This window comes from Loigolactobacillus bifermentans DSM 20003 (genome assembly GCF_001434575.1).
GTDB classification, from domain to species: Bacteria; Bacillota; Bacilli; order Lactobacillales; family Lactobacillaceae; genus Loigolactobacillus; species Loigolactobacillus bifermentans.
In genome coordinates, this window is sequence record NZ_AZDA01000041.1 from 1 (window position 1) to 50,462 (window position 50,462).

The following is a 50,462-nucleotide window of genomic DNA, read 5'->3' on the forward strand; positions in this document are numbered from 1 at the left end:
ATTGGTCCAAAATTGTGCGGTATGCCGATATTAAACCTCGTATGAATAATTCGGGAGAGAGATTGATTTTGGGTGAATTCATGACAAAAAATATGCAATATGCATCAAAAAAGGCAGAGAACTACATTTTAAGTAGTTGCTCTGCCCTTGATTTAGCGTTTTGTTAATGATTAGTCGTTCATTCGTCGATTGACTTCATCCCAATTGACAACATGCCAGAAATTATTGATATATTCTGGCCGACGATTTTGATATTTAAGATAATAAGCATGTTCCCAAACATCTAAACCCAATAAAGGAACTTGATGATTTGTTAGCGGGGAGTCTTGATTTTTAGTGGTCACAATATTAAGCGAATTGTCTGCTTCCCGAATTAACCAAGTCCATCCTGATCCAAATACAGAAAGCGCCGCGTCAGTGAAGGCTTGTTTAAATTGATCATAAGAACCAAAGGTTTCGTCAATCGCTTCAAGTAACGCTTTTGAAGGTTGAGAATCAACGTTTGGTGTGAGCATCTTCCAGAAAATAGAATGGTTGTAATGCCCACCGCCATTATTACGAATACTGGTTTGGATATTTTCAGGCAAGGTGTTTAAGTTTTGTAACAGCTGCTCGATTGACAGGTTTGCTAATTGCTCATTGTCCTTTAAAGTGGCATTCAACTTATCAACATAAGTTTGATGGTGCTTATCATGGTGTAGCCTCATCGTTGCTTCATCAATGTAAGGTTCTAAAGCGTCACAAGGATAGGAAAGTTCTGGCAGTGTAAATGTCATAAAAATCTCCTTTCTTTGGTACCGGTTTATTTAGTGATAATATCATATATAAAAGTGATGAGATATAAAAAAGCATCAGTTCATTTAAAGTAAATGATTCATTAGCAGAGAAACGTTTTTATGCATGATCTAAAAAGCTCTAAAAATCCAAATATTTCAGATTTTTAGACCCTTTTTATGCGGTCAAGCATGACGTCGCGAAGCTATTCTAACGTCAATCATTTAAATTATATTTCAATTTCATCTGGGTCGCACTTAAAGCGACCATTTGACCTAATAGCTGGGTGGCCTGAGTGACATACAAGTTGGCCATTTGCTGATTAGCTTGTTCTAGCTGTGTCAGTGGCGTTTTAAGCGCGCTGAATTGCTGGTCGGTGGTGTGTTGGATTTGGCGGCAAGCTGCTGTGAGCTGTTGGTCAAAATCTGCAGCAAAGGCGTTTAGTCGTGGGTAATCGTGGTCTCCTAAAATGCCCATGGTGCGGCTTAACCAATAGACCTGTGTGGGGTCGTATTGCGGGGTGGTGTCGCGGTAACAGCTTGGTGTATCAGATACGTTGGCGTAAAATGGTACAAGCGCATTAAAGGTATTGGGACCATAGGCCAGCCAATGAATACCGGCGATTTCAGGCGGCACGTGAGGCCGAATTTGTAGGACATGCGTTTCTTGATTACGATTGATACCAATGGGGCGAAAAGCATGGCGTTGTTCAGGCGTCCCTGTGCCGTAAGGATCGTAAGCCGTATTTTGATAATGAGAACTAAGCAGCCATTTAATGGTTTCAAGACTGATTTTCTGCTCAGGAACCAACGCAAAAGGTAAGTCCTGATCCAGTGGTGTTTGCAGGCGACTGGGATTTAAAATGGACTGCACATACCAGGCCCGTGGATTGTTGTAATGTTGATCTTTTAAGGTGGCACTACCAAAAATATGGCGTAAATTAACCGTATCATGGTCAGGATTTAGTCGGTATTGTTCAATTAAACGGGGTAAATCAGCCGAAAATAAGGTATTTTCGGCTTCAAAATCATAGTCCGCAATATTAAAGCGATTAGGGGCAATCACGTAAGCATCGTCTGGAATCTTAATGGCAGCCCAATGATGGCCACCAATCGTTTCAAAATACCAGACTTCATCTTGATCAGCAAAGGCGATGCCATTGGATTCATAGGTCCCATATGTTTCAAGTAAGGCGCCTAACCGCTGCACCCCTGCTCGCGCCGAGTGGCTGTAAGGTAAGGTGATCGTGATAAAATCTTCTTCGCCAAAGCCAGTTTCAACCAGTGGATCAATGCCTAAAATGCGAGCGTTCGTGGTGCTCGTTTCAGTGGCAGTCATGGCAACGTTGGCACGATTGATACCAGCGCCGCCCCAGATGCCATATTGTGGATCTGCATCTGGGGTTGAGGTGTAGCGCAGTGGATCAGCGGGTAAGTCGATTTTGGCGCCACTTTGGACAGCTTGATAATGGGTTGGTTGGTCCTTGGTATCAATGACGACAAAACGTTGTGGATTTGCGGCGTCACCACTGCCATCTTCATTGCGCGCAATTAAAGTGGCACCGTCTAAAGTGGCCTTTTTACCCACTAAAATTGTCGTACATGAGCCTAATTTACGTTGTTGCATCTGATCATCTCATTTTTCGAATTTTCTTTAAGTGTAACGGAGAAGTTGGCAAGACTGCAAGGATTCAAATCGATTACGATCAGTATGAAGGCATGTGAGGGATACAAGTTTGAAGGGTGATTTGTTGCTTTTTAGGGAAGCCGGCAGTGTTATAGCACAAGCAAAACAAGTCTAATTTGAACTTAAATTGTACTGCTAGTTGATTTTTCACAAGTAGTAAGTTATTGTGTGATTAGCAAACGGTTTCAAACCGTTATGGGGCTTTGTAGAATGGACAGTAGCTGTTTTATAAGGAGGCAAAAGCATGCAAAAAGTAGTCGTATTAAATGGTAGTGTCGTTAATTATGATCACAATATTGATTGGGCCACGTTACCAGGGGATGTGGTGACGTATGATACTACATCAGAAGACCAAATTTTAGAACGGGTGGCTGGTGCAGCAGTGGTGATCACCAAAGAAATGCCCATGCCAGGCGCCATTATTCGACAATTTCCGGCAAGTATCAAAATGGTCTGCGAAGCAGGTACCGGCTACAATAACTATGATATTGCTGCTTTGAAAGAAAAGGGCATTGTATTAACCAATATACCCGCCTACAGTACCCAACGTGTGGCGCATACAGCGATTATGTTGATGCTGAATTTAGCAAGCACCATGCAAACGCAGATCAGCATGATTGCTGCCGGCAATCACGATAATTTTAGCAAGCATTTAATGGTCAGTCATGAGGAATTAAATGGCAAAACGTTAGGTGTGGTTGGTTTTGGTCACATTGGCCAGGCGATTATCAAAGTGGCCCAGGCCATGGACATGAAGATCTTAGTTGCAACACGCACACCGCGAGAAGATTTTAATGGGATCCATTTCACCACGCAAGCAGAGCTATTTGCGCAAAGTGATTTTATTTCGCTTAATTTACCGTTAAATGACACGACCCATCATCTGATCAACGCGGCTGTTTTAAAAGCGATGAAGCCGTCCGCTTACTTAATTAACACCGCCCGTGGTGGTTTGATTGATCAGGCTGCATTAATAACGGCTTTGCAACAGCATGAGATCGCTGGCGCTGGCTTGGACGTCCAAGAGGTTGAGCCGTTACCAGATGACAGTCCATTGTTTACCCTGCCGAACGTAATCGTAACACCGCATATTGGTTGGCGAGGATTGGAGACCCGCCAACGCTTATTACAAATGATTCACGATAACGTCGCAGCTTATTTCAATGGTCAACCGATCAATCGTGTGATTTGAGGACAAATTAGACTTAAAACCAACTCCGCTGAGTTGGTTTTTTGCTGTACGAATGGGCAGTCAAGGACAAGACCAAAGTTGGATTGATTATTTTGCGCGAGATGATTACACTATTTGTAAATCAAACTCAGATTAAGAAGGTTTTTGAATGATACTTGCACGAGAGAACTTACTCAATATTAAACAGATCCAGCGGGAATTAATGGCATTAGGCGATCGGCGCATGGCCAATAATGTGACCCAAATGGCAGATTATTATCAATTATGCCAGCTGGCTGTCAACGAAATTGGCACAAAACTTGATAATTTAGATGCGGATTATGCGATTCATTATGATCATAATCCCATTCATCATATGGAAGAGCGAATGAAGGATCCTCGTTCCTTACAAGGTAAATTACGGCGCAAAGGCCTAGCGCCATCAATTACCAGTGTGTACAATCATATTTTTGATTTAGGGGGGATTCGGGTCGTCACCAACTACTTAAATGATGTTTATACGGTGGCCAATAATTTGATTGCGCAAAGTGATGTGGAATTGTTAAAACGTAAGGATTATATTAAGCATCCCAAACCTAGTGGTTATCGTAGTCTACATTTGGTGGTGACGGTGCCGGTTTTTCAAGCTTCTGGCGTTAAAATTGCACCGGTGGAAGTTCAGATTCGGACGGTGGGTATGGATATGTGGGCCAGCTTGGAACACAAGCTGCGCTATAAAACCAGTGTTTCTACAGAACAAGTGGCGCATTATGGCAAGCAACTTCATGACTATGCCGACGAATTAACCGATATTGAAGAAAATATGCAGGCGATCTTCTATCAACTGGACGGTAAAATGGCGTTACCGGAAACGGTGGATACCTTTGACGCTCCAGATGTTGATGAAGCTGATACAACCACTAAAGAGGCTTGATTTTTCAAAGCCAGCTACGCTAAAATAGAATTAACAATTAAATCAGCAAGATCGGAAGACTATTCAGTTAGATAAGGTACGCGTGGCGTATCGGAGGGTTATCAGACCAGATAAGATGTTATTTAATCTTATTTGGTCTTTTTTTGTGCTAAAATAGCGCGCTTGCTAAAAAGGAGTTAGGCAGATGAGTCAGAAACAATCCTATTGGAGTCGGAATTTTATTTTAATCTTGATCGGCAATGCATTGCTGTTTATGGTGTATAACATGCAAGTACCGGTGTTACCGTTATATGGGAAAAAGCTCGGGTTAACCCCGTCACAGATCGGTATTTTTGTAGGGGCAATCATGTTTGCGGCACTGTTAACCCGGCTGCGAATTCCTTGGTTTTCAGCACATTTTAGTAAGAAAGTCCTGTTGATCGGGGGAATCTTTTTATATCTGATCGCAGCAATCAGTTACCCGTTATTAAGTGGTTTTGGTTTATTGGTCTTATTGCGGTTATTTAATGGCTTAGGCCATGGGTTAACTACCACTTATTTTGCCACGTCTGCGGCGGCCGAGTTGCCGCGCCATAAAATAGGCGCGGGCATGGGCTACTTTGGGATTGGCACCATGGTAACGGCCTCCTTAGCCCCGCTGTTGGCGTTGGCCCTTGTGCAGCACTATTCCTTTCAAGCATTCTTTCTGGCCTGTGTTGGGATCTTATTTGCAGCCTTGGTGATGATTTTAGGGACCACGAAGCCACAAGTCATTCCAGCTCAGCCTAAACAAGTCCAACACGTTTTTCAAAAGCAATTTCTGCCGCAGTGTGGGTTGGTATTTATTTTAGGGGTGTTAATGAACGGTGTCATGACGTTTACACCGATTTACGTCCAACTGCATCATTTAAGTGGTATTTCGGGGTTCTTCTTTGTAGCTGCATTGGCAGGCGTGGTAATTCGGCCCATTGTTGGCCATACGTTTGATCGGCAAGGACCGCGCTTGATCTTATGGTTAAGCACTGTATTGTTGACAATTGGCATGGTGTTGCTGGCTTGGGTGGATCGTAACTGGATGCTATTACTCGCTGGGGTGTTTTATGGCGTTGCTGATGGTGCCATCTATCCCACGTTACAAGCCTGGCTCTTTAAGCGCACGACCATGGCAGATCGGGACACCGCTACTGGGATGTTTTTAAATGCCTATGATTTAGGGATGGGCTTAGGCGCAGTTGTGTTGGGCTGGGTGGTTCAACTTACTTCGTATCAAAGCATGTTTTTTGTGTTGACCGTGATTGCTGTGTTGTATATTGGCTTAGCGCTGGCACTAAGCAAGCGCGCTTAACATGGCTACAAAAAAAGAGCGATTCCCGCGGGAATCGCTCTTTTGACGTACTTTATTCAAAGACGAATTGGTTATGATACAGTTCAGCGTAGAAACCTTTGGCAGCTACTAATTCTTGGTGAGTCCCAACTTCAATGACTTGACCGTCTTTTAAGACGACGATCTTATCAGCGTTTAAAATGGTCTTTAAGCGATGGGCAATTACGAAGGAAGTTCGACCAGCAATGGCGGCTTCCATGGCCCATTGAATTTGTTGCTCGGTAACGGTGTCCACGTTACTGGTGGCTTCGTCTAAGATCAAGATCTCAGGGTTGGTGAGAATGGTGCGTGCAATGGAGATTTGTTGTTTTTGCCCGACTGAGAACACGGAGTTATTTTCATCAACGTGAGTCTCATATTTGTCAGGTAGGCTTTCGATAAAGTCATGAATATGCGTGGTTTTGGCCACGGTGATCACGTCATCCATACTGGCATCGGGCTTCCCAAAGCGAATGTTGTCTGCAATGGTGCCAGAGAACAGAACAGATTCTTGTAAGACGATTCCAACCTTAGACCGTAAACTATCAAGGTCAAATTCACGAATATCGGTTCCGCCGTACTTAATCGCGCCGCTATCCACGTCGTAGAAGCGGTTCATTAAGTTCATCACAGTGGTTTTACCAGAACCAGTGGGGCCAACTAAGGCGACCATTTGGCCTTTTTTCACGTCGATACTAACGTCCTTTAAAATTGGCTTGTCAGGTAAATAACCGAAGTTGACATGATCAATTTGAATCCCATCGCCCACGTGTTCAAAGGGTTTGCCGTTTTCAGGCCGAATTTCATCAGGTTCATCAAACATGACATTTAAACGTGTTGCTCCAGTGACGGCTAATTGTAATTGGCCGAAGGAACTGGAGATCTGCATGATCGGGTTATAGTATTGTTGCGCGTATTGGATAAAGGTTACCACCAGTCCTAAAGCGGCTGCGGTACTTAATGAGTGATCATTTAAGGCAATTTTGGTCCCTAAGAAAATCACCAAAGCAGTGGTTAACAATGAAAAACCATTCATCAAAGGGAAGATCATCCCTGACCAGGCTTGTGCGGCAAAGGTTGATTTTTGAACCTTCTTATTCCGAACAACGAAGCCGTCAATGGTTTCTTGTTGCTGGCCTTCAACGATGATTGCTTTTTGCCCAGAGATCTTTTCATCCATGTAGGCGTTGAGTACACCGACTTCTGCTTGTTGGCGGTCAGTGGACTTCTTCGCTTGAATGACAATGATGATGGCACATAAAATGGCGACTGGGGTGGTTGAAACGGTGACCCAGGCCATTGAAACGTTTTGCCGGAAAATCATGATCAGGATCCCGACAAATAAAGCAAAGTTTGTGGTGACGTTAACGGCTGCTTGGTTTAACGTGTTTTGAATGTTATCCAAATCAGAAGTAAAGCGCGCTAGAATGTCACCATCTTCATGACGATCGAAGTAGGCAATCGTCATTTTTTCTAACTTGCCGAATAGTCCTTTACGCATCCGGTTCGTAGAATGGGCCACGATTCGGGTGAATAGAATCGTGTAGATCAATTGCGCCACACCCGTCATGATGTAGAAGGATAACAGTTTCCACATGGCAGCAAAGAAAGTGGCTTTGCTGGCTGGGTTGGAAACGGCGGCCTGGTGCAAGCTGTGAATGGTTGTACCTTTTGGCAGGGATGACAAAATACTGGCAGGCACGTTAGCGTTGGTTAAATCTTTCCAGTTACTTGGCATCTGGGCCAATTGCTGCAAACTGTGAATCGTGGTGCCTTTTGGCAAGTGTGCTAAGACTGTTTGCGGGACGTTTGCATCGGTTAAACTGGTCCACGCAATGTGGTGTCCAGAAGCTTTGCTGAGTTGCAGGGCAATATTTTGTAACGCTTCCTGTGATTGTGCAGAGCCAGCCGCGATTTTCTTCAATGCTTTCATGGCTTCTGGGGCATGTTGATGTGTGAAGAAATGCGTCACGTAATTGGTTAAATGGGTAATCGCATCCCCCATCACAACCGGCGCCTTGACTTGTAAGTAAGTGGCAACAATGATGAAAATTGCGATCACTAAGAACTGGAGCTTATATTTTTTAAAGTAAAGATAGAAGAATTTAAGGGCACGTGCTGTATCACTCATCGACTACGCCTCCTTTGCCTTTTGTGTGTTGTAGATTTGTTGATAAACGGGTGAATTTTCAACTAGTTCGTGATGGGTGCCTTGGGCGACTAAGCGCCCTTCATCTAACACTAAAATCGTATCAGCGTGAACCACACTGGAGATCTTTTGCGCAATAATAATGGTGGTGGTGCCTTTCAAGTCGCGGTTAAAGGCTTCTTGAACCAATTTTTCTGAGTGCGCATCTAGTGCGGAGGTTGAATCATCCAAAATCAAGACTTTTGGTTGCTTGATCACCCCACGGGTAATGGATAACCGTTGTTTTTGTCCGCCTGAGAAGTTGTTGCCACGTTCTTCAACTGGGGCATTGTAACGTTCTGGTAAGCGGTTAATGAATTCGGCGGCTTGGGCAATACCAGCTGCGCGATCCATATCGCTGTCATTAGCTGCTGGCTTACCTTGTTTCAAGTTACCAGCAATGGTGCCAGAGAACAGGATGGCTTTTTGTAAAACGATTGAAATCGTGTTTTTCAGCGTTTTTTGCGACACATGTTTCAGGTCTTTCCCGCCAACCTTAACGGTACCTTCAGTTGGATCAAACAAGCGCGGAATCAATTGCGCCAAAGTGGACTTACCAGAGCCTGTGGCCCCTACGATCCCGACCATTTCACCAGACGTTAATTTGAAATTAATATCTTTTAAAGTGGGTGCATCGTCATTGGGGTAAGCAAAAGAAACGTGGTCAAATTCCACCGTGCCATCTAATGTTTCATCTGGCGTATCGTCAAAGGTCATGGATGTTGGTGTGCTCAAAACTTCTTTGATCCGGCCCATGGAAACCATCCCACGTGACGCAAACATACTCATCATACCGCCCATAATAATCGCAAACATGATTTGCATCATATATTGAATGAAGGACATAATGCCCCCTAATTGATCCTGGGCAACGGAAGGCGACTTGGTGACAAAAGTTGAAACCAATAAGATCGCCGCAAAAATCGCCAACTGTGAAATAATGGTAAATGCCGGTACCATGGTTGAGAAGGTGTAACCAACTGCCAAATTATGGCCTAATAATTCGTCTGAAGCGGCATCAAACTTTTCAGCCTGGCTTTTTTCTTGAACGAAGGATTTCACCACGCGCGCACCGCGTAAATTATCTTTGGCGATGCCATTGATCCGGTCCATTAAAGACTGGAAGGCAGCAAAGTGGGGGCCCATCGATTTCATAGAAACGCCGGTGACCACTGCAATTAAGAGCACCATGACCACAATGATCCACCATAACTTCGGCATGGTGATGATCGATAGCACAAAGGCACCAACAAATAATAACGGAATGCGAATCAAAACTTGGAAAACCATCATCAGTAACATCTGAATTTGGTTCACGTCATTGGTCATACGAACGACTAAATTGTCAGACTTGTATTTTTCAATATCTTCATAAGAGAAGGTCTGAATTTTACGGAAGGTTTGTTCCCGCAAATCAGCTGAAACAGCCTGCGATAATTTAGCGGCAGTCAGCGTATTGAGAATCGAACCGATCAGGCCGATTACAGCGATGACGATCAAGCCGATGCCATAACCACTGATTTTGTCGATTTTACCGCTGGTAGACAGCGACATATTGGCCATGACACTTAAAATGTTTTTCATATAGCTGGGTTGCCACAAGGTGGCACCAACTTGTAACAGCATGGTTAGTAATGCAGCGGTTACCAGCAATTTGTATTTCCCGATTGCTTTCATCACCATAGATATGAACCTCCAATAATTGTGAATTTTTACCAATGAATGCCGAAAAAAATACGAACCCCTCACAAACGAGTGGTTACGCAGCGACTAAGAATTATACGCCTCTCGATTACTAATGTAAATCCATATTTAATGAAAAATTTTAATAGAGATTGGCTATTTTAAGGAAAGCATATAAAAACGGCTAAGCCAGTAAAGGCCTAGTCGTTGGTTGGGGCAACAAATAATGTTTTTAAAGCATTATAATGTAGAAAAATACCTTGATCAGCGTATGCTTTGATTTGGTCCGCTGTGACAATATCGAAGTGTGAGACTTCTTCAGCTTGCATGGCAATGTCTGTTTTATCAAAAGCCATGATAAATTTATAAACATCGACAAAATAGTTGTTCTGTTCAGCTGGATTGTCACGCTGATAGGTAAAGGCGTAGCCGCCTTGCGCCTGACTGACGTCTAGTGTGGTTTCTTCACGTAACTCACGGCGAACGGCCTGCTCAGACGTTTCTCCGGCGCGAACGCCGCCACCTGTGACTTCCCACCAGCCAGCGCCCCAGTCCTTATCCATTTTGCGTTGGGTAATTAAAAAGCGGCCGTCAGGGCGTTGTAAAATACCAATCACCGTTAAATGATAGTCACCTGGTACCATGCGCCAATCATTGCGTGCCATTGTGCGCCCAGTTTTTTGTTTGTTTTTGTCATAAATATCCCATCGTTCCATCTGTGATCCCTCGAATCTGGCAACATAATCTTAGTTTGAGTTTAGCATATTGCCTGTTAAATAGGTGTAAAATTTAAGGAAAAGAGGCGCACGTCATGTTTAAAACGATTTTGTTTGACATTGATGGCACACTGATCGATACCGAGCAAGTGATCATTCAGTCATTACAGCAAGTGTTGAAAACCCAGCTTCATTTAACGGTTTCGGCTGAAAAATTGACGTTTGTACTCGGCATCCCTGGTGCCACGGCCTTACAGCGCTTTACCGCGGATCCAGCGCAAATCCAACGTTTAGGCGCACAGTGGTCAGCGTTGGCAGCGACCATGACGCAACAGTACCGTATTTTTCCGCAGGTTCAAACAGCGCTGCAGCAACTTTATCGGCAAGTGCCATTAGGCATCATCACGTCAAAGAATCGTGGCGAGTTCACCCGTGAGTTTACCCCGTTTGGTTTAAACGATTATTTTCAACTGGTGGTTACCGCCTCAGATACCACGCAGCATAAACCGGATCCGGCACCGCTGCAGTATGCGGCGCAACAATTAAAGCGAACGCCAATAGAACTTTTGTATGTCGGTGATACGGTTTATGATTTGCAGTGCGCCCATGCAGCAGGTGCTCAGTTTGCGCTGGCAACTTGGGGGGGCCCACGCTGATTCAGCGCTCCAACAAGCAGATTTTCAGTTGGCAACGCCGTGTGACTTGTGTCAATTGATTGAAGAGAGGACTTTTAATGGTAATGAAGCAAATTGTAGCAGGCATCGTCGCCCACGTTGATGCTGGTAAAACCACACTTTCAGAAGCGTTATTATATCATGCAGGCACCGTGCGGCAGTTAGGCCGCGTGGATAAAGGCGACGCTTTTTTAGATCCGGAAGCATTAGAAAAGCAGCGAGGCATCACGATTTTCTCACATCAAGCGCGCTTAACTTATGATGATCTGGAATTAACGTTGCTGGACACACCAGGACATGTGGATTTTGCGGCGCAAGCTGAACAAGTTTTAAGTGTGTTAGATGTGGCGGTGTTGGTAGTTTCAGCATTGGAAGGGGTACAAGGACACACACGAACATTGTGGCAATTGTTACAGCGCTATCAGGTGCCAACAGTGATTTTTGTGAATAAAATGGATACCAATGACCGGGAGGCTAGCCGAATTTTGGCACAATTGCAGCAGGCCTTAGCACCAGGTTGTTTGGCCTTTTCAACCGACTTAATGCCAGCGTTACAAGAAGAAATTGCGTTGCAAGACGAGCAAGTGTTGGATCAATTTATGGCCACTGAACAATTGTCTGACGCAACTGTTCGTCAAATGATCCAGCGCCGCCAGATTTTCCCGTGTTATTTTGGGTCAGCTTTAAAGCTGACTGGCATTACGGAATTGTTAGCTGGATTACAACAATGGACGACTCAGCCAACGCCGCAACCTGACTTTGGTGCGCGTGTCTTTAAGATCTCGCGAGATGAAAAAGGGGAGCGCTTGACCTGGGTTCGATTAACTGGAGGGACCTTAAAAACCAAAGCAGTGGTGGTTGATGATGAAAAAATCAATCAAATTCGACGCTATAATGGCCTAAAATATACGGTGATACCAGTCGCTATTAGTGGTGATGTCTACGCACTGACTGGTTTAACGACAACTTATCCGGGTCAAGGTTTGGGACAACTCAAGGATGCGCAACGGCCAGTGCTACAGCCAGTATTAAATGTGGCGTTGGATCCGCAGGGCAATGATATTCAAGTGTGTTTAGCAGCGCTACGCCGATTGGAAGAGGAAGACCCAGAGTTGCATGTCACGTGGTCTGAACCGTTACAAGAGTTGCGGGTTCAAATTATGGGAACGGTCCAACTAGAGGTGCTACAACAGCTCCTACAACAGCGCTTTGATTTAGCAGTTACGTTTGGTGCTGGCAGTATTTTATATCAAGAAACCATCACCCAACCGATCGAAGGGGTCGGGCATTTTGAACCTTTGCGGCATTATTCAGAAGTTCATCTATTACTTGAACCCACAGCGCCTGGCAGTGGTGTGACCTTTGCAAGCGACTGTTCGTTAGAGGTTTTAGGGCGTAATTGGCAACATCAAGTGTTAAGTAGTTTGCAGGCTAAGACACACTTAGGCGTGCTGACAGGTGCGCCACTAACGGATGTGAAGATCAGTTTGATCGGTGGCAAGGCTAGTAACGTCCATTCAGTTGGTGGTGACTTTCGTGAAGCGACTTGGCGGGCGGTGCGTCAAGGCTTGATGATGTTGCAGGCCCAACAAGCTTGCCAATTATTAGAGCCGTGGTATCAATTTCAACTGACGGTCCCCACTGAACAAGTTGGGCGGGTGATGACTGATGTGCAGCGAATGAGTGGGACCTGTACGCTAGCTGAACAGGCGGCGTCAACAATGGCCACATTGGTTGGGACCGCACCAGTTTCCGAAATGCAAGGTTATGCTCAGGCAGTCCATGCGTACACGCACGGGCAAGGCCAGTTAGCGTGTCAAGTGTTGGGTTACCAGCCTTGCCATAATGCGACTGAAGTCATTGCAGCGGCAAACTATGATCCAGTTGGCGATTTGGAGAACACGCCGGGTTCAGTTTTTTGTGCACATGGGGCAGGCTATCCGGTGCATTGGGATGATGTCCCTGCAATGGCGCATTGCCCTTATCGTGATGAGACCAAAAGTGTCCTTTCCGACAATGCTAAAAATCATTATAATAGATAAGGAATGACTATTTTTTGGAGGTAACTCATGACTAAAGAACCTGAACTGATGCGATTATGGCCTAACTTTCGTGATTCGCTAGAATATGCGGCGGTCAAGGACTACCCGCAAGCTTCAGTCAAAGAAGCAGTAACTTATTTTGGTGACTTAATGGCGAAAGTTTACCCTGGACGTTTGCAAAACTGGACCGCCGAGCAGGTGTGTGCTGTTTTAAGCACGATTCGCCAGCATGTGCCGGCAAGTGATGATGATCGAACGGCGCAAGCAATCAATGATCAGGTGGTTCAAGCGTTATTGCGTTATTTAGCACGAACAGATCAAATTGGCGCCGATCAAGCGGCGCTTGAAACGGCCTTGTCACAACTGGATCAGCGTAAGACGTTGGTTGCACCGCTTTACCAGCGTCAAATCAATACAGATCCAGATTTACCAAAATGGCGTGACTATATTGCCCGTGACATTAGCATTTATACTTATGGCTGGTTAGCGGCCTATTTGCACAGTGCCGAAGCGTGGGCACAACGGCCAGCAGGGGTCACGTCAGATTTTTTGGCGACGATCGTGAACGCTTTGTCTGAATGGGCTTATGATGAATTTCGTAAAACACCTAAAAGTTGGACTAAGAAAGTATTGCGGGCCCTGTTAACAGGACCGTTTATGGTGAATATGACCTTATCTCGTGACGATTATCAGCGTCTGGTGCCAACTTTAAAAGCCTTTTTAGCTTATACAGGCGCCCATGGTGATTTAAATGAAAAGCGGGCCAATGATTATCAACGCTTTTTAACGGACCTTGAACCAGAAGTATTAGCCGCTGTGCAGGCAAAATTTGCTGAAAAAGCACCGCTATCAGCAACTGAACAAATCGCTGAAACAGCACCAGATTCCCTATTGGCTGCGGCAGCAACGTTATTAGCAGACCCTAAAAAATTGGTTGCAGCAGCAGCTGTACGCGATCCAGATCCTGAGCAAAACTATTTAGAACATCAACATGTTGCGAAACAAAGTGCTCATAAATGGCAGCGCCAACGCGCAATTGCCATTCATACCCAAGGCGTGGAGGCCGCATTGACCTTGTGGTTGCGCCAAGCGGATCATCCGTTGCCACAAGGCTGGGATGCTCAGATGACGATTGGCAATATGAGCGGTTTTGTTGATTTGTTGTATTCTCAGTACTTAGTCGCGCCTGCTGATTGGGAAAATGCCTTTTTACGTGATTTCGGTGAATGGTCACGGCAAAAGCAGCCTGATAGTGGTGCACAGCTGCAGGCAATTACCAGTTTGATCGGTGTTTTGGCAGAAATGAAATTGCTCAACCAACGTCAGGCGTTGCAATTACCAGCAGCGCTAAAAGGTGAAACAGTGCCGAATGTGCCACAACCGACGAAGGTCAAAGGCAAAGCGATTTCGATGAAAAAAGCACGGCGTTTATTGAAACGAAAACAGCATTAAAAATCCAAGGTGTCAGTCTTAAAACAAAGACTGACCCTTTTTTTGATCAAAATAATATAAAATTAGTATAAACCCCTATATAAATATTGTAATCAGCGTTATAATTTAATCTAATTTTAATCAAGCTATGTTTCAGCACCGTTATTGAAATAGATGATGTTAACGAGAAAGGATGCGCACAATGAATGAATTAAGTGAGATCGTTGCCGATCGGCCGTATGAATTCGGTTTTCATGATGATGTTGAACCTGTTTTTTCAACACATCAAGGATTGACAGAGGAAGTTGTTCGTCAAATTTCTCGAGAAAAAGCTGAGCCAGCCTGGATGTTGGCCTATCGTTTAAAGGCGTTTCATATTTATGAGAAAATGCCCATGCCAAAATATGGGCCGGATCTCAGTGGGCTTGATTTTGCAAATATGAAGTATTATCAGAAAATGACGGATCAGGCGTATAACGACTGGGAAGATGTCCCAGATGATGTTCGCGAGACGTTTGATAAGATTGGAATTCCGGAAGCTGAGCGGCAGCATTTAAGCGGTTCGGCGGTGCAATATGAATCGGAAGTGGTTTATCATCACATGCGTGAAAAATTTGCAGCAGCTGGCATTATTTTCACCGACATTGATTCGGCTTTAAAAGACTATCCGGAACTGTTTAAAAAATGGTTTGGCAAACTGGTTAAGCCATCAAATAACAAATTTGCTGCGCTAAATGCAGCCGTTTGGTCAGGTGGAAGCTTTATTTATGTGCCCAAAGGCGTCACGCTAACCACGCCGTTACAGTCCTATTACCGCATGAATACAGAGGGCTCAGGGCAGTTCGAGCGAACACTGATCATTGTGGATGAAGGGGCCCATATTGAATATGTTGAAGGGTGCAGCGCTTCGATTTATAGTCAAGATAATTTACATGCAGCTGTGGTGGAAGTCAATGTTTTGCCCAACGCGTATTGTCGTTATACGACGATTCAAAACTGGTCCAATAATGTGTATAGTTTGGAAACCAAGCGCGCTCAAGCGCTGGAAAATGCCACAATGGAGTGGGTGGATGGCAACTTTGGGTCAAAGGTAACCATGAAATACCCGTCCGTTTATTTAAATGGCGAAGGGGCGCATGGCACGATGTTGTCGATTGCAGTTGCCGGGCACAATATCGATTCTGATACAGGTGGCCAAATGATTCATAATGCAAAGCGGACCACGTCATCCATTGTATCAAAGTCGGTTTCAAAGGATGGCGGTGCCGTGGATTATCGCGGTAAAGTCCGTTTTGGACGTCACGCAGAGGGTTCTTTCGCCCATGTGGAATGTGATACCATCATCATGGATGAACAATCATCAGGGGATACGGTGCCATTTAATGAAATTCTGAATGGCAATGTGTCGATGGAACATGAGGCCAAAGTGTCAAAAATTTCAGAAGAGCAGCTTTATTATTTAATGAGTCGCGGTATTTCGGAGGCTCAGGCAACAGAGATGATCGTCATGGGGTTTGTAGAGCCGTTTACCAAAGAGTTGCCATTGGAATATGCCATCGAGTTAAATCGGATGATCGGCTATGAAATGACAGGCAGTGTGGGCTAACCGCTGGCTAAAAAGGAATCTATTGGGACTAAAAAATCCCCTTGCGCACTGCGCAAGGGGATTTTTTGGCAAAGGGGGACGACCTTCGGAACGCTTGCGCGCCGATCGTCCTTTAACAACCTTCACCGTGGGTTTGGCACCATTCAGTAGTATGCCGGTTCTCACGGTAGAAGTCAATCAAAAAGTCATTTAAAGTGCTTGCGCAACTGGCCAATACACAAGATGTTATTGAGCTATAGCGTCAAAACAGGTATGATAAAATTATAAAAATAAAATTGGGGATTTTAGGCACTCCTTTCAGACGACTGAAATCGGATCCTTTTTTAGGAGGAGCCATGTTTCCACCGTGGCGGGTTTCGCCCGATGGAATAGACCTTAAATCACTTAGGAGGAGTTACTTATGAACAAAAAGCGCGTTATTGGGGCAGCACTTGCAGGCGCCTTATTATTCGTTCCGTATATCGCGGAATCATCTGCGGTTTTAGCGGACGGTTTTTATGTGAACCAAACAAATGCAGAACGGGCCGATATTACCAATTGGGTGGCTAATAGTTCTGAACAAATCAGTACCAACATTCAATCACAACATATCAACGTTAACGATTTAAACGGAAGTCGTTACGTGATTCAATGGGGCGATACGTTATCCGGTATTTCACAAGCAACGGGGATTCCAATGCGGAAACTGGCTTATGATAACCATATTCGGAATATCGATTTGATCTATGCAGGGGACATTTTAATTTTAAATCGTAATGGCTCATACGTGCCAAGTGATTGGAACTATGAAGGTCACGGCACCCATGTGGCAAATACGAAAGTGACGATCAATAACTTTGTGGACAACAGTGATAATTCGGTGACGATCGTTGATTCACCGATCACCGTTAATAACACAACAAATAACAACAGTACCACGAATAATAGTTCGACCAATAATGAAACGAACGAAAAGACCACAACAACAATTAATAATTCAGATTATGAATCACCCGTTGATCCAGTGGCAACCACAACTGCTGGCAGCGACAGTAGTGCTGCCAGTTCAGATACCACAGCTGCAGCTGAAAAAGATGCAGACAGCATTAATGCAACAACTGATTCACAAACAACTACATCCGATAGTAATGCTAACAAGACTAGCGCTAGCACAACGACTAGCAGCAAGAGCGGTTTAGAAGATAGTGATTTTGCTGATGAAGTTAGTTCAAAATTAGCGGATCAATTAGGCGTCGACGCCAGCAAAGTGAGTGTTGATTTTGGTGGTGATTCAAGCAGTGCGGCATCAGCTGATTCTGAATCAAGTGATGTAGACGCTGAAGCAACAGATACCGACTCACAAACCGTTTATGATGATGATCAAAGTATCTCAATTGCAAGTGATAAGTTATCTGCTAAAAACGCCGCAAAAGTTGCTAAGAAGATCTATAAACAGCTCGAATCAGATGATAAATTAAGCGATGTGACAGATGCTGACAGTATTGATGTGACTTTAAGTGCCACTGATGGGGGCTACGACTTCAATATTTCATTGTCTTCTGAATCAAGTGATGACTCAGATAGCAACAGTTCAAGCGAATCCGATACCGCATCTGATACCAATTCCAGCAGTGTCACCACAAGTTCGGATGACACAACTGACGCTGAAGATTACTAACCTGAGGTGTGACGCATGAAAAAAAGTAAAGCACCGATTATTATTGTGATCTTAGTGGTCATTATCGCAGCGTTAGGTGGCGCCTATTGGTACATGGGGCATTCAGTTGCCAAACGGATCCCAGGCAATACTTACCGTTATCAAAGTGTTTCAAAGGATAAAACCTTGTACGTGACCTTTGCAGCAAGTGGTAATGAAGTGGTGGTTAATCCTGATAAAAATACTGCGGTGAAAGCGGCCGGCAGTCAGACTGCTTTTGACAAGGAATACAAGTCACAGTCTGAAAGCGCCACTTGGCGGTATTCGGCTCAAGGTGGCACCATGACTTTGGCGGAACAGACCAAGGATGGTAAAGTCTCACAATGGCAGTATAATAAGATCTTTGCCACAGGCAGTAAGTTCACCTCACACAGCTTTACCTACCAAATTGCCAAGGCAGGCCAAGGTCAAGTGAAGAGTAAAACCGTATTTGAAAAGGTAAACTAACCTTTTAGGATCAGTCAAAGTGACTGATCCTTTTTTGTGATACACTGACAACAAAAGAAGTGGGGTGACCGCATGAAACAACCCGTAAAACGTTGGGTAATCGGGTTCAGTGCCGTGTTAGGAATTTTATTGATTGGCTTATTGTTACAGCACTATTGGCCGGCGTTACATTTATTGCGCCAGCCAACATTTAATCGCGCCACTTTTATTCATGCGTTTCGTGGCCGTGGTTGGATTGCCGCAATTCCGTTAGCAGTGTTGTTAATGGCGGTGACTATTATTCCCGGTGCACCGAATGCGATGATTGCAATTGTGAGTGGCATCTGTTTAGGCGCGCCATTGGGGTTTGTGGTGAATGTGATTGGCCTAAGCTTAGGCAACTCGATTGGGGCATTAATGGTCGACCGTATCGAGGATCACCATCAGGCCAAGCATCAATCGCGCATTTTAACGGACCTACTCAAAATGCGTCACCCAAGAATTGGCGTCATGTTAGGCTATTCAGTGCCATTTGTGCCAAATACGCTGGTCCATTTGGCTGCGGCTCAATTAGCAATCAAACGGCCACAGCTTGAACAATTGATCGTGTTAGGCAGTCTACCGTCAGCATTTTTCTATGCGTTTGGTGGGGATGCGGTGTTACATTTTGATTTAAAACGTGTGCTGATCGTGGTCGTTTTAATTGTTGCTTCTACAGGTTTGGTGACATTGATGCGACGTGATCGCAACGATATGACACAAAAGTAAAGACGTGAAAGGACTGAGTTTACTTGGCACTAGCGGCACATCAAAACTGGCTGGTTGATTTTTATCAGCGTCGAAATTGGTTTCAATTATCACCGTTCATTCGGGTTAATTTTTTGACAGAAGAGGTTGGTGAGCTATCGCGCGCTGTGCGTGCACTTGAAATTGGACGGCACCACCCAGGTGAACCAGCGGTAACGCCGGCCGCTGCGCGTGCGAACCTGGTAGAAGAGTTAGGCGACTGTTTGGATCAGTTGTTAGTGATCTGTGCGAAGTTTGAGGTCACACCGGATGAAATTATTCAGGCAAGTGAACATAAAATGAAGCAGCGATTTCATGAATTGTAAGCAGATATTCCCAATGGGGATGTCTTTTTTTGATAAGGCGCTACTTTTGATGGGGTAATTAGCCTATAATAATGAGTAAATTATTAAAAAAGGTGTGGGCGTATGTCATTAGAGCAAGTAACACAGTATTTTAAAGCGCAAGGAATTGCGAATCAGATTGTGACATTTGATGAATCGACGGCGACAGTTGAACAAGCCGCGGCTGTATTAGGCGTTGTGCCAGATCAAATTGCTAAAACCATGGCATTTCAATTAAAAGAAAAACCAATTGTCATTGTGACGGCTGGGACAGCTAAAGTCGCCAATGCCAAATTTAAAGCGGCCTTTGGTCAAAAAGCCCATATGGTTGCACGAGCAGCTTTACCAACAACGATTGGCCATCAGGCAGGTGGTATCTGTCCGTTTGCATTGGCACCAGGCGTCAGTGTTTATTTTGATACCAGTTTGCGTGGACATGATATTTTGTATCCAGCGGCAGGCGCGCCGAATGCTGTTATTCGTCTGACATTGGCCGAACTGGTGCAGTATGCAGCACCTGAAAAATGGATCGATGTGGTGAAAGCATGAAATATGCAATCGTCGATGCCTTTACGGCAACCTTATTTAAAGGGAATCCAGCGGCGGTTTGTTTTGTGGACAATTGGCCAGTTGAGCAAGTGATGCAACAAATTGCCTGTGAAAATCGTCTTTCTGAGACAGCTTTTGCACGCCAATTAACGCCAACCCATTATCAATTACGCTGGTTTACCCCAGGTGGTGAAATCGATTTATGCGGGCACGCCACGTTAGCAAGTGGGTATCTGATATTTCGTTTTCGGGCACCAGGGCAGGCCCAAATTACATTTACCACCCAAAGTGGTGACTTAGTGGTTACCAAACAACAAGATTGGTATGCGATGCAGTTTCCAAGCTATGCACTGCAGCCTACGCCAGTAACACCAGCAATGACGGCTGCGCTAGGTGTCACACCACAAGCGGCTTATTTAGGCCGCGACTTACTGTGCGTGGTAGCGCGTGAGCAATTAGTTCGCAATTTAGCACCAGATCAAGCGCGCTTGAAAAGTTTGCCAGGCTTGTTACAGCACGTCACTGCAGCAGGTCAGGACTATGATTGTGTTTCTCGTTCATTTGGTCCGAAGTTGGCAATCCCTGAAGATCCAGTTTGTGGCAGCGGCCATTGCCACATTGTACCGTATTGGGCCCAACGGTTGCATCGAAATCAAATTAGTGCTTACCAGGCGTCAGCCCGTGGTGGCGAATTGCGGTGCGCGTTACAAGGCCAGCACGTTCAATTATGTGGTCAAGCTGTTCTGTACGTACAAGGGACACTAACCCTTTAGGGTGTTATGTCGTTAGTGGGATGACGTTTGACGAATAGCAGTTGGGCATTGAAAAAAGACCTCAAATTTTAATGATCAGCGCAAAATTAAGCGCGCTTGATGCTGTCAAACCAGGCTTGTAACAGATTTGTTGCTAGACAAATCATCGCTTACCGGAGATACTAAACGTAAAAGAAGGGGGCGGTGTCATGGCAATTGGGGATTATTTACGACAGGCACGTTTAACAAAAGGAATGAGTCAAACCACGGTTGCAGCAGCATTATATGTGACGCGCCAAACAGTTTCGCGTTGGGAACAAGATCAAACGCTACCGAATATTTACGTCTTACAGGATCTTAGCAAACTGTATGGTTGCTCATTAGAGGCATTAATTGGTAAAACACAACCGATGCAGCCTATGAAACGACATATTAACTGGTTGGCACTTTTCGGTTTGATTTGGTTTAACCTCATTGTGGTTTTAGCCGTTGCAGGAACCGCCATTGGGTTGTTGATGGGATTGTGGGTGACCGTCGTTACGTTTATCGCTTCGCCATTTTTAGCTATTGGCGCCAATGTGTTATTTGGCCAAACCAGCGCCTGGTGGCAATTATTAGCGGCACTTTTTCTTGGTGCCTTAGGCGGCAGTCTAGTCCGTCCTGCATGGCGAATCACAACCTATACCTGGCAGGCTTGGCAACATTATGTGCGCTATAATCGACGAACAATTTATACGTATTAAAACGCTGCAATATGCACAAAAAAATCGACGCGATCCGCGTCGATTTTTTTAGTGGCAGAGATAGGCTAAAGCAGCTGTGCCAGCAGCTTTGGCGGCAATTAACAAACTGGCTTCATTCAGCATGAAGTCAGGACTGTGGTGGGGATGGTTACCGCCATCTGGTGTTTGACAGCCAACATAAAAGAAACAGCTTGGTGTATTTTGGGCGAAATAAGCAAAATCCTCAGAAGGATCTTGAGGACCACAATCGAAGATTTGATTGATCTCCGGCAATGCTGCTGCCTTTAAACTGTCGATCATTTGAGTGGTAAATTTTGGCTCATTGACTAAAACCGGATAATTATCATCATAATCCAGTTCAGCCGTTACACCGAACATTGTTTCAATGCCGTGGCAAATTTTTTCGATGTGTTCGCGGACAACTTTACGCGTACTTTCTTTCATAATGCGCACATCGCCTTTTAAGGTCACACTCTTTTTGATGGCGTTGTAGGAACCAACGCCGTCAAATGAGCCAATTGTGACACTGGCTGTATCAAACGGGTCAATGCGCCTGGAGACAACTGTTTGTAAAGCTGTTACAAAATAGGCACCCGCCACAATGGCATCATTGGACAAATGTGGCATAGAAGCATGCCCGCCTTTACCGGTAAAGGTTAAGGTAAAGTTGCCGCGTCCTGTTTGTGTTTCATTTAAGTGGTAACCAATGCTACCAGTGGGCATTGATGTCATGACGTGCAGCCCTAAAACACGGTCAACATCGGTTAATACACCAGCGGCAAGCATATCTTTTGCGCCGCCAGGGGAGACTTCTTCAGCGGGCTGGTGAATGATACGAATCCGCCCTTTTAGACGTGCCTTTAGGGCGATTAAGTTTTTGGCCAGCACCATTAAATAAGCAGTGTGTGCATCATGACCACAAGCATGCATCACGCCTGGATTTTGTGATTTAAACGGTAGGTCGTTGTCCTCTTGGACAGCCAGCGCATCAAAGTCAGCGCGTAGGCCTAAAGTGGGACCGGGCTGGCCACTGTCGATCTCGACAACAAAGCCGTAACCGGTCCCGTAATCCGTGACGGTACAGTCTAAGGGTTGATAAAAGGCCTTAATGTAAGCTGCAGTTGCTTTTTCATGAAATGAAAGCTCTGGATGAGCATGTAAGTGTCTCCGAATAGCGACCATTTCAGGTTGGTCAGCAGTTAATTTGGCCATTAAATCAGTTTGAAGTGTCATGAAAATCATCCTTTCGTACTATTTTTGTTGGCACCAGCTCTTTAAGATGGGGCGTAAAGGTTTGAAAATGGCCTCTGCTAGCACGAATCCGACTGCTAGTGCCATGGCAATGGTGAGGGTTTTAAATAAGTTTTGTTGCGCGCTGGCATCAAAACCTAGCGTGAAATCCTTCAAACTAAGGTAGATGATGGCGCCTGGTACGAGCGAGACTAAGCAGGGGATGTACAGGAGGTTCACTGGTGCGCGGACCAAAATTGCGGCACCATTGGCCAACAGTCCAATAGCCAGCGCCGCTAGTAAGTTTGGTAAAATTAAGTTGTGGGTCGCCTGCGCAACCACCAGATAAATAATCCAAGCAACAGCGCCTGTTAGGCCAGCTGGTAATAAGGTACGCCGTGGGACATTGGTAATGACGCCAAAGCCAACGGTAGATAGAAAACTAAAGAGAAAGCCTGCCAACAATTTCATGACGCACCTCCCATTAAGATCTGGGCCAATACACTACCAACGATTACACCAGCACCAATCGACCCAGCAACCATAATGGCGTCAGCGGCGCGAACCAGGCCAGAAATCGTGTGCTTACCGATCAATTCACGTAATGAATTAGTTAACGCTACGCCTGGGACCAACGGCATCAGCGCGCTGATAATAATATTGTCAGCGCTAGTCGCCCAACCTGATAATTGTAATAAGGTAGCACAAAGGCTAATGATAAAACCACCTAGCGCCACACTCACATAAGGCGTCGTGATTTTATGGGTGGCCAGTTGGGTCCCAAGATAGCCTAAAATACCGACAAATAATGCCCAAGCCAGATCAGTCCAGGTGGCCTTAAAAAGCAGCATCGGTGCAACAGAGACTAAACCAGCGCCGATAATTTTTTCCAACCAGTTAAAATCAATGACTTTGCGATCAATGGCAGCAATGCCGGTTTTAAGTTGTGCATAATCAATTTCATGGGCTGTAAATTGACGAGATAAGGTATTGATGTCATCCACTTTTTGCAAGTTGAAGTCACCTACCCGAACTTTTACAAAATGGGTGTTAGGATTGGTTTTTGAATCCACAAAAACGGCGGTCATGGTGGCATGACAACTCACAGGAAATTGAGCAGCCTGACCAATGTATTCGACTGTATTTTCGACACGCGCTGTTTCAGCGCCATTTTCTAATAAAATCTTACCGACAAGACCGCACAAGTCGATTACGTCACGTTCTGTTATGTTTGTCATTCACACCGCCGATTCATAAAAAAACGGCCCCCTGCTATGTATCTGCAGTGACCGTTAGTTGTTTTGATTAAGTTAACAGCCTTAAGTATAAGGCCGTTCGTTAAAAAATAGCAACTAAAATTAATCAGCGCTCGCTAATAAAAACCAGCCGACGGCTAAAGCAGTAACTGGCAACAATAAACTGAATTGATGCAAAAATGGCGTTACGACAACGATCCCAGCCGCACCTAAAGTGAACATGAACATGATAATGGCAGTTGCTTGAAGCTTTTTAAGCGCCGCTGATTCGCGATAGAAAAAAGCATCAAAGGCAGTCTCCGCCAATGTCCGTAAATTACCCGTCATCATCAGGGGTGTAAAGGGACCACCGTTTAAGCGGCGAAATTCTTGTAATTCGGCCGCAGCTGTAATGGATAAGAGCATTGTAGTTAATAATGCCGGCAGCCATTGTGTGGTACAGGCAACCAGTAAAAGTAATGCGATTTCGTAAAGTAAGACAATTTTTTGGCGTTTGATGGGACGCTGCGAGAAAGTCGGTTGACGTTGAAGCCAGCGAATGATCAAAGTCCCAACGAAAAATGCCAGAATCGAGATTAGCGCGCGTAAACTATATTTCAGATGACCTTGAGCAAGATTAAGTCCTAGTAAAATTAAATTACCAGTTTGTAAACCGGCAAACACTTGACCGTGAAAAAGATAGGAATAGGCGTCAATGCTACCAGCGGCCATGGTCAGGACGGCGCCGAAGCGTGTGCGTTCAGCAGGGGGATAAATTGGCATCATGCACCTCCGTTGTTGATTGTAAAATGTCAGGTTAGGGACAGTATGAAAAAGTGTTGTGCTGTGTCGATCAAAGTTATGCGGCCCCATTCATTAAGTAACCGTGATGATGTACTCTCGGTCATGAATCGCAATCATGATGGCTGGCAACGTCGAACGCAGCGTTGGGGAAATCGCTCTACTACTATCGTAGGGTATTTTATACTGGTAATTGATTGCAGTTGAAAAGGCGCATTGACTCAGGACAAGGTGGTGCACATAAAAAGTGGTTGCGCTGAATCGACGTCATTTAAAGTCTAATTTGTCCATTATCAACGTAAATGACTTGATAATGGTGATGCAATCAATCACGGATCCTTGGTATCAAGCCATTAATTGGACGACTTACCAGTGGCTTTGAATCAGGTTATGGTCTAAGTAGTCCTTTAATGTGTGGCGATTAGGCCGCTTTATGTTTGATCAGAGGCGAAATACCGAACAGTTACGGTTGTAGCGGACTGTATTTGAAGCACTTTTTTGATTGAATGAAGGACAATGACAACATGTTTTCCAAAGGTAGGGTTATCATAGCACGTTCTCATTTTTTTGTGGTAATGAATGCTCGTTTAAAATAAAAATTTTAGGTGAATTTTCAAAAAGTGTTACTACTAATGCGCTGACTTACCCCGTAACTAGCACTGACAAAAAATAAGTTATTCACTTGACAAGTTTGTATCAGAATTCCATAATGAGTGCACTTCATAAATTGGCGTTGAAGAGAAGAGTAGCACAGATGTCCGCCTTCAGAGAAAAGTCATTTGGTGAGAGGCTTTGGCAGACGAGTGTGTGAAGATGAGCTCTGAGCCGTGTGTAAGTTCACGCTTATACACCGTGGGCAAGCGTTATTTTGCCGGGTATCCTTTTTTAGAGCGGGTACCGTTGAGGCGTCATTAATGACGCGAAAATAGGGTGGTAACACGCAAACGCGTCCCTCAGTCCAAAGTTGGGCTGAGGGACTTTTTTTGTCTTTGAAAAAGGGGGTTTTGCCTTAAAAGTGTACTTCAATACTGTGTAACGAATAGAAAGGATATGTCGATATGACGCAAAATATAACCATTGTGATCCTGTTAGTGATTGCTGCTATTATTCTTGGCATTACAGTTTATTTACATCGTAAAGGGTTTAGCTTTACAAAATTAGTTTTTGGTTCGCTGGTCGTAGGGATTGTTTTTGGGTTAGTGATTCAGCTTTTATATGGCAATGATTCGGCCATTACCACCAAAACGATCGACTGGTTGAACATTGTGGGGTCTGGCTACGTGGCATTGCTCCAAACATTGATCACACCACTGATTGCAGTGAGTCTGATCGGCGCTTTTACGCGGTTGTCAGATGTGGCAAACTTACGTAAAATTGGGGTAACCGTATTGGCAACTTTGTTGTTGACCACTGCCGTTGCGGCTTTGTTTGGCGTATTGTCAGTCTTTGCCTTCCATTTACAAGGGGCTCATTTCGCCAGTGGGACGAGTGCTGACGCCGCCAGTTTAGCAGTGATTAAACAGCACCAAAGTGTTTTAAAAGGTGTCACGTTACCACAACAAATTATTAGCTTTTTCCCAACCAACATCTTCGCTGACTTGGCTGGCACTCGGGCGACTTCAACAATTGCCGTTGTGATTTTCTCTGTTGTTACAGGGATCGCGTATCTTGGTTTACGTAAAACCGAACCTGAAATTGCGCAACAAGTGGCCAAAGGTATCAATGTATTAGACCGTTTAGTGCACGGTATTATCAAATTAGTATTAGCCTTGACACCTTACGGGATTTTCGCTTTGATTACCAAAGCCGCTGCGACAGATTCGATTAAATCAATCGCGCAGTTAGGCATTTTCATTGTTGCGGCTTACGTTGCCTTAATTGCCGTTTTGTTAATGCACACGGTGATTTTATTAGCCAACCATGTGAACCCAGTTCGTTATTACAAGAAGGTTTGGCCTGCACTGATTTTTGCCTTTACATCACGGACAAGTGCCGGCACCTTACCGTTGAATTTGAAGATTCAAACAGAATCATTGGGAATCGATACAGCGATTGCTAACTTTGCCGGTAGTTTTGGCTTAACCATTGGTCAAAACGGCTGTGCAGGGGTTTATCCAGCGATGGTCGCAACGATCATTGCACCAACCGTTGGGATCCACGTTTTCTCTGCTAGCTTCCTTTTCAGTTTAATTGCCATTGTCACGTTGTCATCTTTCGGCTCTGCAGGGGTCGGCGGTGGTGCCACCTTTACAACCTTGATGGTATTAGGCACGTTGAACTTACCAGTTGCCGTCATGGCAGTGGTGATTGCCATCGATCCGATTATTGATATGGCACGGACAGCGATCAACGTCAATGATTCCATTTTAGCAGGTCTCGTTGCTGCGAAAGCCACGAATACGTTAGACACAAAAGTGTTAAACGACGATTCAAATTTAGTCGCAAATACACTCTAAAGACACGCTAAAAAGCCCTGTCGCACTTGAAAATAAGTGTGGCAGGGCTTTTTCGTTAAAAATTTTCAGCATGTGTCGTTTGAATCGCTAAAATAAAACTGATGATCAAGGCGATAATCAAGTGGCGTGTAAGTAGCATCACAACAACGGTACTGCCTAATCTATTTGGTAACATCAGCGCTCACCTCTGCCATTAGGGTAACAAAAATCATGGTGGTGGTGAGGCACTTTACAAAATCAATACAGAACATTTACAGTGTCGATCCAGGCAGAACGACCACTTTGCCAAAACTGGTTTGTTGTTCAAGAAAGGCTTGCGCAGCACCAGTATGTGCCAAATCAAAAACGCGGGTTGGCGTCACATCAATTTGATGCTGAACAATGAGGTCGAGTAACGTTTGAAACTGGGCTTCGGTAATGTTATCTGAAGAAAAGCCAGTGAGGTAAGCGCCGCTAGGAATCTGTGAGATCGGGTCAAAACCGTCAGCGGTCCAAACGCCCCCTAGCTCACCTGTGACGCACATAATGCCTTGACGTGCTAATGCTTGCAAAGAATCTTGCATGGTCAGCGGTCCAATCAGCTCTAAAATCTTAGTAAAGGTGGTTTGCTCACGTTGGAGCTGATTATTTTGATCTAAAATAACATGATCAAAGCCGGCCGCTTTTAGTTGTACCTGTTTCTCTAAGTGCCGCGTGGAGCCGATCAGCGTGATGTTAGGGTGCAGTGCTCGTGCGAGTTTAGCAGCCGCAATGCCGACGCCACTGGTTGCACCACGAATCAGTAAGGTGTCATTTTTGTTGAGTTGCAGTGTTTCAAGTGAGCCGTAAGCCGTATAATAGGTTTCAGGTATCGCGGCAAGTTCAGGCCAAGTCAGGGTGGTTTGAACCGGATATAATTGCTGATTTGGGACTAACGTATACTCGGCGTAACCGCCGTCAAAGGCCCGGCCTAAACCGCCCATTAATGTGACCGCTGTTTGACCAATGGGCAGCCGTTTTGGATCAGTGGTGGTTGCAATAACACCAACTGCTTCGATGCCTAAAATACGTGGCAGTTGAACACTGGGAGACCAACCATTACGGGTGAAAATTTCGGAACGATTAATGCCAAATCCCTTGACTTGTAATAACGACCAGCCAGGTTTAACGGTTGGGGTCGGGACTTCTTCGACGTTTAAGCTGGCAGCTGTGCCAGGTTGGTGTAAGACAATGGCATGCATGAAAAGACCTTCTTTTTAATGATTAAGCGTGTGATCAAGCGCGCTTGAAAGGGTGACGAATTTTGGATTATCAACAACGTTTAATCAATTGGCAGTTGCCAGTGACAGTGATTCATCACGCACCAGTTTGGCATCTAACAGATTTGGCCCAGCAAACAGCACTGGCAGGCCGGGCAATTCCTAAAAACCTATTATTAACGGATAAGCGGACAGGGGAATGCTGGTTGTACATTCAATTAGGACCAGCTCGACTTGATTTTAAAGCCTTGGCAACACAGCTGGGAATCAGTCGTAGTCGGCTTGCTTTTGCAACGGATGAAGTGGTGCAGCAGGTGTTACAAACCGTACCAGGCATGGTGACGCCACTGACTTTAATGCCAAACAGTCCGGTGACGATTATTTTACAGCATGATTTATTAAAGGCACCGGAACTAGGGTTTCATTTAGCGGATAATACACAAACGGCGTTGCTTCAGTCAACCGACTTATTGCGCTTTTTTAAGCACTTAGGCCTAACGTATCAAATTTTTTAAGCAAAATGTTGTTGTGCAATGTAATCCGCATCTAAAAACCAATATTGATGGTAGTCGCCAGTTAAGGCAGTGAACGGAACCGGTTGTTTGTGTTGCGTTACAAGTGTCTTTAGCAGGTATTGACGTAAAATCCAAGGGTCTTCGATCCGCCGCGGGTGAAGTGCCAAAATCGCGTTGATATTTTCTGGTGTTGTTTGAAGTGCCGTTGCAACTTCAGCGGTGGTGTACCCGGTTAAGGCAAGATTTTGTTGAAGCTCGGCTTTTGTTGCATGCACTTGTGCAGGGGTCAGGGACATCAAAAGACCTTCTTTCTTAATTTTGCCACCATTGGTGGACTAACTGGCGGTTGTGAATCAGTAGTGGGATGACGAAAAGTAGTGCAACAAAGCCACAGGCGGGAAAGCCCCATAAGCCAGAGGCAAGGTCCATGACCCCACCGGCGTACAGGCTGCCAATTGGCGTAGTGCCTTGCGTTAATAGCACGTAGACACTCATAATGCGCCCGCGCAGTTCGGTGGGAATATCGAATTGGAAGGCGGCGTTGGACTGATTCAAGAAAATCATGTTACAGAAGCCGATTGCCACCATCACCACCATTGCCAGGCCGAAGGTGTGGACAACGATCAAAGCGGCTTGTAAGACAGCTGTACCGACACCAACGATCAAGTAGAATCGGCGGTGAAGGCCTAATTGGGCGAGGTAACTCATGAGAAAAGCTGCTACCAATGAACCAGCACCAGTCGCGGATAATAGATTGGCATAAGTTTGGGCACCGGCATGTAAAACGGTTTTCGCAAAAATTGGAATAATCACGTTGTTATTATAATTTAACGTACAAATAATTAACATTAAAGCAGCGCTTAAACGAATGTTGGGTTGGTGCCAAATATAGGCGAGGCCAACTTTAATGTCGCTTAATAAGTGCTTTTTTGACGGGGTTGCCACAACGTTGACTTGATGGATCAAAAATAAACCAAGGAGAACGGCTAAATAACTCAGGGTGTTGACGAAAAAACAAAAAGCAATGCTGAAATGTGCCATTAGTAGGCCGGCCAAGGCAGGACCTGCAATTTTGGCCAAGTTATAAATGGTAGAATTTAATGAAATGCCGTTGATCAGGTCTTTTTGCCCCACTAATTCAACCACAAAAGACTGGCGGGTGGGCGTATCAATACTTTGTAACGTGCCATAGATCAAGGCAATCACTAAAATATGCCAGTATTGTACCACTTTAAAGAACACTAAAGCGGTCATTAAAGCACCTAGCAGTAAAAAGCCAGCTTGTGTGATGATCAGGATCCGTCGCTTAGGGTAACGGTCGATCAGTGAGCCGGCTACTAGGGTGAGTAATAAGATCGGCGCAAATTGACAAGCTGACAACAAACCGACTAAAAAAGCGGACTTAGTGAGTTCATAAACCAGCCATGTTTGGGCTGTTCGTTGCACCCAAGTGCCCATGGTGGAAATGCATTGTCCGAGCCAGAAATAGCGGAAATTTCTGGAACGGAGCGATGAAAAAGTTGTGGTTAAAAAGTTCATGGTCAGCCTTCTTCATGATAATCATTAGGTACCGTACAGTTAATATCATTAGCATACGCCAGTTTTCTGAAAAAGCCAGTGAATTTGATAGGGAACGTCTTATTTTTTTAGCCGGCTTTCATTTTTTTTAGCCATGGTTGTGCTAAACTGAGGCCACCGATTAAGGGTAGGGGGGTTCTTAAATGGGAAAAGAAAAGCACGAACAAGCGGCTCAAATCATGTTTCAACAAATCGACATTGCCTATGCAGATGCAGCGGTGAAACAGCGGCCGGCATTACGCGAGATTTTGTTGAAGTCAGCACAGGCGCTCCAAAAAGGTGAGAACTGTCAACTAGTGGCGACGAAACTGACCAAGGCCATCACCCTGTATTATTGGGAACATCAAAAAGACTATCCGGCGGCACTCAATACGTTGTACCATCAGATCAAAGGCCAGGCAACGAAGTATGATGCAGTGGCCACATCAGCACTAATGATGCCGATTTGGTTCCATTAATGACTTTGAAATTTGATTTAATTTATGCTAAATTGGGTTTATAAAAATTCTGATAGCGGCGCTTAGCCGTCATGATACTAGCAGGGACTTTCCCCCTAGGCGAGAATTCGCTAAGGGGTAGTCTCTGCTTTTTTGATTGGAAATGGAGTTGATTTTTTGGAAGTCGATACAAAACGATTACGTTATTTTAGTTTGGAACTATGTTTATTAGCAGCGAATATGCGCATGGCCATTTTGATTATTGCGCCGCTGACCCAGTCATTAGGGCAAACGTTACACCTGACAACCACCCAACTGGGCTTTTTAACCACCATTCCCTTATTGTGTTTTGGGCTAGGATCTGTCTTTATGGGCCGGTTGATTCAGAAAATTGGTACAACACCAGCCTTGGTTTTAGCTTTATTGGGGCTATTGGTCGCCAGCCTAGGACGCGTTTATAGTGTCGGGCTTTTATTCGGTGGGACGATTTTAGCCGGTTTGAGTATTACACTCTTAAATGTTTTATTGCCCGCTTTGATCGTGGAACAAGCGCCGGGACATGTGGCCCAGTTAAATGGGGTGTATCCAGCGGCCAGTAATGTTTTTGCGGCAATTGCCAGCGGGGTGGCCGTACCGTTTGCACAACTTTGGGGTTGGCAACATGCGTTACAGTTAATGGCGGTGCCTACTGTACTGGCGTTGGTGGGGTGGTATCAATTTCGACAGTTGCGTTACAAAAAGGTGGTGGTATCCAAACAAACCGTGGGGGTACAGTGGTGGCGCTTGCCGCGTGTGTGGGTGCTCGCCTTATTTATGGGCAGTCAGTCATTGATTTTCTATGCATTGGCGGCCTGGTTACCACGGATGTTAACCAGTCAGCAGGTCAGTACTACTACTGCCGGGACACTAGCGGCAGTTTTTCAGATTATTGGTTTTCCAGCGGCGTACATTGTGCCGCGTTTTGCGCAACGGTCTAATCGGTTGAAACAAGTTCTGTTAGTCTTGCTAGGCGGCTATGGTTTAGGGTTTATTTTGCTGTTACAACATGCGTTTTGGTGCCTTGTTTTAGCGTCGTTACTGTTAGGACTGACTACAGCGGCCATTTTCTCATTAGCGTTAAGTCTGATCACCGTGGTGTCACCTGATCCAGCGAGTGTCAGCTTGATCAGTGGTGGCGTGCAATCAGTGGGTTATTTACTGGCAAGTAGTGGCCCAACTTTATGCGGAGCGGTTCAAGCGCAACAACATCGCTGGCAACCTGTTATTTTAGGCTTGCTTGTTTTAGCAGTGATTGCAATCTTATTAGGCTTCTTATTGCGACGCTTGATTCAATGGCAGCGCGCTTAAAATAGGGGGATTGTGTTTCGGTAGTCGGCTCTGCATAATAGAGCGTGCGAGGGGGAACTTTTATGAAATTGAAATCAGGACTACTATTGGGGGCAACACTGTTCATGTTAGGGCCAGCGACCGCACAACCGGCACAAGCACGGTTCCGAATGTCGACCCATGTGACCCGCACCACACCACATGTTCGTACCAGTAAACATTATCGAAAATCAACGCTAACGAGACAAACAACAAAGCGTACAACTCGTACGAAACCGCGTGCGACGACAACGCGTACACGGACATCAGGTAGCCGCTTTTGGCAGCACTTTTTCCTGTTTAGCGCCTTTAATCATTTATTCCATCGACAAGCGCGTGCTAGTACGCCTCAGACTGTGCCAACAGAAACGTTGGCAAAAAGTGTATTGACCACAGCGGTTAAGCAACAATTAGGGACTAAAGTGACTTATAATCATGCCGGTGCGTTTGTGATTGCCAATAATCAAACCAAGCTCAATGCCAAGGTGACGGCGGCGCCATATGTTAATAATCAAATTGACAGTCGGCAGCGACCAACTGTGGCGAATGCCTTATTAAATCAAACCACACGTCAAACCCAGGACCGCGCCAGTACAGGGAACGGTTCAACGAATTGGAAACCAGCGGGGTTCCAGCAAGTGACCAACCTAAAAGGGACTTACACCCATGCCTATGATCGGGGGCATTTGATTGGGTACGCGCTAGCCGGTAAGTTGAAAGGTTTTGACAGTTCGGAAGCAAATCCTAAAAATATTGTGACCCAAACCGCTTGGGCTAATGAAGCGCGCTCGAAAACGTCAACCGGACAAAACTATTATGAAACACAGGTACGTCAGGCCTTGGATCAGCATAAAACGGTTCGCTATCGTGTAACAGCCGTCTATCAAGGCAACAATCAAGTCCCAGCTGGTAATCATCTGGAAGCCAAATCAAAGGATGGCAGCTTGCAATTCAACGTATTTGTTCCGAATGTTCAGTCAGGGATTCAAATCAATTATTTAACGGGGAAGGTGACCCAGACGAAATAAAAGGGCTGACAGTTGTTGGCCGCTGAAAAAGTCGTTGATACATGACAGGTTTAAAACCAACTCTCAAGTATTCACAAAAATAACCATCAAAGTGAGCCGCGGGAACTCTGCCGACTCTTTTGATGGTTATTTTGGTGTTACTTCTTGAAATGCACCCTGAAAAATAATAATCATGAGTGACTTGTTCTCGCAATGCGATTGGCAGTCATGGTAGTGATCAAGTACTGTTATTTAAGCATTTGAATTAACCCATAGACAAAGCCAAAAATAGGAAAGATCAACCACCAAAAACGGGCTAAAAAGTCCCAGCCATTCATCTGACCGAGTTTCCGTTTGTACAGCCCAGTCGTTGGGTCGAAAGCATATTCATTTGGGTCAATTTTGGCACTTTCAGGGTCTGTTCCTAGGACTAAGGTGTCAAGGCTAACGTCTAATAGTTCGGCTAATTTAACTAAGTTATTCAGGTCAGGCGCCCCCTCACCTTGTTCCCATTTGGAAACAGCTTGGCGGGAGACGTATAATTTTTGCGCGATGGTTTCTTGCGACAGTTCTTTGGCCTGGCGGTATTTTTTGAGATTTTCTGAGAATTTTAGCATCAGCGTAAACTCCTTATTTATGATTTTAAATTTAGCTTATAAATAAAAGTTACGTAAAGCCAGCAAAATGTTGCGTTTTTCACGCTAAATAAACGCAGTGTTGCGCAACGCCAGGTTGCACTTTGGTACTTTTGGCTTGGTATCACAATGTTTATCAGGTTGCGGCACTGGCTATGCTAAAATAGATGGACAAGCGCACAAAGGGGGATTTGGGGATGCCAAGATTCGTATTGCAAGGTGACGCTGAGCAAGCGCCAGCAATGGCGCGCTACATGAAAAATCAGTTTCAATTTTTAGGGATCAGAGCACCTGACCGGAAACAACAGGAAAAAGTGCTGTTGCAGCACCCTTTAACTAAAGCGGCTGTTCTCGCGTTAATTGAGGCATTATATACGCGGCCTGAACGTGAGTATCAGTACGTGGCCATCGATTTAGCCATTCGGCATTTAAAAGATTGGTCACTTGCTGATTTAAAGTTTTTGAGCCAGTATGTCACACAAAAAGCGTGGTGGGACAGTGTTGATAGTTGGCGCAGTTTATTTGGTGGGTATGCGAAACAATTTCCAGAGACCAAAGGCGCTATCTTTGCGATGTTTGCCGGTCAGTCTAATATTTGGATGCGACGGGTAGCCATCACCTTACAATTACAGGATAATGCCCATTTGGACCGTACCTTATTGACGCAAGCTATTGAGGCTGATTTAACTACGGATTCATTTTTTATTCAAAAGGCTATTGGTTGGGCGTTACGGCAAGCCAGTAAAGTTGATCCAACTTGGGTGCGCCATTTTGTTACAACACATTCATTAAGCACTTTAGCCCAGCGCGAGGCTATGAAATATTTAACGGAAAAGAGCTGATTGAAATGAAGATCATCATTGCACCTGCCATGAAAATGCAGGTGGACGGCGATTCATTGCCACCACGGAGTCAACCGCAATTTTTAGCACAAGCCCAAACGCTACATAATTGGTTAAAAACGTTAAGTTTTGAACAGGCCCAGCAATTATGGCAATGTAGCACGCGCTTAGCGCGCTTGAATTATGATCAATTACAAAACACAACGTTGGCAGATGCTGTTACACCAGCGGTACTTGCGTATATCGGGTTACAGTACCAAGCATTAGCGCCAGGGGTGTTGTCGCAATCGGCTTTGGATTATTTACAGGATCATTTACGGATCATGTCGGGGTTTTACGGTTTGTTGCGGCCTTTTGATGCCGTTATTCCCTATCGTTTAGAGATGCAATCGAAACCGGTGCTAGCTGGCCAGCAAAACTTGTATCAAATTTGGCAGCAGCGTTTGTATCAAGCGCTACAGTTTGAACAAGGCTCTGTTTTGAATTTGGCTTCGATGGAATATGCCAAAGCAGTGCTGCCTTATTTAAAGCCAACGGATCAATTGATCACCTGTCGCTTTGGGAAATTACAAAATGGTCGCGTTAAACAGCAGGCTACAGCGGCTAAAATGGCGCGCGGCACAATGGTTCGGTATTTAGCAGAGCACCAGATTGAAACGTTGGTGGGGGTCAAGCAGTTTAACCAACTGAATTATCGGTATTTACCGGCGCTATCAACGCCGACGACGCTAGTATTTGGTTGTTAGAAAATAGTATAATGGGGCTAACTTAAAGGGGTAGGTGCGTGAAATGATAAAGTGTCAAAAGTGTGGAACTTTAAACCAACCACAGGCGAAGTTTTGTGAAAATTGTGGGCAGCCGTTAGCTCAGGCAACCGCACAAGTACGAACGCCAACCGTACAACCAAAACAGCAGGCAAATTATTGGCCGTGGTTTATTGGTGGCGGAGTTGCGGTGATTGCCATTGTGGCGACGGTGTTCTTCCTGACGCGACCTGATAACACCCAACAGACACAAGCGACTACAACAGCAGATAGTAGTAGTGTAGTGGCCAGTTCGGATAGCGCGGCAACGACCAGTGCAGCAACAAACGCCAGTACCAGCACCAAAAAGGCGACTAACGCAACGGTTGTCTTATCGGATCGTCAAAAGTCAAAAATTAATCAGAAAATGTTGGATTGGGCGGATAGCCGCGCGCAAACGGCGCATTTAGCCGTGAGCGATTATTATTTTAATCACGGTGCAGCCGGTCAGGGTGATTGGTATGCGGTAACGTCTGATGGGCGTGTTCAAGTCCAAAATCAGGAGAATCCAGGTCACTCGGGCTTTAAGCTACATGCAATTGGCGGCTTGGTTTTCTACAGCTCACAAGATGGCACCACGGGCATCGATCATCACTTGATGGGCACTACCGCGGAAGGGTATACCACTAACATGAATTTCAACAAAACAGTGACGAAGTATCTGTTTTTGGATAACGGCAGTGTTTATGAATTGAAACTGGGGAATGGTGCTACGGTGGATCCGATAACGGGATTTGGTGAATTAAACAATCATGGTCAAACAGGTGGCAGTTCGGCCATCACCACTGATAAAACCTTTTTGCCGTCTGCTGATACCAGTGCCATCAGCACCTTACAACAAATTTTGAAGCAATATCAGTCATAGAAAGGTTGGTGCGTCATGTATTGTCCAAAATGTGGTACGAAAAATGATCCGGCAGCAAAGTTTTGTAAAAATTGTGGGCAGCCTTTAGCGGCAGCAAAGCCAGTATCAGATCAACCGAAACAGTCAGGTATTCGCACACAAGCCACGGCAGGAAATGCGGCAACACGCACACAATCACAGCCGCGTAACTGGTTGTGGTTTGTCGGTGGGTTGGTATTAGCCTTGATCGTTGGTGGGATTTGGTTAACGGTGGCCCTTTAAAATTGGCATTATATGAAACAAAACATTATTTTAAAAAAGTTTCGAAAAAAGTGTTGACTTTATTTAAAATGAAAATATAATTAGAGACAACTTAAAAAAATGAAATGACAATGAAAAGAAGAGTAATGACTTGTGATTATCCCAGAGAGCTTTCAACGGTGGAAGAAAGCATAATGGCAGGTTATGAAGATGATCTTGGAGTCAGCAATTTGGTGCTTCGGTGCTGAATCGCCGTTTTGCAGTCGATATCCTGCACTTGTATAGTCACCATGATGTACAGGCAAAGGTGTTGATTGTGAAATCAAGACAAAAATGGGTGGTACCACGGAGAATCCGTCCCAGAACGCGCGAAAGCGATGTTCTGGGGCGGATTTTTTGATTGTCAAACTTGAAAGGAGGCGCATAGATGACTGACTTAAGCTTTATTTTAAATCGGTCTGGTATGGCGGATCAAACGGCGTTGATTCATTTGCGCCTAACAGAATTCAAACAATAAACTGAAAACAAACATTTGGAGGAATTACCATGACAGCAGAAAACTTACATTTTGAAACTTTACAAGTAACCGCAGGCCAAACCGTTGACGAAACAGGCGCACGTGCCGTACCAATTTACCAAACCACTTCTTACGTTTTTAAAGATGCGGCACAGGCCGCTGGGCGGTTTGCCTTAACCGATGCTGGTAATATTTACACGCGCCTGACGAACCCGACTTCAGATGTTCTTGAAAAGCGGGTTGCTGCTTTAGAGCACGGAACGGCTGGTGTGGCATTGGCAACTGGTTCAGCTGCAATCACCGCTGCAATTTTAAATATTGCGGATGCTGGGGATGAAATTGTTTCAGCCAGTACCCTTTATGGTGGGACGTATGATCTTTTCAGTGTCACATTGAAGAAGTTAGGGATTACCACACACTTTGTTGACCCTGATCAGCCTGAAAACTTTGAAGCAGCGATCAACGAACATACCAAAGCGTTGTATATTGAAAGTATTGGGAATCCTGGCATCAACTTGATTGACTTTGAAGCGGTTGCTGCAATTGCGCATCAACATGGCTTGCTTTTAATCGTCGACAATACGTTTGGGACCCCTTATCTAACCCAACCGTTAGATCACGGTGCTGACGTTGTGGTTCATTCGGCTACGAAGTTTATTGGCGGCCACGGCACCAGCATGGGCGGCGTGATCGTTGAAAATGGCAAGTTCGATTATACAGCGACAGACCGCTACCCTGGTTTTACCACCCCAGATGATACTTATAACGGCTTGGTTTGGAAAGACGTTGCGCCAGCAGCCTTTACGACCAAAGTACGGGCACAAACCTTACGGGATCTAGGCGCCACCATCAGTCCGTTTAACTCATTCTTGTTGATCCAAGGCTTAGAAAGTTTGTCCTTGCGGGTTGAACGGCACGTTGAAAATACCCGTAAAATTGTTGAATACTTAAGCAATCATCCCAAGGTGGCTTGGGTCAACTACCCTGAATTACCAGACAGCCCTTATAAAGCGTTAGCTGATAAGTATTTCCCGAAAGGCGCTGGCTCGATCTTCACCTTAGGCTTAACTGGCGGTGAAAAAGCAGGGAAACAATTAATTGAAAATCTCGAATTATTCTCACTGTTAGCGAATGTGGGGGATGCGCATTCTTTGATTATTCACCCTGCATCCACCACCCATGCCCAATTAAACGAAGCGCAATTGAAGCAAACTGGGATCACGCCAGACTTGATTCGCTTATCCATTGGGATCGAAAATGTGGACGATTTAATCGCCGACTTAGAACAAGCATTAGGTAAACTCTAACCAAAATCACTTTAATCAATGCAGAAAGGAGCGTGTGTCACATGTATACATTAAAAATTATGTTTGCGGATCAAATGCAATTTGTTGCCATGAACCACGCTCATTTAAAGGCTAATTTTATCGCCAAATTTGGCGAAAAGGACATGCCAGTCTGTTAATTGCCCCTTGTGCGCTTGTAAATTAAACTGAACGGCTACCGTCTTGCAATTGTGAAGATGGCGGTTTCGTTTGTGACCCGCTTTTTTCTAATTAAAAAGTGAGCAGTCTGATTTATAAGCAAGTAAGGGGCTTTTTTGACCCAAAAATAACGTAAAAAGGGGGCCCGGCCATGCGTCGATTAAAAATTTGTTTAAAAACTGGTGATCAGTTCTTACCAGTACGTCATTGTCACTTAAAAGCTAATTTTATTGCCCGCTTTGGCGAAATCGGGCGGCTCACATTTTAATCGGAGTTGCAACAAGCAAACATGATTAAAATGGAGGGTTTAAGATGACGCAAAAAAAGATTTTATACGGGCAAGTTGTGACGCCTTTACGCGTAACAGCGGCCTATCTGACAGTTGAAAACGGCAAGATCACTGGCATTAGCACTACCAAGCCAATATTAGATGCAACAACTGAATTTTTTGATTATGGTGCGCAATACATTTTTCCAGGGTTTATTGATGGCCATGTCCATTGTTTCAGTAATCCTGACGAAGGTTTTGCGGCAACAAGCGTTGGGGCTGCGGTTGGCGGCGTCACCACATTTGTTGATATGCCATATGATCGACCAAAGCCCATTAACACAGCCGCGCGGTTTAATGCCAAAAAGGCCCAGATCAAAGGCCAGACCATTGTGGATATTGCCTTATGGGGCACGATTCCGAAACAGGACGGGGTTAAAGAAATACCAGGTTTGATTGCGGCAGGGGCAGCGGCCTTTAAAATGTCGACGTTTGAAACCGACCCAGAACGTTTTCCCAAAATCAGTGATGTCGATATTTATGACGCGTTAACGAAATTACGTAAAACAGGCATTGTGCCGGCATTTCATTCTGAAAATAATGAGATGATCGTGGATCTGATTGCCCGTTATCAACAAGCAGGCGCCACTTATCCACGGGCGCATATGGAAACCCGACCGATTATTGTGGAAACCACCGCCGTCCAAGAATTGTGCGAAATTGCGAAGTGGACGGGCAGTAAGCTGCATATTGTCCATGTTAGCGCGCCAGAAACGGTGGATCTGATCGATGCTTACCGGCAACAAGGTGTGGCGGTGACTTGTGAAACGTGTTATCAATATTTAGTGCTCGATATCCATGATTTAGAAAAAATGGGACCACGGGCTAAAATGAATCCACCATTACGGGAACCGGAGACAGTCGCCGGTTTATGGCAGCGGCTGATTGCTGGCAAAATTGATTATGTGACCTCTGACCATGTGCCTTGGGCGGCTAGTGACAAGGCAAAAGGCCAAGCCAATATTTTTGAAGCACCGTCTGGTTTACCAGGAATCGAATTGGTTGCGCCTGTTTTATACGATGCCGGTGTGGCCCAAGGGCGGTTAAGTCCCGTGCAATTTAGCCAGCTCATGGCAACTCATGTGGCCCAGCGGTTTAACTTTTCACAAAAAGGCAGTATTGAATTAGGTAAGGATGCTGATTTTGCCATTTTAGACCCACAGGCGCAGTTTACAATTACGGACGCCGGTTTACACACAAAAACCAACGCCATTACCCCCTTAGCAGGTCGTACTTTACAAGGTAAAGTAACTGCTACTTGGGTTCGCGGCCAACGCGTTTACGCTGATGATCAAGTCCTGGCACCTTTTACTTATGGTGACTTTGTACCCGGTCAAGGCTTGAAGGCAGGTGCCTCGAATGAAGGTTAATGCACAACGGTTTTTAGATAGTTTCAAAGCACTGCAGGCGCTTTTTCCAGAAGATGGTGGCGACGAAGGTTATAATCGCCCTGCTTTTTCGGCCAAGGAACAGCAGGCGCATGCCTGGGTCAGCACGCAGCTGCAACAATCAGGTGTGGTGGTCACCCACGATCCGATTCGCAACACGTTTGGGCGCTACGGGCAGCACGGTGGGCCGGCCATTGGCTTTGGGTCGCACTTGGATACCGTCAATCATGGTGGCCTCTATGACGGTGCTTACGGGACTTTAGCGGCGCTTGAAGTGATTCGTTCCGCCGCTGAACAAGCGCTACCGTTACAGCGTGATCTACTTTTTACGAATTTTGTCGGGGAAGAGGTCAATCCACTAGGTGGTACTTTTGGCAGTCGTGCGCTAACGGGACAGGTGCCAGTTACTGATAATGATTATTTCACAGCCGCACAAATTCAAGCAGCGCAGTTAGCACCACAAACCTATCGGAATTTTTTAGAACTGCACATTGAACAATCAAGCGCGCTTGAACAGCAGCAAGTTACCATTGGGATTCCCACCGCAATTGCAGGCATTGTGCGCTACGAGTATCAATTTAGTGGCGCCGCGTTACATGCCGGCGCCACACCAATGGCCTATCGCGATGATGCCCTGGTAAAAGCCAGTCGATTCATTCAAGCCGTATCGCAGCAAGCAAGGGCCAGTTCAGAACAATTAGTGGCAACGGTTGGGCAATTAAGTGTTCAGCCGAACCAGCCAACCGTTATTCCAGGCCAAGTCACATTGATCTTAGAAGTGAGAGCCGTTGACATGCAGGTGGCCTATCAATTTCAACACCAGCTGGATCAATGGCTAAAAGCAGCACAAATCGACTATCACGTTCGAAAAATCGTTGATAAAGTCAGTGCACAGTTAGATCCGCAAGTGCAACAAGTGATTCAAGCGGCCGCTGAGCAGCGCCACGATCGTTACACCAAACTATTTTCGGGGGCCAATCATGATGTGAATGCCATGTCGAAAATCGCAGCAGCGGGTTTGATTTTTGTGCCAAGCCATTTAGGTATCAGTCACAACCCACAGGAATTCACGACGGCGGCTGATTTAGTGGCAGGCTTACAGGTTTTAGCAGACAGCGTTTATGCTTTGGCAACCGAATAAAAGAAAGGAATCAATTGATAATGCGAATTTTAAATCATGATGATGTTTTAGCAGCTTTAACAGGAGGTTCCATTTACGCTTGTGGTGGCGGTGGTTTTTACGAACATGGCCTGGCCATGGGACATGCCGCCATCACCATTAACAAGGTGAAATTAGTCTCACTGGATGAATTAAACGACGATGATATTGTCATTACTGCAGCGGCAATCGGCGCACCTGGTGGCACCACTGACTGGGAAATGACCGGCCGGGATTATATTAAAGCGGCGCAGTTGTTGATCGACCATTATGATGGCAAAATCGTTGGCTTTGTTGCTGGACAAAACGGAAAATCATCTTCTACGAATGGTTGGTTACCGGCCGCTGCGCTTGATTTAGTGGTCGTTGATGCGTTAGGTGACATTCGGGCCCATCCATCTGGCAAGTTTGGTAACTTTGGTTTAACGTCAGATGAACATTATGAAACGATCGAAGCGGCATCTGGTGGTAAACGTGAAACCGGCAGTCACCTTGAATTAGTGATCAAAGGGAAGCCTGAAAAAACCTCAGAGGTCTTGCGAAAGGCGTCAGATTTATCGGGTGGTTTCTTTGCATCAGCCCGAAATCCGTTAAGCGTGAAGTTCCTTAAGAAAAATGCGGTTGTTGGCGGTTATACCCTGGCAATTGAGCTAGGGGAAGCCGTTTTAAAGGCACAACCGGATGGCCCAGAAGCAGTTTTAGCGGCGATTCTCAAGCAAACTGGTGGCGAAATTGTCGGCAAAGGGAAGGTCACTGAAAATACCGTGGCTTATTCTGAAGAAGGCACTTATGATGTGGGTTATATCAACGTTGAAACCAAAAAAGGCCATGACCTAAAGGCCTATGCGGCAAATGAGTTTATGGCCTTGGAACGTGATGGCGAACGTGTGGGGAACTATCCAGATGTGATCACTATTTTTGATGCAAAGACGATGCAGCCTTTAACCACTAGTGAGATTTCAGTTGGGCAAAAGGTGATCGTTTTCCGAATCGATCGCTCAAAATTTCCATTAAGTGCCGGGGTCTTTGAACGTGCCAATTACCCAGAAATCGAGGCAGCATTAGGCATCGATATTTACAAGTACGTATTTTCAAAATAAAGGTTGGGGAACTGAATGAAATTTAAAAAAGTAATGTTCGTCGCGGCGGTTGCGCTTTTCGGTTTTAGTGCGCTGGCAACAACACAAACGCAGGCGGCCAGTAAAGATACCTCATGGACTTCAGTTAAGCAGTCCAAAACGTTGACAGTTGGGTTATCAGGGGATTATGCACCTTGGCAAACAACATCAACCAGTGGCAAGTTAGGGGGCTATGATGCGGCGGTTGCCCGGCTTGTTGCGAAAGACCTAGGCGTCAAAGTGAAGTTTGCGCCAGGTCAATTTGCGGGGTTGATCCCAGCGCTGAATAACGGTAAAACGGACATTTTGTTTGCCGCATTGCAAGCGACACCGCAACGGAAAAAGACGTTATTGTTATCCAAGCCTTATGCGGCCGATGGCACGGTGGCTGTTGTGAAAAAATCAAATCACAGTATTAAAGCGTTTAAAGATATTAAAGGGAAAACCGTTGGTGCGGGCACAGGTTCTTCTTATTTAACGGATGCGCAAAAAATTAAAGGGACAAAAGCCATTAAAGAATATAAAGCACCAAACGATTCATTTAAGGATTTGAAATTAGGTCGGATCGATGCCGTTTCAATCGGGATCGTGGCTGCAAAGCATTATATTAAAACAGCGCCTGATGGCAAAGAGTTCAAAATCGTCGGGAAGCCTTATCACACTTATGATATTGACCTGGCCTTTAAAAAAGGTAACAAAGCCTTAGCCACAAAGGTCAATCAAGTGATTGCCAAAGAAACAAAAAATGGAACGTTGCAAAAATTACAAAAGAAATATTTAGGCGTTACGGCAGCCAGTCTGCGCTAGAGAAATGTGGTGGCTTTGATGAATTGGCAAATTGTTGAGAAAAATTTACCCACGTTGTTAAATGGGATGGGATTGACCTTATTCATTTCGTTGTTGGCACTGGTCATTGCAACGGTATTTGGCTTTTTAATTGCGTTGATGCGAACGTCGAACCAACCGCTCCTAAGAAGAATTGCCGCAACCTATAACTGGATCGTACGTGGCTTGCCAGTGATGATCTTACTGTTTTTACTGTACTATTCAGCGCCATTTGGGCTGAAGTTATCGGCTTTTTCAGCCGGTTTGCTGGGGTTAACGATCAATGGCAGTGCCTTTATTGCTGAAATTTTCCGTTCAGGTTTTCGGGCAGTCGATCAAGGGCAAATCGAGGCAGGCAAGGCCTTAGGGTATCGTTCTGGACAAATCATGTGGTTCATCAAGCTGCCAGCGATTATCAAAATTATTTCACCGACTTATGTTTCAAATGCCATTGCATTGTTGAAAGAGTCCGCCCAAGTTTCTGTGATCACCGTGCCGGATCTGATGTTAAAAGCATCTAACCTTTATGCAACGACTTATCGGACTTGGGAAACATTGGGCGTCGCCGCCGTTTTATATTTGATACTGTGCAGTCTCTTTATGATTGCGCAGTGGTTATTAGAAAAGAAATACAACACAATGGGAATCACAGTTGGGTGATCGTATGACAGAAAAAATATCGTTACAACATTTATCAAAGACTTATGGCAAACGAGAAATTTTGAAAGACATTAACGTCACCGTTAACGACGGTGAGTTAGTGACCTTGATCGGGCCTTCTGGTAGTGGCAAGTCAACCTTGATTCGTTGTCTCAATTTACTAGAAGCGCCAACCGCAGGCACGCTGACGTTTAATCGTCAAAAAATTGATTACAAACTCAATCGTTTTGGCCAATTAACGCGTAAAAGTGAGGCCCAAGCCGCACAATATCGCACCAAAGTCGGCATGGTTTTTCAGCAGTTTAATTTGTTTCCTAATCGCTCGGTGTTACAAAATTTGATCGATGGGCCACGGCGGATTTTAAAAGTTGACCGCGGTACTTTGGAACAACAAGCGGTGCATTATCTCACCTTAGTGGGGCTGCGTGATTATCAAGCACAATACCCGGCGCAATTATCTGGTGGTCAAAAACAACGGGTGGCGATTGCCCGCGCCTTAATGATGTCGCCCGAAGTCCTGTTATTTGATGAACCCACCTCTGCTTTAGATCCAGAAATGGTCAATGATGTTTTAAGGGTGATGCTGCGGCTTAAACAGGCAGGGATGACGATGGTTGTGGTGACCCATGAAATGGCTTTTACAGAACAGGCCTCAGATCGCGTTTTGTTTTTGGAACAAGGGCAGATCCAGTTTGCTGGCACGCCACAAGCGTTGCAACAAGAACCAGCAACCAGTCGGGTCAAGCAATTTGTCAGTACGTTGGACCATCATTTAGCAGTGTCTTAAATTAAAAAGCTAAGCAGTTTCGTTCACGTAAACAGTGCGCTACAATGAATACCTTAGTTGTCTTTTAAAAAAGATTGAAGGAAAGGCGTTTTTGCATGAAATTCTTAAAACAAGTCGGCGACTATATTCAAATGAATCGTGCTGATTTTGATAAAAATCTGATCATTCATTTGCAATTAAGTTTGATTGCCTTAGTGATCGCCATTGTGATTGCGGTTCCGATTGGCGTTTATGCAGCAAAGCATGCGAAAATCGGTGGGCGCTTGATCGGGCTGTTTAATGCCATTCGGGTGATCCCATCATTGGCGATTTTGGTGCTCGTGTTGCCACTCATGGGCATGGGATTTTACCCAGCGTTACTTGCCTTAACAATTTTGGCGATTCCGCCGATTTTGATCAATACGTACTCGGGTTTACAGCAGATCAATCCAGAGACACTGGAAGCGGCAGCTGGCATGGGCATGGGCAATGCGTATCGCTTGCGTAAGATTGAGTTGCCTTTGGCGGCTTTGCCTGTGATCGCCGGCGTGCGCCTAGCCGCAATTGAAGTCATTAGTTCCGCCACGTTAGCGGCTTTTATCGGCGGTGGCGGTTTAGGCACCTACGTGATGATGGGCATGAGTATGTATGATCCGAGCATTATGCTGGTGGGTGCATTACCCGTCACCGGTATTGCCTTGCTCTCTGAATTATTTTTCTCAGTGATTGAATTTTACTTAAAAAAGAAATATGGAATAGGGGAATAATTGATGAATAAAAAGTTTAAGCACTACCTTACCTCAGCCTTAGTCGCCACATTAGCGGCAGGGTCACTGTTAGCCACTGCAAGCACATCAGCTTCTGCTGCAACCGTTAAAGTTGGTTCGAAAAACTTTACAGAAAACTTGATCATTGGCAAGATCTACCAAGATATTTTAGAACAAAACGGAATTAAAACTAAAGGTAAATTGAATTTATCAGGGACTTTCGTGGCGCAAAATGCCTTGAAAAAAGGCTCGATTGATGTTTATCCAGAATATACAGGGACTGGCTATGTGGACGTGTTGAAACACGATGCCAGCCACAACGATAAAAAGGTCTACAAAACATTGAATAAAAGCTATGCGAAATGGCATTTAACCTGGCTAACCCCTTCAACAGCCAATGATAGCCAAGCTTTGGTGATCACCAAGAAGGCTGCCGATAAATACCATATTAAAACGTTCTCTGATTTAGCGAAAAAGGCCAGCCAATTGCGGTTTGCCACAACGGCTGAGTTCCAAGGTCGTAAAGATGGAATTCAAGGGTTGAAAAAGACGTATGGTGGTTTTAATTTTAAGGCCACATCAACGGTTGATAATGGTGTCCGTTACCAAGCTTTACTTGATAAAAAAGCGGATGTCACCGTTGGGTTTACCACGGATGGGATGTTAGCCAATAAAAAGTTAGTCTTGTTAAAGGACAACAAGCACTTCTATCCAAACTACTACGTGGCCCCTGTGATTCGCCAAGCAACGATCAAAGCCAATCCAAAAGTGAAGACCTTATTAAATAAAGTCAGCGCTAAATTAACCACCAAAGACTTACAAAAGCTAAACGCCAAAGTGGACGTGCATCATGAAAAGTACCAAACAGTGGCGAAGGAATACGTAAAATCTGCTAAATTAGGGGATTAAAACGTCCGTAGCGTAGAAAGGAAGCAAACTTTAGATGACGAATACTCCGATGATTCAGGTCGAAAATGTCTCCAAACGTTTTCCCAAAACCCAGGCTGATGCTGTACAACCCACTTCGTTTACGGTGGCAGCAGGGGAATTTATTACCATTTTAGGGACCTCTGGTTCAGGGAAAACCACTTTGATGAAAATGATCAATCGACTGTATGAACCAACCACTGGTACGATTTATATCAATGGGCAAGACACGCGACAAATGGATGTCAACGTTTTACGTCGGCGTATTGGTTATGTGATCCAACAACACGGTTTGTTTGAGCATTGGACAGTGGCCCAAAATATTGCCACGGTTTGCCAGATCTTAAAATGGGATAAAGCTAAAATTGCCCAGCGGGTGGATGAAACCTTACGCTTGGTCCAACTAGATCCAGACCAATATCGTAATCGGCATCCACATCAATTGTCAGGTGGGGAACAGCAGCGCGTGGGCATCGCCCGAGCGTTAGCGGCGGATCCTGATATTTTATTGATGGATGAACCGTTTGGCGCAGTGGATGCTGTCAATCGGGCCACATTACAAGATGAGATCCAACAAATTCAGCGGCAAACCCATAAAACAATCATTTTTGTGACCCATGATATTGATGAAGCATTGAAATTAGGCGATCGCACGATGCTGTTTCGGAGTGGCGTCATTCAGCAGTTTGCCACGCAAGATGAGCTGTTTTTACAGCCGGCCAATGATTTTGTAGCCGATTTTTTGAAAGTTCACGATCAAGTGACCCAGTGGCGGTACATTCACGCAGGGTCGTTGGTGCAAACTTGGCAGGCAGCAGCTCATACGCCGACCATCGATCCGGTTGCAGCGGATCAGCCGTTAGCGGTTGTGGTGGAACACTTTTTAAAGGCGCCGGCCACCTCTGTGACGGTCGTTGATGTACCGCACCAACGTTGTGGTGAGCTTACCTTGGCCGATCTGGCACGATTAGCGGAGGCACCGTCATGTTAACTTATTTAAGCCATAACTGGGGCATGATTTTAAATTTAACGGGCCAACACATTCTAATTACCGGCTTGACCATCGCAATTGCAACCGTCATTGCCTGGCCACTGGGTTACTTTTTTGCCAGTCATCCGTTGCTAAATCGCTTTATCATGCCGATCCTCAGTCTAATTTATACGATTCCCAGCCTGGCCTTTTTTGTCCTACTGATTCCTTGGTTTGGTTTAGGCCTGGTCCCAGCGCTGATTGCCTTGGTGGCTTATACGCTGTTTGTACTGGTTCGGAATACGATCGTCGGTTACCAACAAGTGGCACCAAGTATTGTTGAAACGGCACGGTCATTAGGCTATAGCCGTTGGGAAGTCTTTTTGAAATTTAAAACACTGTACGCCTTACCAACGATGTTAGCCGGGCTGCGCATTGCCACGACCTCCACGATTGGGATTGCGACGATTGCCAGCTATATCAATGCTGGTGGGTTAGGTACCATGTTGTTTAATGGCCTTAATCAAAATAACTATACCGAAGTTGTGGTGGGGTCGCTCGTGATTTCCTTATTTGCAATTTTAGTGAACTTTGCGTTAGCAGCACTGCAAAATCGTGCTTTAGCGTATATTAACGGAGAACTTTAACTCAAATTAGACTTAATACAAGAAAGCAGGTTTAAAAATGACAATTAAAGCACAACGTGGTCAAACCCTGCGCGCTAAAGGATGGCGCCAAGAAGCCATTTTACGTTTATTAGAAAATAATTTAGAAAATGCTGAAGATCAAGCAAATCTGGTCGTTTACGGGGCGTTAGGAAAGGCCGCCCGAGATTGGCCTGCTTATCAAGGTATCGTCCATGCACTTAAAAATTTAGAAGAAGATGAAACGCTGATCGTTCAGTCAGGCAAGCCCATTGGTGTGCTAAAAACACATCCGGATGCGCCAATCGTGCTGTTGGCCAACTCGAATCTGGTGGGCCATTGGTCCAATGCAGCTGATTGGTACAAACTGTACGATCAAGGGTTAACGGCATGGGGTGGCTTAACAGCAGGTGATTGGCAATATATCGGGTCGCAAGGGGTGGTCCAAGGGACTTATGAGATTTTTAAAATTATTGCGCAAAAGCATTTTCAAGGCAGCTTAGCAGGCCGCTTTATTTTAACAGCCGGATTAGGTGGGATGGGCGGTTCACAGCCGCTGGCAGGGTACATGGCCGATGCGGCGATCTTAGTGGTCGAAGTGAATGAAGCGCACGCCGATAAGCGGATTGCATCTGGTTATTTACAGTATAAGGCGCATTCATTACCAGAAGCCTTAAAATTGATCAACGCTGCGCGAGCTAAAAAAGAGGCGATTTCCGTCGGCTTGATCGGGAATGCCGCCGAAATTTATCAGGCGTTACTTGACCAAAATATCACCCCTGATATTGTCTCTGATCAAACCGCGGCGCAGGATCTATTATACGGCTATATTCCAGAGGGGTATTCATTGGCTCAGGCAGAGGCCGAACGAACCAGTGACCCAGAGAAGTTAGCGGCGGCAGCAGGTCAATCAATTGCCCATGAAGTGCGTTCTGAATTAGAATTTCAACGGCGGGGCAGCATTGTGTTCGATAATGGGAATAATATTCGCACACAGGCGAAAGAGTTTGGCGTAACCGATGCTTTTGACATTCCAATTTTTACAGAAGCCTTTTTACGTGATTTATTTGTGAAAGCCATTGGCCCATTTCGTTGGATCGCGTTATCCGGGGCAGAAGCCGATATTCAGTTGATCGATGATTATTTATTGACTGAGTTTGCGGACAATGAGTTGATCGTTGATTGGATCAAAAAGGCCAATCAGTATGTGCCGTTCCAAGGTTTGCCGGCTCGCATTGGTTGGTTAGGTCACGGTGAACGCACCAAGCTCGCCTTAGCGGTGAATGATTTAGTGGCTCGCGGCAAGTTACAAGCGCCAGTTGCGTTTACCCGTGATCATCTGGATGCAGGCGCCATGGCGCATCCTAATATTATGACTGAAAACTTGAAAGACGGCAGTGACGCGATTGCGGATTGGCCGTTGATCAATGCCATGACCATGGCATCTTCTAAAGCCGACCTGGTGGCCATTCATTCTGGTGGCGGTGGTTATGCCGGCTATATGCAAAGCGCTGGGGTAACGGTTGTCGCAGATGGCACACCGGCAGCAGCTGAACGCTTACGGCTAGCCTTTAACAACGACACGTCCTTAGGCTTGTTGCGCTATGCCGACGCTGGCTATGAGGCCTCATTGACAGAAGTGAAGGAGCGAGGTGTGCGGCGCATTGACACACAACAATTCAAGCAATGAGCTAACGGGCTTTAACCTCACGATTGCCCTGGCACAAAAAATAATTACCGATCAGCAAAAAATCAAGCTTGCGCCAGCTGCCTATCACCGATTAGTCGCTAGCCGCCAGGTGGTGTTACAAACGACGCAACCGGTTTATGGCATGAACACAGGGGTAGGCCAAAATAAAGATCTTGCGATCGCCAATCAAAGCATGGTCAAATTTAACTTAAATTTGGTGAAATCGCACCAAATCAGCATTGGTCGTGCCAGTACGTGGCGGACGAGTAAATTGGTGATGCTGATTCGAATCAGCCAGCTGTTACAAGGGCGGACAGGCCTTAATCCCGAGATCGTGCAATTACTGGTGACGTTATTTAATGCAGATGTGATTCCCCGAATTATTCATACGAGGTTTAATATCGGCATACCGCACAATTTTGGACCAAT

47 protein-coding genes, 2 pseudogenes and 2 other annotated features are annotated in these 50,462 nt (G+C 45.2%); of the genes and pseudogenes, 36 read left to right on the forward strand and 13 right to left on the reverse strand.

The window, feature by feature from the left end; all coding sequences use genetic code 11:
- Positions 1-170: 170 nt before the first annotated feature.
- Both FC07_RS05770 and FC07_RS05775 read right to left on the reverse strand, forming a co-directional pair.
- A complete protein-coding gene (locus FC07_RS05770) occupies positions 171-776 on the reverse strand; it encodes a superoxide dismutase (protein ID WP_057904179.1) in 606 nt (201 codons plus the stop codon).
- A 214-nt stretch (positions 777-990) separates the two neighbouring features.
- Positions 991-2,400: a C69 family dipeptidase gene (locus FC07_RS05775; RefSeq protein ID WP_057904180.1), complete on the reverse strand. Its 1,410-nt coding sequence runs from the start codon at positions 2,398-2,400 to the stop codon at positions 991-993.
- Between the two features lie 304 nt (positions 2,401-2,704).
- On the opposite strand from FC07_RS05775, the gene FC07_RS05780 reads away from it, so the two are divergent.
- From FC07_RS05780 to FC07_RS05790, 3 genes are all read left to right on the forward strand, one after another.
- A complete protein-coding gene (locus FC07_RS05780; RefSeq protein ID WP_057904181.1) occupies positions 2,705-3,652 on the forward strand; it encodes a 2-hydroxyacid dehydrogenase in 948 nt (315 codons plus the stop codon).
- 148 nt (positions 3,653-3,800) lie between these two features.
- Positions 3,801-4,565 (forward strand): GTP pyrophosphokinase, encoded by a 765-nt coding sequence (locus FC07_RS05785; RefSeq protein ID WP_083483216.1) that lies wholly within the window; start codon positions 3,801-3,803, stop codon positions 4,563-4,565.
- A 184-nt stretch (positions 4,566-4,749) separates the two neighbouring features.
- A complete protein-coding gene (locus tag FC07_RS05790; RefSeq protein ID WP_057904182.1) occupies positions 4,750-5,889 on the forward strand; it encodes an MFS transporter in 1,140 nt (379 codons plus the stop codon).
- 52 nt (positions 5,890-5,941) lie between these two features.
- Here FC07_RS05790 and FC07_RS05795 read toward each other — a convergent pair.
- The 3 genes and pseudogenes from FC07_RS05795 to FC07_RS05805 all read right to left on the reverse strand — a co-directional run.
- Positions 5,942-7,549, reverse strand: a pseudogene (locus FC07_RS05795) (ABC transporter ATP-binding protein); the annotation flags it as partial.
- A 492-nt stretch (positions 7,550-8,041) separates the two neighbouring features.
- Positions 8,042-9,778 carry an ABC transporter ATP-binding protein gene (locus FC07_RS05800; RefSeq protein WP_057904184.1) on the reverse strand — a complete coding sequence of 579 codons (1,737 nt, stop codon included), beginning with the start codon at positions 9,776-9,778 and terminating at the stop codon, positions 8,042-8,044.
- Between the two features lie 200 nt (positions 9,779-9,978).
- Positions 9,979-10,494, reverse strand: a complete 516-nt coding sequence (locus tag FC07_RS05805) for an NUDIX hydrolase (RefSeq protein ID WP_057904185.1) — start codon at positions 10,492-10,494, stop codon at positions 9,979-9,981.
- A gap of 95 nt (positions 10,495-10,589) precedes the next feature.
- Between FC07_RS05805 and FC07_RS05810 the strand changes: the two genes are divergently transcribed.
- The 11 genes from FC07_RS05810 to FC07_RS05860 all read left to right on the forward strand — a co-directional run bounded on the left by FC07_RS05810 (position 10,590) and on the right by FC07_RS05860 (position 21,543).
- A complete protein-coding gene (locus FC07_RS05810) occupies positions 10,590-11,150 on the forward strand; it encodes an HAD family hydrolase (protein ID WP_057904186.1) in 561 nt (186 codons plus the stop codon).
- Positions 11,151-11,233: 83 nt separating this feature from the next.
- Positions 11,234-13,210, forward strand: coding sequence for a GTP-binding protein (locus tag FC07_RS05815; RefSeq protein WP_057904223.1), 1,977 nt, complete (start codon positions 11,234-11,236; stop codon positions 13,208-13,210).
- Positions 13,211-13,237: 27 nt separating this feature from the next.
- Positions 13,238-14,662, forward strand: coding sequence for a hypothetical protein (locus tag FC07_RS05820; protein WP_057904187.1), 1,425 nt, complete (start codon positions 13,238-13,240; stop codon positions 14,660-14,662).
- A gap of 181 nt (positions 14,663-14,843) precedes the next feature.
- On the forward strand, positions 14,844-16,247 hold the full coding sequence (gene sufB / locus FC07_RS05825) for a Fe-S cluster assembly protein SufB (protein ID WP_057904188.1): 1,404 nt from the start codon (positions 14,844-14,846) through the stop codon (positions 16,245-16,247).
- A 400-nt stretch (positions 16,248-16,647) separates the two neighbouring features.
- Complete coding sequence (locus tag FC07_RS05830; RefSeq protein ID WP_057904189.1) at positions 16,648-17,904, forward strand: LysM peptidoglycan-binding domain-containing protein; 1,257 nt, start codon at positions 16,648-16,650, stop codon at positions 17,902-17,904.
- A gap of 15 nt (positions 17,905-17,919) precedes the next feature.
- On the forward strand, positions 17,920-18,390 hold the full coding sequence (locus FC07_RS05835; RefSeq protein WP_057904190.1) for a hypothetical protein: 471 nt from the start codon (positions 17,920-17,922) through the stop codon (positions 18,388-18,390).
- A 72-nt stretch (positions 18,391-18,462) separates the two neighbouring features.
- On the forward strand, positions 18,463-19,137 hold the full coding sequence (locus tag FC07_RS05840) for a VTT domain-containing protein (RefSeq protein ID WP_057904191.1): 675 nt from the start codon (positions 18,463-18,465) through the stop codon (positions 19,135-19,137).
- Positions 19,138-19,160: 23 nt separating this feature from the next.
- Complete coding sequence (locus FC07_RS05845) at positions 19,161-19,481, forward strand: MazG nucleotide pyrophosphohydrolase domain-containing protein (RefSeq protein WP_057904192.1); 321 nt, start codon at positions 19,161-19,163, stop codon at positions 19,479-19,481.
- A 102-nt stretch (positions 19,482-19,583) separates the two neighbouring features.
- Entirely contained in the window at positions 19,584-20,048 is a 465-nt protein-coding gene (locus FC07_RS05850; RefSeq protein ID WP_057904193.1) for a YbaK/EbsC family protein, read from the forward strand.
- Complete coding sequence (locus tag FC07_RS05855) at positions 20,045-20,821, forward strand: PhzF family phenazine biosynthesis protein (RefSeq protein ID WP_057904194.1); 777 nt, start codon at positions 20,045-20,047, stop codon at positions 20,819-20,821. Before FC07_RS05850 ends, FC07_RS05855 begins: the two co-directional genes overlap by 4 nt.
- A gap of 188 nt (positions 20,822-21,009) precedes the next feature.
- Positions 21,010-21,543 (forward strand): helix-turn-helix domain-containing protein, encoded by a 534-nt coding sequence (locus FC07_RS05860; protein WP_057904195.1) that lies wholly within the window; start codon positions 21,010-21,012, stop codon positions 21,541-21,543.
- A gap of 48 nt (positions 21,544-21,591) precedes the next feature.
- Here FC07_RS05860 and FC07_RS05865 read toward each other — a convergent pair whose 3' ends face one another.
- From FC07_RS05865 to FC07_RS05880, 4 genes are all read right to left on the reverse strand, one after another.
- Positions 21,592-22,776, reverse strand: a complete 1,185-nt coding sequence (locus FC07_RS05865) for an amidohydrolase (protein WP_057904196.1) — start codon at positions 22,774-22,776, stop codon at positions 21,592-21,594.
- 18 nt (positions 22,777-22,794) lie between these two features.
- On the reverse strand, positions 22,795-23,244 hold the full coding sequence (locus FC07_RS05870) for a threonine/serine exporter family protein (RefSeq protein WP_057904197.1): 450 nt from the start codon (positions 23,242-23,244) through the stop codon (positions 22,795-22,797).
- Positions 23,241-24,011, reverse strand: coding sequence for a threonine/serine exporter family protein (locus tag FC07_RS05875; RefSeq protein ID WP_057904198.1), 771 nt, complete (start codon positions 24,009-24,011; stop codon positions 23,241-23,243). Before FC07_RS05875 ends, FC07_RS05870 begins: the two co-directional genes overlap by 4 nt.
- 120 nt (positions 24,012-24,131) lie before the next feature.
- Positions 24,132-24,791: a YoaK family protein gene (locus tag FC07_RS05880; RefSeq protein ID WP_235807467.1), complete on the reverse strand. Its 660-nt coding sequence runs from the start codon at positions 24,789-24,791 to the stop codon at positions 24,132-24,134.
- 742 nt (positions 24,792-25,533) lie between these two features.
- Positions 25,534-25,766: a binding site (T-box leader), on the forward strand.
- A gap of 101 nt (positions 25,767-25,867) precedes the next feature.
- Between FC07_RS05880 and FC07_RS05885 the strand changes: the two genes are divergently transcribed.
- Positions 25,868-27,265 (forward strand): cation:dicarboxylate symporter family transporter, encoded by a 1,398-nt coding sequence (locus FC07_RS05885; protein ID WP_057904200.1) that lies wholly within the window; start codon positions 25,868-25,870, stop codon positions 27,263-27,265.
- A gap of 251 nt (positions 27,266-27,516) precedes the next feature.
- On the opposite strand, the gene FC07_RS05890 is transcribed toward FC07_RS05885, so the two are convergent.
- The gene (locus FC07_RS05890; protein WP_057904201.1) at positions 27,517-28,485 is read right to left on the reverse strand and encodes a zinc-binding dehydrogenase; all 969 of its coding nucleotides are present in this window, start codon (positions 28,483-28,485) and stop codon (positions 27,517-27,519) included.
- A 62-nt stretch (positions 28,486-28,547) separates the two neighbouring features.
- Between FC07_RS05890 and FC07_RS05895 the strand changes: the two genes are divergently transcribed.
- A complete protein-coding gene (locus FC07_RS05895; RefSeq protein ID WP_057904202.1) occupies positions 28,548-29,018 on the forward strand; it encodes a YbaK/EbsC family protein in 471 nt (156 codons plus the stop codon).
- Here FC07_RS05895 and FC07_RS05900 read toward each other — a convergent pair.
- Entirely contained in the window at positions 29,015-29,314 is a 300-nt protein-coding gene (locus tag FC07_RS05900) for a DUF2316 family protein (RefSeq protein ID WP_057904203.1), read from the reverse strand. The two genes, FC07_RS05895 and FC07_RS05900, sit on opposite strands and share 4 nt — an antisense overlap.
- A 16-nt stretch (positions 29,315-29,330) precedes the next feature.
- Entirely contained in the window at positions 29,331-30,557 is a 1,227-nt protein-coding gene (locus FC07_RS05905) for an MFS transporter (RefSeq protein WP_057904204.1), read from the reverse strand.
- Between the two features lie 182 nt (positions 30,558-30,739).
- Between FC07_RS05905 and FC07_RS05910 the strand changes: the two genes are divergently transcribed.
- The 3 genes from FC07_RS05910 (at position 30,740) to FC07_RS05920 (ending at position 33,426) form a co-directional block, all read left to right on the forward strand.
- Positions 30,740-31,054 (forward strand): bacteriocin immunity protein, encoded by a 315-nt coding sequence (locus FC07_RS05910; protein WP_057904205.1) that lies wholly within the window; start codon positions 30,740-30,742, stop codon positions 31,052-31,054.
- Between the two features lie 156 nt (positions 31,055-31,210).
- A complete protein-coding gene (locus FC07_RS05915) occupies positions 31,211-32,380 on the forward strand; it encodes an MFS transporter (protein ID WP_155797811.1) in 1,170 nt (389 codons plus the stop codon).
- 62 nt (positions 32,381-32,442) lie between these two features.
- Positions 32,443-33,426 (forward strand): DNA/RNA non-specific endonuclease, encoded by a 984-nt coding sequence (locus FC07_RS05920; protein ID WP_057904207.1) that lies wholly within the window; start codon positions 32,443-32,445, stop codon positions 33,424-33,426.
- Between the two features lie 227 nt (positions 33,427-33,653).
- On the opposite strand, the gene FC07_RS05925 is transcribed toward FC07_RS05920, so the two are convergent.
- Positions 33,654-34,022 (reverse strand): helix-turn-helix domain-containing protein, encoded by a 369-nt coding sequence (locus FC07_RS05925; protein ID WP_057904208.1) that lies wholly within the window; start codon positions 34,020-34,022, stop codon positions 33,654-33,656.
- 215 nt (positions 34,023-34,237) lie between these two features.
- On the opposite strand from FC07_RS05925, the gene FC07_RS05930 reads away from it, so the two are divergent.
- The 17 genes and pseudogenes from FC07_RS05930 to FC07_RS06010 all read left to right on the forward strand — a co-directional run.
- Positions 34,238-34,882 carry a DNA alkylation repair protein gene (locus FC07_RS05930; RefSeq protein WP_057904209.1) on the forward strand — a complete coding sequence of 215 codons (645 nt, stop codon included), beginning with the start codon at positions 34,238-34,240 and terminating at the stop codon, positions 34,880-34,882.
- 5 nt (positions 34,883-34,887) lie between these two features.
- Positions 34,888-35,628 carry a peroxide stress protein YaaA gene (gene yaaA, locus FC07_RS05935; protein WP_057904210.1) on the forward strand — a complete coding sequence of 247 codons (741 nt, stop codon included), beginning with the start codon at positions 34,888-34,890 and terminating at the stop codon, positions 35,626-35,628.
- A gap of 43 nt (positions 35,629-35,671) precedes the next feature.
- A complete protein-coding gene (locus FC07_RS05940) occupies positions 35,672-36,550 on the forward strand; it encodes a zinc-ribbon domain-containing protein (protein ID WP_057904211.1) in 879 nt (292 codons plus the stop codon).
- A 15-nt stretch (positions 36,551-36,565) separates the two neighbouring features.
- Positions 36,566-36,811: a DUF7577 domain-containing protein gene (locus tag FC07_RS05945; protein WP_057904212.1), complete on the forward strand. Its 246-nt coding sequence runs from the start codon at positions 36,566-36,568 to the stop codon at positions 36,809-36,811.
- A gap of 101 nt (positions 36,812-36,912) precedes the next feature.
- Positions 36,913-37,155: a binding site (T-box leader), on the forward strand.
- A gap of 181 nt (positions 37,156-37,336) precedes the next feature.
- Entirely contained in the window at positions 37,337-38,614 is a 1,278-nt protein-coding gene (locus tag FC07_RS05950; RefSeq protein ID WP_057904213.1) for an O-acetylhomoserine aminocarboxypropyltransferase/cysteine synthase family protein, read from the forward strand.
- A 489-nt stretch (positions 38,615-39,103) separates the two neighbouring features.
- Positions 39,104-40,489: a dihydroorotase gene (locus FC07_RS05955; protein ID WP_057904214.1), complete on the forward strand. Its 1,386-nt coding sequence runs from the start codon at positions 39,104-39,106 to the stop codon at positions 40,487-40,489.
- Positions 40,479-41,648, forward strand: coding sequence for a Zn-dependent hydrolase (locus FC07_RS05960; RefSeq protein WP_057904215.1), 1,170 nt, complete (start codon positions 40,479-40,481; stop codon positions 41,646-41,648). The genes FC07_RS05955 and FC07_RS05960 overlap by 11 nt, the downstream gene beginning before the upstream one ends.
- 20 nt (positions 41,649-41,668) lie before the next feature.
- The gene (locus FC07_RS05965; protein ID WP_083483219.1) at positions 41,669-42,766 is read left to right on the forward strand and encodes a DUF917 domain-containing protein; all 1,098 of its coding nucleotides are present in this window, start codon (positions 41,669-41,671) and stop codon (positions 42,764-42,766) included.
- A 15-nt stretch (positions 42,767-42,781) separates the two neighbouring features.
- A complete protein-coding gene (locus FC07_RS05970) occupies positions 42,782-43,591 on the forward strand; it encodes a substrate-binding periplasmic protein (protein ID WP_057904217.1) in 810 nt (269 codons plus the stop codon).
- An 18-nt stretch (positions 43,592-43,609) separates the two neighbouring features.
- Positions 43,610-44,269 carry an amino acid ABC transporter permease gene (locus FC07_RS05975; RefSeq protein ID WP_057904218.1) on the forward strand — a complete coding sequence of 220 codons (660 nt, stop codon included), beginning with the start codon at positions 43,610-43,612 and terminating at the stop codon, positions 44,267-44,269.
- 4 nt (positions 44,270-44,273) lie between these two features.
- Positions 44,274-45,056 (forward strand): amino acid ABC transporter ATP-binding protein, encoded by a 783-nt coding sequence (locus tag FC07_RS05980; protein ID WP_057904224.1) that lies wholly within the window; start codon positions 44,274-44,276, stop codon positions 45,054-45,056.
- Positions 45,057-45,151: 95 nt separating this feature from the next.
- On the forward strand, positions 45,152-45,802 hold the full coding sequence (locus FC07_RS05985) for an ABC transporter permease (RefSeq protein WP_083483220.1): 651 nt from the start codon (positions 45,152-45,154) through the stop codon (positions 45,800-45,802).
- A 3-nt stretch (positions 45,803-45,805) separates the two neighbouring features.
- Positions 45,806-46,711 carry an ABC transporter substrate-binding protein gene (locus FC07_RS05990; protein ID WP_057904219.1) on the forward strand — a complete coding sequence of 302 codons (906 nt, stop codon included), beginning with the start codon at positions 45,806-45,808 and terminating at the stop codon, positions 46,709-46,711.
- A 34-nt stretch (positions 46,712-46,745) separates the two neighbouring features.
- Positions 46,746-47,504 (forward strand): annotated as a pseudogene (locus FC07_RS05995) (ABC transporter ATP-binding protein); the annotation flags it as partial.
- A 209-nt stretch (positions 47,505-47,713) separates the two neighbouring features.
- Positions 47,714-48,346: an ABC transporter permease gene (locus FC07_RS06000; protein ID WP_057904221.1), complete on the forward strand. Its 633-nt coding sequence runs from the start codon at positions 47,714-47,716 to the stop codon at positions 48,344-48,346.
- Positions 48,347-48,383: 37 nt separating this feature from the next.
- Positions 48,384-50,033, forward strand: a complete 1,650-nt coding sequence (locus FC07_RS06005) for a urocanate hydratase (protein WP_057904222.1) — start codon at positions 48,384-48,386, stop codon at positions 50,031-50,033.
- Positions 50,008-50,462: aromatic amino acid lyase (locus FC07_RS06010; protein WP_162255868.1), on the forward strand; the 455-nt coding region annotated here is incomplete at its 3' end. The genes FC07_RS06005 and FC07_RS06010, both read left to right, overlap by 26 nt.

Bases quoted from the DNA above. Each gene is read 5' to 3' on its own strand.
- FC07_RS05770 (WP_057904179.1), bottom strand. From the start codon at position 776: ATGACATTTACACTGCCAGAACTTTCCTATCCTTGTGACGCTTTAGAA.
- FC07_RS05775 (WP_057904180.1), bottom strand. From the start codon at position 2,400: ATGCAACAACGTAAATTAGGCTCATGTACGACAATTTTAGTGGGTAAA.
- FC07_RS05780 (WP_057904181.1), top strand. From the start codon at position 2,705: ATGCAAAAAGTAGTCGTATTAAATGGTAGTGTCGTTAATTATGATCAC.
- FC07_RS05785 (WP_083483216.1), top strand. From the start codon at position 3,801: ATGATACTTGCACGAGAGAACTTACTCAATATTAAACAGATCCAGCGG.
- FC07_RS05790 (WP_057904182.1), top strand. From the start codon at position 4,750: ATGAGTCAGAAACAATCCTATTGGAGTCGGAATTTTATTTTAATCTTG.
- FC07_RS05800 (WP_057904184.1), bottom strand. From the start codon at position 9,778: ATGGTGATGAAAGCAATCGGGAAATACAAATTGCTGGTAACCGCTGCA.
- FC07_RS05805 (WP_057904185.1), bottom strand. From the start codon at position 10,494: ATGGAACGATGGGATATTTATGACAAAAACAAACAAAAAACTGGGCGC.
- FC07_RS05810 (WP_057904186.1), top strand. From the start codon at position 10,590: ATGTTTAAAACGATTTTGTTTGACATTGATGGCACACTGATCGATACC.
- FC07_RS05815 (WP_057904223.1), top strand. From the start codon at position 11,234: ATGAAGCAAATTGTAGCAGGCATCGTCGCCCACGTTGATGCTGGTAAA.
- FC07_RS05820 (WP_057904187.1), top strand. From the start codon at position 13,238: ATGACTAAAGAACCTGAACTGATGCGATTATGGCCTAACTTTCGTGAT.
- sufB (WP_057904188.1), top strand. From the start codon at position 14,844: ATGAATGAATTAAGTGAGATCGTTGCCGATCGGCCGTATGAATTCGGT.
- FC07_RS05830 (WP_057904189.1), top strand. From the start codon at position 16,648: ATGAACAAAAAGCGCGTTATTGGGGCAGCACTTGCAGGCGCCTTATTA.
- FC07_RS05835 (WP_057904190.1), top strand. From the start codon at position 17,920: ATGAAAAAAAGTAAAGCACCGATTATTATTGTGATCTTAGTGGTCATT.
- FC07_RS05840 (WP_057904191.1), top strand. From the start codon at position 18,463: ATGAAACAACCCGTAAAACGTTGGGTAATCGGGTTCAGTGCCGTGTTA.
- FC07_RS05850 (WP_057904193.1), top strand. From the start codon at position 19,584: ATGTCATTAGAGCAAGTAACACAGTATTTTAAAGCGCAAGGAATTGCG.
- FC07_RS05855 (WP_057904194.1), top strand. From the start codon at position 20,045: ATGAAATATGCAATCGTCGATGCCTTTACGGCAACCTTATTTAAAGGG.
- FC07_RS05860 (WP_057904195.1), top strand. From the start codon at position 21,010: ATGGCAATTGGGGATTATTTACGACAGGCACGTTTAACAAAAGGAATG.
- FC07_RS05865 (WP_057904196.1), bottom strand. From the start codon at position 22,776: ATGACACTTCAAACTGATTTAATGGCCAAATTAACTGCTGACCAACCT.
- FC07_RS05870 (WP_057904197.1), bottom strand. From the start codon at position 23,244: ATGAAATTGTTGGCAGGCTTTCTCTTTAGTTTTCTATCTACCGTTGGC.
- FC07_RS05875 (WP_057904198.1), bottom strand. From the start codon at position 24,011: ATGACAAACATAACAGAACGTGACGTAATCGACTTGTGCGGTCTTGTC.
- FC07_RS05880 (WP_235807467.1), bottom strand. From the start codon at position 24,791: ATGCCAATTTATCCCCCTGCTGAACGCACACGCTTCGGCGCCGTCCTG.
- FC07_RS05885 (WP_057904200.1), top strand. From the start codon at position 25,868: ATGACGCAAAATATAACCATTGTGATCCTGTTAGTGATTGCTGCTATT.
- FC07_RS05890 (WP_057904201.1), bottom strand. From the start codon at position 28,485: ATGCATGCCATTGTCTTACACCAACCTGGCACAGCTGCCAGCTTAAAC.
- FC07_RS05900 (WP_057904203.1), bottom strand. From the start codon at position 29,314: ATGTCCCTGACCCCTGCACAAGTGCATGCAACAAAAGCCGAGCTTCAA.
- FC07_RS05905 (WP_057904204.1), bottom strand. From the start codon at position 30,557: ATGAACTTTTTAACCACAACTTTTTCATCGCTCCGTTCCAGAAATTTC.
- FC07_RS05910 (WP_057904205.1), top strand. From the start codon at position 30,740: ATGGGAAAAGAAAAGCACGAACAAGCGGCTCAAATCATGTTTCAACAA.
- FC07_RS05920 (WP_057904207.1), top strand. From the start codon at position 32,443: ATGAAATTGAAATCAGGACTACTATTGGGGGCAACACTGTTCATGTTA.
- FC07_RS05925 (WP_057904208.1), bottom strand. From the start codon at position 34,022: ATGCTAAAATTCTCAGAAAATCTCAAAAAATACCGCCAGGCCAAAGAA.
- FC07_RS05930 (WP_057904209.1), top strand. From the start codon at position 34,238: ATGCCAAGATTCGTATTGCAAGGTGACGCTGAGCAAGCGCCAGCAATG.
- yaaA (WP_057904210.1), top strand. From the start codon at position 34,888: ATGAAGATCATCATTGCACCTGCCATGAAAATGCAGGTGGACGGCGAT.
- FC07_RS05940 (WP_057904211.1), top strand. From the start codon at position 35,672: ATGATAAAGTGTCAAAAGTGTGGAACTTTAAACCAACCACAGGCGAAG.
- FC07_RS05945 (WP_057904212.1), top strand. From the start codon at position 36,566: ATGTATTGTCCAAAATGTGGTACGAAAAATGATCCGGCAGCAAAGTTT.
- FC07_RS05950 (WP_057904213.1), top strand. From the start codon at position 37,337: ATGACAGCAGAAAACTTACATTTTGAAACTTTACAAGTAACCGCAGGC.
- FC07_RS05955 (WP_057904214.1), top strand. From the start codon at position 39,104: ATGACGCAAAAAAAGATTTTATACGGGCAAGTTGTGACGCCTTTACGC.
- FC07_RS05960 (WP_057904215.1), top strand. From the start codon at position 40,479: ATGAAGGTTAATGCACAACGGTTTTTAGATAGTTTCAAAGCACTGCAG.
- FC07_RS05965 (WP_083483219.1), top strand. From the start codon at position 41,669: ATGCGAATTTTAAATCATGATGATGTTTTAGCAGCTTTAACAGGAGGT.
- FC07_RS05970 (WP_057904217.1), top strand. From the start codon at position 42,782: ATGAAATTTAAAAAAGTAATGTTCGTCGCGGCGGTTGCGCTTTTCGGT.
- FC07_RS05975 (WP_057904218.1), top strand. From the start codon at position 43,610: ATGAATTGGCAAATTGTTGAGAAAAATTTACCCACGTTGTTAAATGGG.
- FC07_RS05980 (WP_057904224.1), top strand. From the start codon at position 44,274: ATGACAGAAAAAATATCGTTACAACATTTATCAAAGACTTATGGCAAA.
- FC07_RS05985 (WP_083483220.1), top strand. From the start codon at position 45,152: ATGAAATTCTTAAAACAAGTCGGCGACTATATTCAAATGAATCGTGCT.
- FC07_RS05990 (WP_057904219.1), top strand. From the start codon at position 45,806: ATGAATAAAAAGTTTAAGCACTACCTTACCTCAGCCTTAGTCGCCACA.
- FC07_RS06000 (WP_057904221.1), top strand. From the start codon at position 47,714: ATGTTAACTTATTTAAGCCATAACTGGGGCATGATTTTAAATTTAACG.
- FC07_RS06005 (WP_057904222.1), top strand. From the start codon at position 48,384: ATGACAATTAAAGCACAACGTGGTCAAACCCTGCGCGCTAAAGGATGG.